We start from the raw sequence: 57,671 nt of genomic DNA on the forward strand, positions 1-57,671 counted from the left end.
CCGCCGGGCCGATCAGACCCGTTTCACCGATCGGGCCCTGGGGACCGATCGGACCCTGCGGTCCGTTCGGGCCCTGGGGGCCCACCGGGCCCTGGGCTCCGTTCGAACCCGAAGGACCCTGAGGTCCCATGGGTCCTGCCGGGCCCTGGGGACCCTGCGGACCCTGGGGGCCCATGGGGCCACCGGACGGACCCTGGGGGCCCTGCGGACCCATGGGGCCCATTGGGCCGCGCGGGCCACGGATGATGACCGGGTGGTGGTGCTTCTTCCAGCGAGGATCGTCGTGCCACCCCGCCACGCTCTGTGCCCGCAGCGGGGCCGTGGAGCTGACGGGCACGTTAGGGTTTTGGGCCCCCTGCTGCGTGCCGGGAACCACTGCGCCCTGCTGACCCTGCGGGCCCTGCGGGGCCGCCGGCTGGAACTGCGGCTGCGGCTGCTCAGGCATCTGAGGCTGCTGGCCGTTGTCGTCCCAACCGCCGTCCCAGCCGCCGCCGCCCTGCTCGTTGTCCCAGCCGCGGTCGTTGTTGTCGTCCCAGCCGCGGTCGTGGTGGCCGTGGTGGCCGTGGTGCTCGCGCTCTTCCTCTTCGTGGTGGCGGTGCTTCTTCTTGTGGTGCTTGTGGTGCTCCTCGAAGCGGTGGTGGTCGCGGCGGTGGTGGTGCCGCTCGTGCACGTGGTGGTGGTGGTTGCAGCGGTCGCCGTAGTGGTGGCCGCCGTGGCCCCAGTCGCCGTCGCCGCCCCAGCTGCGGGTAGCGCCGTAGCCGCCCTCGTCGTCGCTCCAGCCGCTCTCGTAGCCGTCGCCGTCCCAGCCGTGGTGACCGCCGTGGTGGTGGCCGTGGTCACAGTGGTGGTGGCTGCGGTGGACGAAGTGCTGGCGGTGGTGACGGTGGAAGAAGCGGTGGTGCCTGTGGTGGTGGTGGCGGAAGCGCTTGATCACCTTGATCTTGACGCGCTTCAGCGGCCGCTTCTCGTGGAACTTCCAGCCGATGGCGCCGATGTTGTCGCTCAGCACGCTCGCGCCGGTGACGGAGGAGGTGCTGGCGCTGACGCCGGTGGCCCCGGTGAGAACCAGGCCGCTCGCCGCTACTGCGACGGCGAGCGCCTTGGCGCCGCGAACGGCGCGACGACCGAACTCGCGCCCTTTATCCTGAAAAGTCATGTCAGTCCATGCTCTTTGGTACGTGCATCCGAATTACGGGATCTGAATTGATTCCGTAATGCTGAGTAGGGTGCCCGGCGTACCAAAAAGCGAAAAGCTGGACATAGCTAACTAACGTAAACGAGTTTGTATTGCGCAGGAAAAGCGCCGACGTTCTGACATGAGAGGACGTTCGCCATCGTCTCCCGGACTTCGCTGGTCGGGTCGCTCAGATCTTCGGCCGTGACCCCCCGCAGCGCCGAGCGCAGGCGCGTCAGATCGGCGGTGAGCACGGGGTTCGCGCGATCGGACACGTTGTCGAGGCGGCCTCCCACCAGGCCGTCGATCACGGTGAGCGTGTTCGCGAGATTCGGACTTTTAGGATCAATCTGCTGAACTTGGGCGACGATTTCGACGGCGGCTTCGCATGGTGTCCGGTTATCTGCCCAAAACAGGACGTATAACCCCAGGCCCGACATGACTAATATGACGGAAACTGCGACGGCGACGCGGGACATTGGCACTCCGAATGACGAGGGAACACGCCACAGGATGCCGTGAATAGGGGAAAGGTTGTCTTCCCATGACGAATACGTTGGAGTTCCGGGAAATACCCCTCCCGACATTTCCGGACTTGTCGTGACGTAACAGCTTGACCTGGAGCGCGGTCCAGCACCCAGACTCGGTCGCGACGACGGGAGGACCACATGAGATACCGCACGATCGGCGCCACCCCCGCCACCCGGCGGGAGGTCAGCGTGCTGTCGCTGGGGGCGATGCTGTTCGGCTCGGTGACCGACGAGGCGACCAGTTTCGCGATCCTCGACCGGTTCGTGGAGGCCGGGGGGACCTTCATCGACACCTCGGGCAACTACGCCTTCTGGACCGACGGCGGCCAGGGCGGGCACAGCGAGGAACTGCTCGGCCGCTGGCGGCGCTCGCGCGGCGTCGGCGCCGAGATCGTGATCGCCACCAAGGTCGGCGGCCGGCCGCTGGCCCCCGGCACGAGCTACACCGACAACCCCGAGGGGCTGTCGGCGAAGATCATCCGTGAGTCGGCCGAACGCAGCATGGAGCGGATGGGCCTCGACCGGATCGACGTCCTCTACGCGCACATCGAGGACCCCCGCACCCCGGTCGAGGAGACCGTCGAGGGCTTCGCCGCGCTGGTCGCCGAGGGCCTGGTCGGCATGCTCGGGGTCAGCAACCACGCCGCCTGGCGGGTCGAGCGGGCCCGCGCCCTGGCGGCGGCGCGGGGGCTGCCGGGCTACGAGATCCTCCAGTACGCCCACAGCTACCTGCGCCCCCGCGTGGACATCCCCGACGCGCTGTTCCGCGACGGCAACCTCGGGGCGGCGGGGCCCGACCTGATGTCGTACCTGAGGGAGGAGAAGGAGCTCGTGCTGGTGGCCTATTCGCCGCTGCTGTCGGGCCGCTACACGCGGGCCGACAAGGAGTTCCCGCCCGACTTCCGGCACCCGGGCGTGGACGCCCGGCTCGCCAGGGTGCGGGAGATCGCCGCCGAGACGGGGGCCTCCGTCAACCAGGTCGTGCTGGCCTGGCAGATGGGGCACGAGGTGCCGATCATCCCGCTGGCGGGCGCCTCGTCCCTGGCCCAGCTGGAGGAGAACCTGGCGGCCGTCGACCTGGAGCTGACGGCCGAGCAGCGGGCGGCGCTCGACGCGACCCACTAGCTAGCCTGGGGGGATGCGGAAGATCGTCATCATGTCGGCGGTGTCGCTCGACGGCTACATGGAGGGTCCCGGCCGGGACATCTCCTGGCACCGCGTCGACGCCGAGCTGCACCGCCACTTCAACGCCCTGCTCGCGCCGCTGAGCGCCTTCATCGACGGCCGGGTCACCCACGAGCTGATGGCCGATTACTGGCCGACCGCCGCCGACGACCCGGCGGCCTCCCGCGAGACCGCCGACTTCGCCCGGATCTGGGTCGCCAAGAAGAAGTACGTCTTCTCCCGCACCCTCCGCGAGGACCGCTGGAACACCGAGGTGGTGCGGGAGCTCGACCCCGAGTGGGTCAGGGAGCTCAAGGCGACGCCGGGGGCCGACATGGCGCTCGGCGGGGCGAACCTGATGGCCCAGTTCATGCGCCACGGCCTGGTCGACGAGTACCGGCTCTTCCTGAACCCGGTCGTGGTCGGCGGCGGCACCCCGCTGTTCCCGCCCGGCCTCGTCATGGACCTGCGGCTGATCGAGACCCGGCCGTTCGGCGACGGCGTGGTCGAGCTGACCTACCGGCCGGGCCCGAACAGGTCGTAGAGGGCGACCAGCAGCGCGGCCACCACGAAGGCCGACGAGGTGAGCATGGCGATCTGGAAGCTCTCCGCCCAGTTCCCGCGTGAGGTCGCCAGGTGGGCGAAGTAGACCGCGCCGACGGCCGCGATCCCGGCGGCCGAGCCGATCCGCTGCCAGGTCTGCAGCACCCCGCCCGCGCTGCCGGCCCGCCCGACCGGCACGTGGCTGAGCGTGAGGGTCTGGTTGGGCGAGATGACGAGCCCGCTGCCGACGCCCGACAGCAGCAGCGGCCCGGCCGCCGCCCACCCGGCGTGCTGGCCGGGCACCTCGTGCACGGCCAGCATCGTGGCCACGAACCCGACCGCCACGATGAACAACCCCCACGCGACCAGCGCCCGGCCGTAGCGGTGCACCAGCCGCCCGCTGATCCCGGCGGAGATGCCCGAGCCCACCGCGAACGGCACCGAGGCGAGCCCGGCCATCAGCGCCGAATACTGCAGGCCGTTCTGCAGGAACAGGGTGAACACGAAGAAGATCGCGGTGAACCCGGCGAAGTAGAGCACGCCGATCAGCCCGCCGAGCGTGAACGCCCGCGACCGGAACAGGTCCATGTGCACCAGCGGCTCGATGCGCCGGGCCGCCCGCAGCTCCCAGACGGCGAACCCGGCCAGCACGACCACTCCGGCGGGGACGAGCAGCCACTTCGGCGCGCCCGGCCACTGCTGGTTCTGCAGGAACGGCAGCAGCACCAGCAGCAGCCCGCCCGCCAGCAGCACCACGCCGACCGGGTCGAACCCCGCCTTCAACGTCCGGCGCGTGTTCTCGGCGGGCAGCAGCCGCAGCGCGAACGGCAACGACAGCAGGCCGATCGGCAGGTTGACGTAGAAGACCCAGCGCCAGCCGTTCTCCTCGCCGAAGAGCTGGATCAGCACGCCGCCCAGCAGCGGGCCCACGGCGGTGGACAGGCCGATCACCGCGCCCAGGTAGCCGAAGGCCCGGCCGCGCTCCGCACCCTGGAACATCTCCTGGATGTAGCCGCTGACCTGCGGCATCATCAGCGCGCCCGCCGCCCCCTGCACCAGCCGGGCGACGATCAGCCACCACTCGTTCTGGGCCGCGCCGCAGGCCGCGCTCGCGACGGTGAACAACACGATGCCCCACATGAACACCGCCCGCCGGCTGCGCGCGTCGCCCAGCCGCCCGCCCGGGATCAGAGCGAGGCCGAAGGCGAGGGCGTAGCCGGACACCACCCACTGGAGGCCGCTGTCGCTGGCGCCGATCCCCGCCTGGATGTCGGGCAGCGCCACGTTGACGATCGAGACGTCCAGCAGCGTCATGAACGCCGGGACCAGGCAGACGGCCAGGGCACGCCAGCGACGGGGATTCATACCCCGTCCACTGCCCCCACCTGGGGATTCACCAACCCTCCGACAGGGTGCGGGCCAGCGCGGCGGCGAAGAAGGCGGCGCTGTCCTCCGTCAGCACCATCGGCGGCTTGATCTTCAGGATGTTCAGGTGGTCGCCGGTCGGCTGCACGACCACGCCGAGCTCCAGCATCCGGTCGCAGATCGCCGAGGTCTCCTCGGTGGCCGGGGAGCCGTCGGGCCGGGTCAGCTCGACGCCCATGTAGAGGCCCAGGCCGTGCACCGCGCCGATGATCGGGTGCTCGGCGGCCAGACTCTCAATCAGGTCGCGCAGGCGGTCGCCGACCCGGGCCGCGTTGGCCTGGAGGCCCTCCTCCTCGATGACGTCGAGCACGGTCAGGCCGGTGACGCAGCTGACCGGGCTGCCGCCCGCGCTGGAGAAGAAGTAGCCCACCCTGCGGTAGGTCTCGGCGATCTCCCGGGTCGTGATGACCGCGCCCAGCGGATGGCCGTTGCCCATGGCCTTGGCGATCGTGATCACGTCGGGGACGACGCCCTGCTGCTCGAAGCCCCAGAAGTGGCGGCCGAGGCGGCCGTAGCCGACCTGGACCTCGTCGGCGACGCACAGACCTCCGTGGGCGCGGACCTTCTCGTAGACGGCCGACAGGTAGCCGTCGGGGAGCGGGATGCCGCCCGCGTTGCCGTAGAAGGCCTCGGCGATGAAGCCCGCCGGTTCGCCGATCATGGCGAGGGCCTTGGCGAGGGCGTCGGGGTCGCGGTGCGGGGCCGGGACCGGGCGCACCCAGGCCGGGCGGGTGGCCATCGCGTTCGGGTTGTCGGCCGTGGACGTGCTGACGGCGTCGGAGGCCGTCGTCCAGCCGTGGTAGGCCTCGGCGACGCAGAGCATCTCCTCGCGGCCGGTGGCGACCTGGACCAGCCGCAGCGCCAGGTCGACCGCCTCGGAGCCGCTGTTGACCAGGAAGACCGTGTCGAGCGGATCGGGGGCCAGGTCGGCCAGCCGCCGGGAGAAGTCGGCGATGGCGCGGTAGTTGAACCGCGAGTTGGTGTTCAGCAGGGCGAGCTGCCGCGACACCGCCTCGGTGAGGCGCGGGTGGGCGTGCCCGATCGCCGCGACGTTGTTCACCATGTCGAGGTAGGTGCGGCCGTGCACGTCGGTGAGGTGCTGCCGCCAGCCGCGCTCGATCCGGGGCGGGTCGGCGTAGTAGTGCTCCTGGACGGCGGCCAGCGCGTCGCGGGTGAAGGGGGCCGGTTCGGGGGCCGGGCGGATGCCGAACAGGGGGCCCGGGTCGGGGCAGACGGCCTGCCAGGCGGCCGCCTCCTCGGGGGTGACGAAGGCCGGGGGTTCGAGGTCGCGTACCGAGCAGAGGGTCGCGTAGACCGGACCGGAGACGGCGCCGATCTGGTCGCCGGCGCGGACCGGACCCTCCCACATCTCGACCCCGCTCAGCCGCAGGTCGAGGGTGGCGCCGTGCAGCACCCCCAGATGCACCTCGCCGTCGAAGGGCGCGTGCACCGCGGTGCCCGCCGGGAGGCGCGACTCGACGCCGAGCGGGACCGTCGCGGGCGCGTCGAAGGAGTGGATCCGGGTCTCGGTCAGCCGGGGCTCGCCGGCCCGGTGGGCGACGCCCTCTTCCGGCGTGTACGTCTCCAGCACCCCGCCCGGCAGCTCGCCCGTCACCGACAGGTCCCGCACCGGCAGCACCGGCACGATCGGCGCGCCCGAGAACCGGGCCGGCGGACTCTCCCGGAACGCCGCCTCGGCCACCTCGAACGGCAGGCTCAGCGCGGTCTCGAAGGCGCGGAACTCGGCGTCCTGCCGCTCGGTCGCGTAGTCGTTGTCGGGCTCCAGCAGCGCCTGGTGGACCCCGCTGACCACCAGCACCGCCGTGCGGGCCACGATCGCCGGCCAGAGCGCGGCCAGTTCGTCGCCGCTCAGCGGCACCACCCGCTGGAAGGCGCGCACCGCCGGGAGGATCGCCAGCGGCCGTTCGGGCGCGTGGTGCAGCAGCGACGCGCAGGTCACCGCGAGCTCGCCGACGATCCAGCCGTGCCCGAGGTCGCCGAAGTCGATCACGCCGTCGGGCACCGGACGCCCGTCGCGGCCGATCGAGCAGACCACGTTGTCGTCGGTCAGGTCGCCGTGGACGGCCTGCGTCCGCAGGTCGCCCGCCAGGGCGTCGAGCCGGTCGCAGGCCAGGTCGGCGGCCCGGCGCACCAGGTCGCGGCCGGTCGACAACGAGCCGATCATCTGGTCGATCTCGGTCCGGGCCCGGCGCAGGTCCCATTGGGAGACGCGGTCGAGGCCGGGGTGGTCGAGGTCGGCGAGGTTGGCCGCGAGCCGCCCGGCCAGGTCGCCGAGCCGTCCGACGACCACGGGCGCGAGGTAGGCGTGCTCGATCAGGGGCCGGCCGGGCACGAAGGTCAGCAACCGGGCCCGCAGGCCGTCGCCGAACCGGGCGACGTAGCCGCCCTCGGCCGCGGGTTGCGGTTGGGGCACCCTCATCCGGTCGCGGAGGTGCAGCAACGCGGCGTCCTGGGCGTCGAGTTCGGCGTCGGTGTAGCCGGTGTTGGCGACCTTGAGCAGGTACCGGCCGTCGACGACGTAGTTGCGGTCCTGATTGCTGCCGACCTCCCTGACCTCGCCGCGGACGCCGAAGCAGGTGTCGGCGATCTCTCGGGCCTGGTCGAGGGTCACATCAGGACGGACGACGTTCATGTGCCGACATTTCCGGTCATGTCGCTCAGTCTTGCATCGCCGGACAAACCGAAGTGATCGGAGTTGTCACCGTTTCGGTAGATAGCTCTTCTTTGCCGGATCGGCGAGCATGAGGCGGCCGATTCGGGGGCCGTCGATGGAGGGGATATTCCGCGTGCGCAGCGATGCTTCGATCCCGAGCTATGAACGACTCTTCGGAGAACTCGATCTACGGACGGGAGATGAGGCGCGCTCGGTCTACTCGCCCGCGGCCTATCTGACCGACCTGCTCACGTTCCTGCAGGAGACCTTCCACGACGTCTCCCTGCTGGGCCGCCGTCCCGGCATCGGGAAGATCCGGCTCGACGAGGAGAACACCTCCACGACGGTGCCCTACCTCGACATCGTCAACGAGGTGCTGGAGGCGCTCGTCGGCGACGACCCCTACGTGCGGCTGACCGAGCTGAAGCACCCGCTCGCGCTGCCGTTCTCGCTCGACGCCGCCAGGTTCACCACCTACCTCCGCCACCTGGGCGTCGACCCCGTCGAGTTCTACCGGCTGTTCGCCGCCAAGGTCGACCGCGACCGGGTCGCCCGCGACTACCTGGGCCTGACCGGAGACGACGTCAAGGTCATCGCCACCCCGCGCGAGGACGCCGCCGGGCTGGCCGAGGCCTACGGGCTCGGCGACCAGCCGATCTCGGTCCTCTACGACGTCGAGCGGTTCCTGGAGGCCGCCTCGCTCACCGGCGCGGAGCTGACCGAGCTCCTCTACGGCGACCCCGATCTGGACCGTTCCCTCACCGGCACGTTCGTGCACCAGGGCGCCGTGGTCGAGGTCGCCGCCGACGGCCGGACGCTGGAGCTGCGCGGCGGCGGCGACCCGCCCGACGTCTGGTTCGACCGGGCCCACCGGTTCATCCGGTTGGCGAAGAAGACCGGCCTGTCGTTCACCGACCTCGACCGGGTCGTCGGCGCGTTCACCTCGACCCTCGAACGCGAGACGTTACGCGCGGTGGCCGCCGCCACCCACCTCCACCGCACCCACGACGTCCCGTTCGACCTGGTCGAGACGCTGACCACCCGCACCCTCCCGGCCGAGGTCGGCGAGCGCCCCCGCCCGGCGGGCGACATCCTCGCCCCGCAGAACCGGACGTTCCGCCGCGAATTGGCACGTTCCATCGACATGGCCGAGTCGGAGCTGGTCGACACCGTCCGCCGGTTCCGCGACCGCTACGCCGGGCCGCTGGAGGAGAGCCCGTTCGACCGGGAGATCAGCCGCGCCTCGATCGTCGTCCTCCACCGGGTCGCCCGGCTGACCGGCCACCTCGGGCTCTCGGTCGCCGAACTGTTCGCGGTGCTGACCGCGCTGGAGAACGACCCCGCCATCGAGCGCCACTCGACCTTCCCGGTGCTGCCGGTGCTCGCGCCCACCTCGGCCGACGTCTACCGCATGCTCGAACGCGACGACGACCCGGTCTCCTCGCTCTGGCTGGCCCAGACCCTCGTCGAGGTGGTCGGGTGGATGCGGACGTGGGGCTTCGCGGGGGAGGACCTCACCGGCATCCTCGGCGAACCGGCCACGCCGGAGTCGGCGGCCGAGCAGGCCGAGGTCGTCGCCTCGATCGCCGACCAGTTCGCGGCCGTCGCGCTGACCCCCGAGGTGTTCGTCTCCGACCGGTTCGACGAACGGGCCGCCCGGGTGATCCACGAGGCGCTGGCCGCCCGCCGCGACGGCGTGGTCTCCCCGCACGACCCGCGCCTGCTGCGGCTCGACCCGGCGGTCGTCGCCACCGCCGCCTACCGGGCGGTCGACGACCTCGGCGTGCTGGCGGCGGGCGACTTCGAAGGGCTGGGGCTGGCCGACCGGCTGACGTCCAAGATCTTCGCCAACCTGGTGATCCGGGGCGTGCTGCGGCCCGACGGGCTGCTCGCCACCGAAGACCTGCCCGAGCAGCTGACGCTCGCCGGCGACTTCGCCGTCCACCGCGACGAGCTGTTCGCCGTCATCGCCGGGCTCCAGGGGGCCTTCTACCCCTCCGACCTGGCGAGCGCGCTGCCGCAGCTGACCGAGGCCGAGCGGGCCGAGCTCTACGACAACCTGGTCCACAACGGCCACCTCGCCGACGAGGGCGACGTCACCGACCCCGACTTCTTCGCCGAGCCGGTCAACGTGACCGAGTTCCGGGTGAACGCGCCGCTCGACGACGTGGCCCCGGCCGTGCTCGCGCTGCTGCGCGACCGGGTGGCGGCCTTCCGCGCGGCCCGGATCGAGCTCGACCGCGCCGCGTTCGCCGAGCTCAGGCTGACCGCCGAGCAGCTCGACTCGCTCACCCAGAGCCTGCGGTTCAACGGCTTCCTCGACGCCGACCTGTGCTTCACCGACAAGGCGGCGCTGGCCGTGCTCGACGTCGCCGACTTCGGGATCGCGCTGGAGTTCTATCCGGTCCGCCGGGTCGTCCTCGACGCGATCAAGGCGCAGCTGGCCGCCGTCAAGGCCGAGATGCACCTGGTCGCCCCCGACGACTTCGCCGCACTCGCCGACGCCGCTATGGCGGCCCGCGTGGTGGCGCGGCTGGAGGGGCCGATCACCCGGGGCGGGCGCATCCACGAGGAGCTGCGCGCCGAGCTCGACGACGCCGACGGCACCGTCGACCTGGGTGAGGGCTTCACCGCCGGAGACGGGGAGCTGGTCTTCGAGCGCATCGCGGCGCTGACCCGCGCCCAGGCCCCCTACCGGATCGACCTCGCCGCCCTGGCCGAGCTCGGCTTCGACGACGACGAGCGGCCCCGGCTGGTCGAGATGCTGGTCGAGGCCGGGCACCTGACGCCGTCGCTGGCCGTTCCCGAAGGCCGGATCGGCTACTTCCGGCAGATCACCAGCGCGCTCGACTTCACCCTGCCGGGCGTCGACGACTACGCCAAGGACGTCTTCTTCGTGTTGCACGCCACCGCGAAGGAGCAGCTGGCCGCCATCACCGAGATCGCGGCCACCCTCGGCGACCTCGCCGGCCGCCAGCACCGCACGCTGCTCAACGTGCTCCAGGACGTCTTCGGGGTGTCGTCGCAGGTCGTCGAGGCCATCGGCGCGGCGGTCGCGCCCGGCGCCCTCGACGTGCTGGTCGCCCCCGCGGCCGACGGGACGGCCGGGCCCGACTTCCGCCGGGTCTACCGGCGGCTGCGCCGTTTCGCCCGGCTGGCGGCCAAGCTCGGCCTCGACGTCGACGAGGTCGCCGTCGCCTTCCGCGACCAGGACCTGGCCGGGAAGTTCCCCGAGCCGCTCGCGCTGCCGCGTGGCGTCGACCGCTTCGACGCCCTGCTGAGCGGCCACGACGGGCTGATCCACCTGTTCCGGGGCGCGTCCTACTGGACCTACTCCGCCGCCGGCCACGAGCTCGCCGACCAGCGGCCGAAGGCGCTCACCGAGTTGTCGCCCCGCTTCTCCGGGCTGACCGCGATCGACGCCGCGTTCACCCGCGACGGCGTCGACTGGCTGGTCGGCCGGGGCGACGACGGCAGGTCGCACGCCTTCACCCGCGCGAAGGGCGAGAAACGCTGGGCCCCGAAGGCCCAGACCTGGGGCTCGGTGCGCAACGGCTTCACCGCCCCCAAGAAGATCGACGGCGCCTACGTCGACGCCGAGGGCCACACCCACCTGTTCACCGGCGACCAGTACCTGCGCTACTCGGCCGACGGCCCGTTCACCGTGGCCGACGAGGGCTTCCCGAGGTCGATCGCCGAGTGGTGGCAGGGCGAGACCCCGCTGCCCGAACGGTTCCGCGACGCCGTCGACGCCGTCTTCCACGGCCACGACGGCCGCACCCACGTCTTCTCCGGCGACCGCACCTTCGACGGCCGCCAGGAGCAGCCGATCACCGACCGCTGGGGCCGCGTCCGCAACACCTTCGACGGCGCGACCAGCGTCGACGCCGCCTACGCCGACGGCGAGGGCTACCTGCTGTTCGCCGGGAACCAGGTGGTCCGCTACACCGACAACCCCGAGAACGACGGGGTCCGGGTCGCCGACGGCTACCCGCAGCGGATCGAGACCTGGTGGCCGGGCCTGCCGGTCAAGTTCGAGAGCGCCGTCGAGGCGGCGTTCGCGGCCGGCGACACCGTCCACCTGTTCAAGGACGGCCGGACCGTCGCGCTGCCCGGCGGCCAGATCCGGCCGACCGCCGAGGTCTGGGGCGTGCCGAACGAGGCGCTGCCCGGCGGCCGGGTCGACGCCGCGTTCGTCGGCCTCGACGGGAAGACCTACCTGTTCAGCGGCGACCGGTACATCCGCTACTCCTCGGCCGACTACTCGGTCGTCGACCCCGGCTACCCGAGGGCGATCGAGGGCGACTGGGGCGGGCTCGACCGGGTCGACGCCGCGTTCGTCATGGACGGCTCCGCCCACCTGTTCGGCCCGGTCGGCCTGATCCTCGACCTGCCGGCCGACTACGAGGCCGAACTCGCCGACGGGAACTGCTCGCCCGCGCTGCGCCGCCGCCTCCAGGCCCACGGCGTCACCGTCGCCGCCACCGCCCCGGTCACCGGGGCCGCGCCGCAGTGGGAGGTGGGCGCCGAGGGCGGGATCCGGCTGACCATCCGCCGCGTCGGCGACCGCATCAAGGTGTACGGCGACGACACCCCCTTCTACGTCCGCTACTCCACCCGCGACTACACCCGGCCCGACGAGGGCTACCCGAAGCCGCTGGCCGAGAACTGGCTGAACCTGCCCGACGCGTTCGGCTCGATCGACGCCGTCTTCACCGGCCGCGACAACGAGACCTGCCTGTTCAGCGGCGGAGACTTTGCCGTCTTCGACAACCGCCACCGCTGGTGGTCGGAGCCGAGGCCGCTGACCAGCAGGTGGGACAGCATCCCGTTCGAGACGGTCGACGCCGCGTTCGTCGGCAAGGACGGCAAGACCTACGTCTTCTCCGGCCCCGACTACGTGCGCTACTCCACCGCCGACTACACCGAGATCGACGACCGCTACCCGGCCACGACGGCCGGCTTCTGGGGCAACGTCGTCAACACCATCCAGCGCACCGGCCGGGTCGACGCGACGCTGGTCGTCGACGTGACCGAGAAGGCCGACGGGATCGAGTCGACGCACACCTACACCTATCTCTTCTCCGGCGCGCAGTACGTCCGCTACCGCGACCACGACTACGACCACGTCGAGTTCGGCTACCCGAAGGCGCTGTCGTCGCTGAAGTCGGAGCCCCGGCTGAAGGCGCTGACGGTCGAGCTCGACGGGGTCGACGCGGCGTTCGCCGACGGCCGGACCGTCTACCTGTTCCGGGGCGACCGGTGGCACGCGGTCTCCGACTCCCTCACCCGGTCGTACGAGCTCCCCGGCGTCACCGCCGCCTACGTCGACCACGGCTCGGTCATGGTGCAGACCTCGGCCGGGTGGCGGCGGCAGCACGCCCTCGAAGGGCCCGCGTCCGGCGCGGAGACCCGGCCGCTCGCGCTGCGGACCGTGCCGGCCGACTACCGCAGCGGCCTCGACGCCGTGCTGACCGGGGCCGACGGGAACGTCTACCTGTTCAAGGGCCCGATGTGCTTCAACACCGCCATCGGCAAGGACTACCCGCTCGACGAGGAGTGGGGCCGTCCGCGCAACACGATCTACCAGGACAACGCCGTCGACGCCGCGTTCGTCGGCCGCGACGGGCGCACCTATCTCTTCTCCGGCGACCAGTTCGTCGTCTACGGCGACTCGCCCGACGTGATCGACGGCGAGCCGAAGCCGATCGCCGACCACTGGGGCGGGCTGACCGGGGTGCGGCTGGCCTACTACCGCGACGGCAAGACGTACGTGTTCGAGCACCCCGACGCCTCCGGCATGATGCGGCACCTCGTCTACTCCGGCGACGAGGGGGCGTACACCACCCCCGACCCGGGTTACCCGACGCTGACCGACGAGACGTTCTGGAAGGCGCCCGACGGGTTCCCGATGCCCGACGCGGTGCTGTTCGAGGGCGACACGATGGTGCTGCTCGCCGGGGAACGCTGCGTGCAGTTCAGCGAGGCGACCGGGTTGTGGTCCTACCCCCGGCCGATCGAGCGGGTGTGGCGCGGCTTCTCGGTCGCGACCGGCGACCGGCTGCGGTCGGCGTTCACCGGGGCCGACGGGGCGACGTACTTCTTCTTCACCGAGACCTGGACCCGGTACGCCGACCGCGCCTTCTCCGCGCCGGAGGAGATCCGGGCCCGGTGGGGCCGGTCGGTCAACCCGTTCGGCTCCCGCGTCGACGCCGCCGTGGTCTTCGGCGGGCACACCTACCTGTTCGGCGGGTCGCAGTACGTGCGCTACACCGGCACGGAGTATCGCCACACCGACCCGGGCTACCCCAAGCCGATCTCGGTCGAGCTGCGCCGGGAGGCGGCGTTCGCCGGGCTGCCGGAGGCGTTCGAGGACGCCGTGCTGAACACCCCCGTGGCGGCGGCGGTCGCCAACGGCCGCACCGCCCACCTCGTCGTCGGGAGCACCGTGTTCGCGGTGTCGACGGCCCTGACCGCGAGCTATCCGCTCGGGCTGCTCGGCCGGGTCCGCAACACCGTGGCCGACCGGCGGAAGGTCGACGCCGCGCTGGTGCGCGACCGGCACACCTACCTCTTCTCCGGCGACCAGTACGTGCGCTACACCGGCGGCGACTACCTCTACGTCGACGAGGGCTTCCCGCGCACGATCGAGGCCGACTGGACCGGCCTGCCGCCCGAGTTCGGCGACGGGGTCGACGCCGCGTTCCTCCGGGAGGGCGTCGTGCACTTCTTCAAGGGCACGAGGTTCACCGCCGACGGCGTGCTCGGCGAGGTCGCCACCACGTTCGGGAGGATCCGCAACGACTTCGCCGACGGCTCGACCGTCGACGCGGCGTTCGTCACCCCGCGCGGCGAGCTCTACGTCTTCCGGGGCGGCCAGTACGTGCGCTACTCCTCGGCCGACCTGAAGCACGCCGACGAGGGCTTCCCGCGGACGATCCGCGACGACTTCGGCGACCTGCCCCGCACCTTCGAAGACGGCGTCACCGGCGCGTTCACCCTGGGTGAGGCCACCTACCTCGTCCACGACCTGGAATACGTGCGCTACTCGGGCCGCCTCGACGTGGTCGACCGCACCTTCCCGCAGCTGTTCCGGCACCGGTGGTCCGACGCCGCCGACTACCGGCTGTCCGACGTCCACACGATCACCGAGTTCGCCGACCTGAGCCGCCGCCACGGCGGGCTCGCGGAACTGCTGGCCAAGGGCGCGGCGGAGCCGTACGAGAAGCTGGCCGAGATCTTCCCCTGGGACGTCGAGGAACTGCGCTGGGCCAAGCGCAACGCGGGCCTGATCACCGAGTTCCCCGTCGAGGACGAGCGTTTCGAGATCGAGTTCCTGCTCAAGCTGGTGCGCCTGTTCGCGGTCGCCGCCAAGACCGGGGCGGGGCCGTCCAAGCTCCACGGCGCGACCGCCGACACGCTGGAGGCGCTGCTGCCCGAGGCCGTCGCGCCCCTGGCGCACGGCGACCTCAACGTGCTCAGGCGCGACGCGCTGGTCCCGGCCGTGCTGCACCTGCACCCCGACCTCGCCACCGCCGCCCAGATCTACGAGCACGCCCTCATCGACGTCGAGATGGGCCGGGAGGGCGTCACCTCGCGGGTGCGGGAGGCCATCGCGGCCACCCAGCTCTACCTGCACCGCTACCTGCTCGACCTGGAGGAGCTCACCGCGGAGGAGGACGTCAAGCCGAAGCTGCGCAGCTGGTGGACGTGGCTGAAGAACTACCGGATCTGGGAGGCCAACCGGAAGGTCTTCCTCTACCCGGAGAACTACATCCGCCCCGAGCTGCGCGACACCAAGACCCCGGCGTTCAAGGAACTGGAGGACGACCTCCTCCAGGGCGAGATCACCGCCGACTCGGTGCAGCGGGCCTACAAGCGCTACCTCGACGAGTACACCGAGGTCAGCCGCCTGGCCATCGCCGGCGCCTACGTCTACAAGGCCGACGACGACGCCGAGGGCACCCGCCAGCTGGTGCTGTTCGGCCGCACCCGCACCGAACCGCGCCGGTGGTACTTCCGCGAGGCCGAGTTCCGCGACGGCGAACGCCTGTCGGCCAGCTGGGAGCCGTGGTCGCGCGTCGACGTGCAGATCGAGGCCGAGCAGGTGCACCCCGTGCACGCCTTCGGCCGGGTCTTCGTCTTCTGGACGGTCGTCGAGTCGGTCGCCCCCGAAGACACCGGCAAGACCGTCCTCACCACCACGACCAAGGGTGACGAGCAGAACGTGTCGGCCCCGCCGCCCAAGAAGCGGGTGCGGGTCTGCTACTCCTTCCAGAACCTCAACCGCGAGTGGGTCGCCACCCAGACCCTCCCGCCCGGCGCCCTGCACGATGGCGTGATCGTCATCGAGGAGTTGTCGGTGCAGGCGTCGTCGACCGTGCCGGGCGCCGGCGTCCACGACTCGATCGTGGTCGCGGCCACCTACCGGGCCGGCGGGACGCAGTACACCCGCTCCCACGCCCTCACCCCCGAGCTGTACGCCATCCCGATCTCCGCGCCGACCCCGATGCCGCGCCTGATCGACCCCCGCAAGGTGTTCGCCGAGACGGTCGGCGGCGTGGTCCGGTTCAACATGCCGGCCGAGTCGACCGACGGGCCGTGGTTCAGCGTCGACCACAAGGGCGGCAGCTTCCTGGTCCGCCCGATGATCGCCGACCCCGGCGAGGACGCGCCGGTCCTGGCGCTGAAGGAGAACAACCACCGGCTGCCCGGCCAGGGCGGCGACCGGACCGGCGCCGCGCAGTGGGCGAAGATCGACGCCGGGTTCCAGCTCGGCGACTCGCGCTACTACTTCAACGGCGGCGACTTCGTCGTGATCAAGCCCACCGGCCCGGTCCGCACCACCACGGAGAAGATCGCCGACCGGTGGGGGAACGTCACGGACTCCGAACTGGCCCAGACCGGCCGGGTCGACGCGGTCCTGGTGCGCGGCGACCACCACTTCATCTTCACCGGTGCGGAGTACTACCGCTTCACCGGCCTGAACCGGATGGACCTCGGCTATCCGAAGGCCATCAGGACCAACCCCGACCAGCTGCCCACGTGGACCTCGGTCGACGCGGCGTTCACGATGGGCCGGACCGAGTACTTCATCAACGGCTCCGACCTGGTCACCCGTGACCTCGACACCGGCGCGTTCTCCTCGGCCAAGGTGGCGGCGCGCTGGGGCGTCAAGCCGAGGGTGCTGGCCACCCTCACGCGGGGCACGACGCTCTTCCTGTTCTTCGGCACGACGTACGCGCGCTTCTCCGACGTCGCCAACACGGCCCCCGACAAGGACTATCCGCGCGACCTGGCGGGCAACCCCGACCAGCTGCCCACCGACCGCAAGATCCGGTCGGCGATCGACATGAACGGCACGCCCTACTACTTCGGCGACGACACCTACACCGTCGGCGCCGACGCCACCGCCCGGCCGACCCGCCCGCTCGGCCGGATCTCCACCGGGCTCAACACCGGCGCCTCGGTCGACGCCGCCTACGTCGACGTCCGCACCGACGGCACCTACCTCTACCTGGTCAGCGGCCTCGACCTGTTCCGCTACAAGGTGAGCGGGTCGGAGATCCCGGCCGTCGCCGACGCCGGCTACCCCAAGACGCTGCCGCAGCGGATCGACGGCACCTTCCGGCGCGACGACCAGCGCTACGTCTTCGCCGGCGACTCCTACACGGTCATCCCCGCCGACCGGGAACTCACCGCGATCAAGGACTTCATCCCGATCGAGGGCAACTGGCGCTCGCTGCCGCCCGCCTTCGCCACCACCTACAACGGCATGATGGACGCCGACGCCGAACTGCTGCTCTTCCTCGGCCCGAACTACCAGAGCAACCCGAAGGGCGGCGTGCTCCAGCGGCCCATCGAGTGGGCCTCGCTGAAGCACGAGATCGTCCGGCTCACCTCCAGCACCGCGTTCGAGCTCAACCGGCGGCTGCTGGTCGGCGGGGTGCCGGCGCTGCTCGCGCCGGAGACGCAGGAGATCGACGAACTGCCCGCCTTCAGTACGAAGACCTCCGGCTCCACCACCATCCAGGTGCAGCCCAACATCGACGGCGTGCCGGTGAGCAGCCACCTCGACTTCCAGAGCGCCAACGGCCGCTACTACTGGGAGATCTTCTTCCACGCGCCGATGCTCATCGCCCAGGCGCTCAACGCGGCCCAGCGCTTCGAGGACGCCAAACGCTGGTACGAGTACGTCTTCGACCCCACCGAGCCCGACCGCTACTGGCGCTTCCTGCCGTTCCTCGCGATCGACCTGCGGGCGCTCGTCGAAGGCTGCCGGATCGACCTGCGCAACCTGCCCGCCCAAGTCGGGGTCGACATGGCCCCGCTGCTGGCCGACCTCGAGACGCTGGCCCCGCTGTTCGACCACGCCCGCGCCTGCACCGACGCCGACGAGACCCTCCTCGACGGCCTGGCCGCCCGCGCGGAGCCGTTCGCGGCCTACGACCGGCTCCGCGAGAAGGCCGGCATGATCGCCCGCCTGCGCCGCCAGTACGACCTCATGGGCGACCGGGGCGCGCTGCTGAAGAGCTACCTCGACGACCCGTTCGACCCCCACGCCATCGCCGCGCTGCGGCCCACCGCCTACCGGCGGGCGGTCGTGATGGCGTACGTCGACAACCTGCTCGACTGGGGCGACCTGCTGTTCCGGCAGTACACGATGGAGTCGGTCGACGAGGCGCGGATGCTCTACATCCTCGCCCACGACCTGCTCGGCGACCGGCCGCAGGGCGTCGGGCGGCGGCACCTGCCCATCGCCCGCACCTACGAGGAGCTCGACCCGGCCGACGAGAGCGACCCCTACGCCGAGCGCGTCACGGCGGGCGGCAGCCTGCTCGACGGCATGGGCGCCATCCACCGGGGCGTGGCCGACGGCTACTTCTTCATCCCCGGCAACGCCGTGCTCGGCGAGTACTGGGACCGGGTCGAAGACCGGCTGCGCAAGATCAGGGCCTCGCTCGACATCCTCGGCGTCAGCCGCCCGCTGCCGCTGTTCGAGCCGCCCGCCGACGTGATGGCGCTGGTCAGAGGGGCCGCCGCCGGGCTCACCCCCGACCAGGTCGGCGCGGGCCTGGCGGGTCCGGTGCCGCACTACCGGTTCGGCTTCCTGCACCGCAAGGCGCAGGACCTCGTCGACCGGCTGCGCGCCTTCGGCGGCGAACTGCTCGGCGTGCTCGAACGCCGCGACGGCGAGGAGCTGTCGATCCTGCAGAACAAGCAGGAGGCGAACATCCGGCAGATGAGCCGGGCCGTCCGCGAGGCGCAGGTCGAGATGGCCACCGAGTACCTGTCGCAGATGGAGGCCGCCCGCGAGGCCGCCCTGGCGCGGCAGAAGTACTACGAGAAGCAGATCGCCGACGGGCTGACCTCGCTCCAGCGCTCGCAGCTCGACATCATGACGGCCGCCGCCGCCTCCCACCTGACGGGCGCGGGCCTGAAGGTCGGCGCGGTCATCGCGTACGCCGCGCCGCAGGTGCTGGCCGGTCCGTTCATCTTCGGCACGATGATCGGCGGCGAGCAGGTCGGCAAGGCCATGGAGACCGGCGCCGAGATCGCCGAGGCGCTCGGCGAGGGCCTCAGCGTGCTGGGCGAGCTCTACGGCGTGCGGGTCGAGCAGGAACGCCAGGAGGCCGACTGGAACTACCAGGTCATGCTGGCCAAGGCCGACCACCGCGAACTGGGCCACCAGGTCGCCTCGGCGCGGGCGCAGCTCGTCCAGGCCCAGCGCGACCTGGAGATCATCGACCAGGAGATCGCCGATCTCGACGCGGTCGCCACCTTCCTCACCGGCAAGTTCACCAACGCCGAGCTCTACCAGTGGCAGGCCGGCCGGCTCGCCCAGATGTACTTCGCCAGCTACGGCCTCGCCCACGAGACCGCCAAGGCGGCCGAACGCGCCTACCAGTACGAACAGGGCGTGAGCGACTCCCACATCCAGCCGGTCTACTGGGAGAGCCGTCGCGCCGGCCTGCTCGCGGGCGAGGCCCTCGGCGTCGACCTCGAACGCCTCGGCAGCGCCTACGTCGCGGCCGACGGCCGGGGCTTCGAGATCACCAAGCGGATCTCGCTGCTCCAGCTCGACCCGCTGGCCGTGCTGAACCTGAAGAACGACGGCCGCTGCGAGTTCGCCCTCACCGAGGCGCTGTTCGACCGCGACTTCCCCGGCCACTACGCCCGCCGCATCAAGACGGTCTCGGTCGTCTTCGACGGACCCGAAGGCCCGCTGGAGGTGAACGCCGTGCTCACCCAGACCGGGCACAAGACGGTGCTCACCCCCGACCCGAAGGCGGTGCGCTACCTGCTCGACGCCAAGGGCGACCTACCGGAGTCCATCAGGTCGGACTGGCGGCCGAGCCAGCAGATCGCCCTGTCGGACACCGAGCAGCACCGCGACAACAACGGCCTGTTCGAGCTCCGCTTCGACGACGAGCGCTACCTCCCCTTCGAGGGCACCGGCGCGGTCTCGACGTGGAAGATGGAGGTCACCGGCCGCCGCCCGTGGGACCTCTACGACGTGACGCTGCTGGTCAAGTACACCGCCGAGCAGGGCGGCGACGTCTTCGCCAACGCGGTCAGGGGCATGCGCAAGCCGTACGCCGCCGCCCGGTACGTCGACGTCGCCGGGGAGTTCCCGGCCGAGTGGGAGGTCTTCGCCGGCGGCGGCGACCTGGTGCTGCCGCTCACGCCCGACCTGTTCCCCGACATCGTCGGCGTCCAGCTCACCGGCCTGTACGCCCGCTACGACCTGGCCGACTGGGGATCGGCCCGGCTGCTGCTGAACGGCCAGGCCGTCAACGACGGCACGATGCTCCGGGTGCCGGGGCTGCGGGCCGAGACCCTGACCTTCACCGGCGACGGCGACCGCGAGGCGCTGGCCGACGTCGGGCTGATCCTGACCTACCGGGCGGCGTGATGCTGAAGAAGAAGAAAAAGAACAAGAACAAGCAGTCCACCACCACGACGACGACACCCGCGTCCCAGACCGGGAACCGGGTGCCGTCGCCGGGCTTCAGCCTGGCCAGCGTCTTCGGCCTGGGCCGCACCCAGCCCCGCCAGCAGACCCCGCAGCAGACCACGCACCTGACCACCCACCAGACCCCGCAGCAGACCACGCACCAGACACCGCAGCAGATCCCGTCGAACACCACCACGACCACCACGACCACGACGACGATCTCGCCCCCGACACGGTGGAACCACTCCACCCCCACGCCGCGGACGAACCGGAGCGACATCACGATCCACATCCGGCGGCCCGGCGAGGGGAACTCCTCCTCCTCGGAGCGGGAGAAGGTCGTGGTGGTGCCCGACGCCCCGCAGGAGTCGGGGGAGTCGAGCGCCGACCAGGGCATCTCGCCCGAAGTGCTCCAGATGCTCGATGAGATAGAGGAGGTCCTCCAGCTCCCCGGGGCCGACGACGCCGTCTACCTGCCGGTCAGCCAGCTCGGCCTCACCCTGAAGATCGACTACACCCCGCTCCAGCGCATGGAGGACGGCGAGGAGGCCGACTTCATCGACACGCGGCTGGAACGCATCCTGGGCCGGCCTCATCCGCTCGGCGCGGCGTTCATGCACAAGTACGGCGCCCGCGACCCGCGCATGACCGTCTGGGTGATGCGGGCGTTGTGCCTGCTCTCCGACAACGCCGAGGCGCTGTCGGCCATGGGGGTCAACCCGGGGGCGGCGGTCCAGCGGCTCATCGCGATGGCCAAGAAGCAGAGCCGGCTGTCGCTCTCGGCCCCGTCGCACGGGTTCGAGATGCAGGTCCTCCAGGTCGGCGGCTTCGTCGAGGGCAAGCTGCTGTCGAGCCTGTTCCCGCCCGACCGGCCCACCTGCCTCAAGCTGCTGTCGCTCTACCACCCGGCCCGGACCGAGCGCGGCGAGGTCGTCCTCCTCCCGCCGCTCGACTTCCAGCAGCTCGGCGTCCAGATGAAGAACCTGATGCATCAGGTCGTGATGAGCGAGTGGAAGGCGTGGCGGGAGACCGGCAAGCCGATGGCGCGCCACGCCATCGAGGACATCGCCAAGGTGGCCGGCTTCCTCCAGGGCTGGCTGAAGGAACGTTTCGGCACCTTCCCGCTGGCCGCCGTCGACAGCCTCTACCACAACGGGTGGACGTACGAGAAACAGCTCGTCAGCACCCTGAGCAAACCGGGCGACGACAACGAGCTGCTCGGCTGGCTGATGAACCGGGGCCAGCTCGTCGGCTGGGGGCAGAACTACGGCGCCCCCTTCAAGACGACCAGCTACGACCCGTCCCGCAAGGAGGACCGGGAGGCGTTGCAGACGATCTACGCCGACCTGCTGGCGAACCCGCAGTTCAAGCAGGCGCTCAAGGCGGTCAGCAAGCTGACGGCCTGCTGCTCCAAGGGGCAGGGCAAGATCATGGTGCAGCCCCTGTTCCCGAGCACCAAGGTGATGAGCCGGACCCAGTTCCGCTGGCGGCAGGCCCGCACCCTGATCCACGAGTTCCTGCACGCCCTCACCCACGAGAAGCTGACCGAGGCCAGCTGGAACATCGGCGAGGGACAGGTGCTGACCGAAGGGCTGACCGACCTGCTCACCGCCCAGTTCTTCGCCCAGCTCGTGCAGGAGGTGCGGAGCAACGAGGAGATCCGGCGGCTGATCCTCGGCGACGAACCCTTCGAGGAACCCGCCGCCAAGCACCTGGAGGTCGGCTACGGCGCGGCCGGCGAGAAGGCGAAGATCATCAAGGCCCTGGTGGGCATCGACAACCTGATGGCCGCCTACTTCCTGGGCGCCGTCAAATTCATCGGCCTGTAGGTGACCTGATGCCCTTAGCCAAGACCAAACGCGACCTGCCCACCGCCCCGATCGACGTCGAGAACGACTTCCGCTCCTTCGAGTCCCGGCTGCGCGGTCCGCTGGCCTACGACGACTTCGCGTCCCGGTGGGACGACGTGGCCGGGCAGGACGCCGCCGCCCAGCGCTGGTTGCTGCACGGCCTCGACCTGCTGGTCCACAACACCGACGGGGCCGGGCCCGGCTTCGACGGCGGGCGCGCCTGCTCGCTCCTGGTCGACCAGGCCGCGAGCCGCCGCCACCAACCCGGCGACCCCGGGTTCGAGTTCGAGATCCTCACCGCCTCCGGCTGGCTGGAGACCGCCCTCCCGGCGTCGCTGGCCCGGCCGAGGCCGGCCGCGTTCTTCCCAGCCGTCGGACGGTTCGACCCCGACCGGCTCACCGACGAACTGCTCCCGCTGCTGGCCGGTCGGCTCGTCGAGGTCAGGGACGCGACCGCGGCCGAGCCCGACGAGCTCGCCGACCCCGGCCTTCTCGGGCGCGCCGCCGCGGAGATCGAGTCGCTGGTCCGCGCCGACCCGTCGATGTGGGCGATGGCGCGGGCCGACGGGCCGCTGCACGAGGGCTACGTGTTCGCCGACAACGTGCTCCCGTCGGCCGCCCGTCCGACAGGAGAGGGCGACCGGCTCGCCCACCTGCGGCAGCAGGTCCACCTGCTCGGCCGCGACCTGGCCGCCGGGGCGCTGCTCGACGGCTACGACCACGCCGTCCACCGCGAGCGGCTCGACACGCTGCTGACGGAGTGGCTGGCCGGTTCGCCCGAGCTCGACGCCCTGGTCGCCGAGCTGATCGAGGTCAGCCCGTCTCACCAGACCGGGCTGCGGAGCCCGGTCTACGTGCCGGCCACGATTCCGGACGGGCCGCACCTGCGGCGGACCCTGGCGCACGAGTTCCTGCACCGCCTCGCCCACCCCCACTACCTGGCGCGGGCCGCCGAGACGGCCGACCCGCAGATCCTGGTCGAGGGGGTCGCCGACGTGCTCACCGCCGACCTGCTGCCCGAGGTCGGCGACGTCGGCTACGGCTCCTCCGGCGCGGCCGCCGTCGAGCTCTACGAGTCGGCCGGGCCCGACCGGCTGAAGGCGGCCTACTTCCTGGGCCGCACCGAGTTCATCGGCCTGTCCTGACGAGGAGCCCCATGGCGTTCAAGAAGAGACGCAGCCTGTCCACCCCGGTCCGGCCGTCGGCCGGGCCGAGGGCCCGCTCCGCCAGCGCGCCCGTGCCGCGTGCCCCGGAGACGGAGACCGACCCGGCCGACGCGCCGGAGCAGTTCGACGTACCTGAGAACTTCGACGTACCCGAGGAGTTCGACGTACCCGAGGAGTTCGACGTACCGGAGGAGGTCGGGGACCTCCCGCCGGTGCGGTTGTGGGACGTGCCGGAACCGGCCGCGCTGCCCGGCCCGGCCTCCCCCCGTCAGCGGGACGAGACCCAGGACGCCGCCGACCGGAGATCGGTGAACTACCAGCGCGACATGGAGTTCTTCCAATCCCTGTGGGAGACCTACTACGACAGGAGCACCGGAGCCCGCGTCCACACCGTGAGCGAGCGGCTGCTCTACGGCCTGATGAGCACCGACGACCCCTTGGAGTACGCCGACTACCTGCGCGAACCGCTCGAGAAGGGTTCGGTCCTCGCCCTCGCCTCACTCGGCGTGCGGACCCAGCGGTTCGTCACCGTCCCGCAGGAGTACGCCGATCTGGCGCAGGCCGCCGAGGAGGGCGACTACTTCCACCTCGCCAACCACAAGCACCCCGCCGATCCGGGCCGGAACGCCGGGCGGGCCCGGCGCCTGGCGGTCAACGTGAAGACCCAGGAGACGGCGCTGCTGCTGGCCGGCGGGCTGACCTCACTGTTCGACGACCGCCAGGTGGGCCCCTACTTCGGGAAGGTCAAGGTCTTCCTGTCGGAGGTCGCGGTGGACAGCCCGGTGAAGACCGACAAGCTGGTGCTCTACTACCAGACCGCCGACGACGCCGTCGACGGCGGGCCCGACGTGGTCGGCGACCGCCTGCTCGAGGCGGTCAACACGATGTTGCCGCCCGACCAGGCCGTCATGATCACCAGCCCCTTCCTGTCCCGGGTCGCCACCGCGGTCACCTGGGGGGAGGAGACCCAGCACTTCGCCCCGTGGGCCGAGGGGAAGAGCTTCACCGACAGCCGCGCCGCCCTCATCAGGGAGGTCCTCGGCAACGGCAAGCCGATGGCGGACGCCAACGACCTGGCCCAGGCGGTGTTCGACGTCTTCGACGTCCAGGGCATCCCGTGGAACCAGCGCCACCGCCACAGTCAGCCGAGCTGAGGAGACCATGTCGTTCAAGAAGAAGAAGGGCGTGCCCAAGCCGTCGTCGATCAAGATCCCCTACCGGCGTCCGGTCGTGTCGGACATGGTGGCCTCGCCCACGGGGGTCCAGGAGACCCCCGCCGCGCGGGTCGGCCGCTACCGCATGAACGGCGCCCGCGACGGCCGGTTCATCAGCGACCTCTACCGCCGCTACTACGACCCGACGAAGGGCGGCGCCCGCGTCGACCTCGACGACGACACGCTGTCGGACGTCTACCGGCTGATGGGGGTCGGCGGCCCCGGCTACCTCGCCCGGCCGGTCACCCGGCGTCAGGTCGAAGACCTCATCGTGGCCGGTGAGGGGCGATGGGAGGTGGAGAACCAGTCGGGCGGGCCGTTCTCCGCCGCCCTGGCCGCCGGCGACTACTTCCGGGTGCGCAACCGCAGCCACCCCGAACCGAAGGACATGCGTTACCGCGCCCGGCGGCTGGTGGTGAACGTACAGAACCAGCAGACCGCGCTGGCGATCGGCAACGCGCTCGCCCCGCTGTTCGCCGACCCGGACATCGGGCCGAGGTTCTACCAGTTCAAGATGTACCTCTCCAACTGGGCCGACCCCCAGCGGAACGTCAAGCACGACAAGATGGTCGTCTACTACGCCATCGACCCCACGTCCGGCGGCGACGACGACGTCATCGGCGACGAGCTCGTGCGCACCATCTCCGCGGCCATCCCGCCGGGCGAGGCGGGGCAGTCCGTCAGCCCGTTCTACTCGATCATCACCCCGGGGGTCGCGTGGGCCGAGGAGGCCGAGGACTACCTGCCCGACTCCGGGGGCCGCAGCTTCACCGAGACCCGCGCCGCCGTCATCGCGCGGGTGCTGGCCGACAACCCGAAGGTGACCGGCCAGAAACAGCTCGCCGACCTGATCACGGCGGCGCTGACGAAGGAGGGCGTCGTCGAGGGGGCCCGGCACCGCCACGAGATCCCCGACAAGATCTAGACGCCGTTCAGACGCCCAGGTACTCGGTACGGCCGAAGAAGAACGCCACTTTCAGCCGGTCGGACCCGAGTTCCGCCGGCAGCGTCACCGCCGGCCCTTCGGCGGGCGCGACGCCGCCGCCGTATTCGGCGGTGAACAGGGCGACCAGGTCCTCCTCCAGCCACCCGGCCCGCGCGCGGAACCGGGGATGGGCGAGCAGATGCAGGAAGGCGTGGGTCAGCAGCGCCCGGTCCGCCGCCGGTACGCAGACCTCCCGGCCCGGCCCGTGGGAGGCGTCCCGCCTGATGAGCCGCCGCACCCGGTCGGCCAGCCGGGTGTCGGCGTCGAGTACGGCCGGGTCGCCGCCGAGCGTCGTCACGTAGGCCGCCCGCGCCGCCGCGTCGTCGGGCAGCTCGACGGAGTCGCGGACGCGGGCGCCCAGGTCGAAGCCGTCGTAGAGCGGGCCGTCGTAGCGGTTGCCGGGGAACTCGGCGCGCAGCCCGGCCTGGACGGCGGCCCCCAGGTCGGCCGCGGCGAACAGGTCGAGCCCGCCCTCGGGGGCGGCGGCGAGCCGGCGGTCGACCTCCTCGGAGACCCAGTCGCGGTCGGCCGGTTCGACGGAGAGCTCGACGGGTTCGGGCAGGGTGAGCGTGGCGGGGAAGACCGCCTCGGTCCAGCCGCTCACCGCCAGCACCTCGTGCTCGAAGGCGTCGTCGCCCGGTTCGGCGGCGTAGCGGCGGGCGTGCCCGACCAGCCGCGCCACGGCGGGCGCCCGCTGGTAGTCGGCCGGCCGGCGCGTCAGCAGGTGGAGGGCGTGCATCAGCCACGCCTGCTGCGGCAGCGACAACGCGGCGACGTTGATCCAGTGGGAGCCGCGCGGGCCGGCGCCCAGCAACTCGGCCTCCATCGACCGGAACGCCGCCTCGGCCCCGTCGCGCAACCGCTCGGCCAGGCCGGCGTCGCCGTCGCCGCGTTTGGTCTTGCTGAGCGTCATCTGCCGTCCTCAGAGGTTGGGATGATCACTGCGGCTCCGTGATCGCCAGGCGCTTCACGTCGCCGAGGAAGTAACCGATCGCCACCTGGCCGAGGCCGATCTCGTTGGTGATCGTCTGCGCGTCGACGCCGTCTTGGCCGTAGCCGGCCTTGAGGTAGGCGGCCGGAGGGGGCGTGAACGGAGTTCCCGGGCCGAGGATGAGCGTGCACAGCTCCGGGTCGTTGGCGGCGCGGTCGGACAACCGCCGCAGCACCAGCGCCGTGAACACCTCGACGAAGCCCTCCTTGAGGATCTGCGGCTGGTCGACCTTCCCCGCCGCGCCGACCACGTCGGGGTGGGTGATGCGGTGCATGAACTCGTGGATCAGGGTGCGCGTCATGCGCCACCGCCAGATCTCGCGCGGCCGCTCGGCCGGGTTCGGATAGCAGGGCAGCAGGTAGGTCATGCCGTCGGCCGACGCGTGCTGCGGCGTGTGGTTGATCAGCCGGGCCACCTTCCCGGCGAACTCGGGCTCGCCCAGCAGGTCGGCGTAGATCTGGTCGAGCACCTCCTGGTCGGCCGGGCGGCCCGGATGGAAGTTCGCCGCCTTCATGGGCGACCCGTAGACGTCGTCGCGCCCGACGCGGGTGCCCCGGTTCGACATCCAGCCGAGCAGCGTGTCGTGGTCGACGGTCACCTCCTCCGAACTGGCCAGGCAGCCGGAGTAGGGGGCCTGGTAGAGGGGGCCGTCGGCGTAGGCCAGCGGAAACGGTGTGAGCACCGTGCAGACGAACCCCTGCAGGAAGTCGGCGATCTTGGCCATCTCGGTGAAGTCGACCCGTTCGAGCTTCTCGCCGGGCGGCGGCGTCCACGGTTTGAGCTGCTCGTCGAGCACCCGGGTGAGGGCTGTCTGCATCCCCGAACGCAGCAGTCCGGGGTCGAGCGTTCCGATGAGCTGCCGCTTGCCGGGAAGCCCGCCCGGGAAGTAGAGCCCGTTGAGCCGCTTGAGGACCGCCGGCTCCACGTTCAGCGGCGTGGCGCACAACGAGGCCTGCATCCAGCCGCCGCACAGGATGATCTCGTTCTCGAACCCGTTCTCGGCCGCGCCCGGCTGCGTGAGCACCCCGCGCTCCACCATCTTGAGCAGCCGCCGCAGGACCGCCGCATGATCGACGCCGAGCTCCGCCAGCTTCTCGGCGTTGTGGACGTAGATCGTCAACGCCCGCACCAGCCACGCGAGCCCGTCCTTCGGGAACCGGTCTACCAGCTGCTGACCGAGCTTCGGGTTCTGGAAGCCGAGGTCTGTGCAGAGCCGGTGCAGGCACCCCGCCATCCCGTGCCGGTTCAGCAGCACCGTCGTGGCCTGGTAGTCGATCCGCATGACGATCGAGGTGTTCTTGTACGCGTAGTCGCGCACCACCTGTTCGAGCTGCGGCAGCGGATCGATCTCCTGGATCACGATCGTCTCGGCCGGAGCCTCGAAGTAGGACGGCTCCCGTTTGCTCTTGCTCACCCGGGACTTCCTCATGGCAGGACCGTTCCAACGGCCGGGCGAGACGGCTGTGATCTTGGCTGGGGCACGGCTTCATGCTCCACCACTGATCACCGCCGTCAAACTAACCCACAGGCGACAAGTCCCTCTCCTACGACTTCCCGCAGAGCGCCGTGACGGTGACCGTGACGGTCGAGTTGGTGTTGTTGACCGGGAACAGGACGTTCACGGCGTCGTCGAGCGCCCCACCGGTCTGCGAGTAGAGCCGCGCCCAGGCGACGGAATGCGGATTGAGCAACGGTACGTAGGGCGAGGTGACCTGGAAGTCGGAGTCGAGCAGCACCTTGCCGGCCGGACACTTGGCCTGGGTCGTGCCCGCGGTGTTGGCCGGGTACTTGTTCGTCGCCACGACCTTCTGCAACCCGGCGATCCCATCGGCTCCCGCGACCCCCCGCTCACCCTGCGGCCCCTGCGGACCGGAAGCGCCTTGATCGCCCTTCACCCCCTGCGCGCCCGAAGGCCCGGTCAGCCCCTGCTCGCCCTGAACCCCTCGCTCTCCCTGCGGCCCGGCGGGCCCTTGAGGTCCGGTGGCCCCCTGCGGTCCGCTGGGCCCTTCGGGGCCGGTGGCCCCTTGCGCGCCGGTGCGGCCCGTCGGCCCGGTGGGGCCGGTCTGGTTCCAGGTGATCTGCCGGTATCCGAGCGGGCACGTGTCGCCGGGCGACTCGGTCGGCACCGGCCGCAACATCGTCTGCTCGACCGGCCCCGGCACCCGGAGCACCCCGTCGGCCCCGACACAGGCCGTGATCCGCAGATCGTCGGCCACCGCGACCGCCACCCCGGCCCCACCGGCGACCAGCCCGGCCGCGATCCCCACGGCCAGCCACATCGCCCGTTCCCTACCGCGACGCATGTCATCTCCCCACTGAAGGCGACGACCCACGCTAGGGAGGGAGGCCCGGGGAGTCGTCCCCCTGACGGTGCGGCGGAGTCATCCGGCAGGGGGATCTTCGAGCCCGGCGTCTGGGACATCGCCCCAGGACACGAAAACCAACGGGGTGGCGCAGATGACGGGCACGTCTTGTAAGCGGACCTCGCCACTGGTGACGGGACGTTTGGTGAGCGGGCATCGCCAGAGATGATGGCGCGTCTGGTGAGCGGACCTCACCAGAGATGATGGCGCGTCTGGTGAGCGGACATCGCCACAGGTGATGGCGCGTCTGGTGAGCGGACCTCACCAGAGACGACGGCACGTCTGGTGAGCGGACCTCGCCCTAGGTGACGGCACGTTTGGTGAGTAAACCCCGCCACAGGTGATGGCGCGTTGGTGAGTGGGCCTCGCCACAGGTAACGGCACGTCTGGTGAGCAGACCTCGCCGCAGATGACGGGCACGTCTAGTGAGTAGACCGCGCCGCAGGTGCCTGGTGGCGGGCGGCGCGCTCTTCTGTGACGTCGACCTGGCTGCGGACGTCTCGCGACAGGTCCGCGGGTGATCTGTGCGGTTTCCGATTCGGCCGCGAATGCCGCACGGTGAGGCGAGGTGTCTGTGGTTGAGAGGTGAGGTGTCTGCGGAGGATTTGGGTGGCTCAGTTCGGGGTCAGTTGGTCTCGTAGGCGGCGGCATTCTCTCGTGAAGCGGCTCGTGCTCGGCTTTGCCGCGTGGATCGTGACTTCCGGGATCTCGCCGGTCGCGCCGATCCAGGACGCCACCTCTGTCGTGAAGGCGACCGCTTCCGTCTGCGGGGTGGTGGGGCGGCTGCCCGCGCGGGGGAGGCGATGCGGGAGGAGTCTGCGCAGGAGGGCCCACACCTGGTGGGGCGCGCCCTCCTGGGCCAGTTCGGTCAGGGCGGCGATCAGGGAGCGGATGGTCAGTCGTTCGCGTTCGATCAGTGCGTTGAGCTGGCGGGCGAGGGCCTCGGTCGGGAGGGCGTCGCGGGCGGCCAGTGCGAGCAGCAGGCCGATCAGGGGGTCGCCCGGTGTGCGGTCGGCCAGGAGGACGCAGAGAATGAGGGCGGTCGCGTCGCCCAGAGGGCCGTCGGTGGTGGCGTGGTGGGCGAAGTCGGTCACGTTGAGGCGGTAGTGGGCCCAGGGTGCTCTGGTCTGGGCGAGGCTGCTGACCGACGCGACCTCGCGGTGCGACGGGACCATCGCGGCGTACCAGTCCATCTCCAGGGAGTGGTGGCCGGCCACGTAGCGGCCGGGCCGGACCAGCATGACCTCGTCGAGCAGGGTGTTGCCGGTGGGGGTGGCGAGCCGCAGGTAGGGGACAGGACGGTCGACGGTTTCGCCGTGCTCGGTCCAGTCGACCCCGGTCACCGGGTCGGGCAGGCCCTCGCCGGCCAGCCACTCGGCCACGGTCTGGGCCGCCGCCGAGTCGACTTTCGCGGCCCGCTCGGCCGCCGCCGGGCAGGCGCCTCTCGGCAGGCGCATCAGCGCTTGGGCGAGGTCGGCAGGGAGCGGCTCACGGCCGGATTCCGCGCAGGTCTCCAGGCGGTCGACCAGGACCTCCGGGTCGAGGTGGCCGGTGTCGAGCGTGGGGGTCGCCAGGAGGACGGGCGGGAGCGTGCCGCCGCGCAGGGCGTCGTACAGCTCGCTGAAGCGGTGCAGCAGGAACAGGTGCAGCGGGGTCGCGTGCCGGGGCGCCGGCAACCGCTTGACGTCGCGGTTCTCCGCGGAACGCGGGCCGTCGTCCCAAGGGCCGGGTGAGCGCCCCATGAATTCGTAGCCGCTCAGTCCGTGATGCCGCTCTTCGTGGATGTCGTCGCCGGAGAAGATCTGGAGCGGGCCCCGGATCACCGAGTCGTCGGTGGTGTCCTCTTCGGTGGAGACGATCAGATGCACGTGTTCGTGTTCCCACCCCGGGGGCTCGTCGGGCACCCAGCCGGGGGTGATCACTTCGGCCGTCAGGGCCGCCATCCAGTCGCGGGGGTCGGCCCACACAGGCGATGAGTGCCACCAGTCGTGGCGGCGCTTCAGCGATCGGCGCAGGGCCGTGCGGTCGCGGGCGGCCTCGCGGGTGAAGGCGGCGAGCCAGCCTTCCATGCCGGTCCACGTCGTGCCCGAGGCCGACAACGTCGGTTCGGGGAACGGCTTCGGCTCGGAGGGCGCGGGCAGGGGCGGGAAGGTCATGGCGGGCTGGGGTTCGGCGTCCGCGAACTCGGCCGCGAAGTGGGCCGACAGGCGGGTGGCCAGGTCGGCGGGCAGGGTGGCGATCCCGTCGGCGATCAGGGAAACGTCGGTCACGTGCTTGAGGGTGAGGTCGACCGCTCTCGACTGGACGTCGAACGACGTGTGCCCGTACGCCGTCACCAGCGCCGGGCCGAACTCCGCCACCGCCGACGGGGTGCGCTTGAGCTCCGCGTCGAGCCAGCGCAGGCCGATCGTGGCGAGTTTCGCCTCCGCGCGGAACGTCAGCGACTCGACCGCCTCGACCAGGTCGGCGCGGTCGATCGGGAACAGGGTCTTGACCTGCTTGGCGGCGAGTTCGGCCACGGGGCCGGGGGCCGTGGGGAGCAGGCGCAGGTAGTCGCGCAGGCGGCCGGCGGTCTCCTCGGGGGTCGGAGCGAGCAGGTCGTGGAGGCGGACGAAGAAACGCAGGTCCTGGGCGTCGCCGCCGCGCAGGAAGCGGCTGACGCAACCGTCGAGGGCCTGGTCGCGGGGGACGTCTCTGCGGACCCGGGCCAGCCAGCGGGTGGGGGCGGGGGTGAGGCGTTCGTCGCGCAGTTCGCGGCCGGCGCCCTCGGCGTCGAAGATCCGCAGCAGGAGGGTCGAGGTCAGCGGGTCGTTGGGATGGGTCATCATCTGCAACCACGCGGCCACCAGCGGGTCGTGGTCGGGGGGCTGCGCGCCCGAGGCGCGCAGCAGGGCCACGGCCAGCGGCGCGATGCGGTCGTTGGGGCGGCGGATGCGGCGGGCGAGCCGTACGGCGACGTCGCGCTGCCATTCGATCGGCCGCGAGGCGGCGACCTTGACGGCGTCGGCGACGTTGAGGCCGGCGGCCCATCGGCGGTTGACGTCGCGGCCGGTGACGAACGAGACGGCGGCGGCCGGGCCGGTGATGGTGCCGAGGCCGGCCAGCAGCAGGGCGGTGGCGAGCTTGTCGAGCATCTCGTCGACCTCGAAGCCCTCGTTCCAGGCGAGTTCCCACTCGGCGGCGTAGTCGCGGCGGGACAGTTCGGCCAGTTTCTCGGCGCGCAGGTCCTTCACCAGGCCGGGTAACGCGCGGCCGATCTCGCCGCGCTCGGCCTCGGTCAGGGTGAGCAGCCGCCGCGTCAGCTCGTGGATCTGGTTGCGCCGGATCAGGTCGAAGATCTGCCTCACAGCGCGACCTCCACGTCGGCGCGGGCCACGATCCGGGCGGCCAGCACGTGTTTGCACGGCCCGCGCGACCCGCGATGGTCCCACCACCACGGGCAGGTGCACGACCCGTCGGACATGGTGACCTCGCGCAGGCCGCTGGAGGTGCGGACGGTGGCCCGGCCGCCGTCGAGCCGCACGGCGCCGGCCTCGACGAGGGCGCGGGCCGCCGCCAGGCGCGGGTTGAGGCGGGTGACGTGGGCGCCGTCGTAGGGGAGTTCGCGGTGGAAGTGGGCCGCCTCGGCCAGGTCGTAGCCGACGCGGCCGGCCACGCCGAGCTGGGTGAGGGCGGCCTTGACGCGGTCGACCGGAAGGCCCGAACGGTCGGCCAGCAGGCCGATCTCGACCTCGGGCTCGAAGTTGAGCAGCATGCCGACCACGTCGGCGTCGCCTTCGGCCTGGTCGGTCGACAGGTCGTCGAGCACGGCGCCCTCGCCGGAGAAGCCGCGCCAGCGTTCGGGCGACAGGGTCAGCGTGTAGCGCATGCCGGGCAGTTCGAGCTCCCACGCGCTGGAGGCGGCGTCGGCAGGGCCGTACACGCGCAGGCTCTTGGCGAAGCGGAGCAGCGGCAGCAGGGTGGCGAGCCGGTGGGTGCCGCCGACGTACACCGAGCCGCGCACCGAGTGGTCGCAGAACCGCAGGTCGCGGCCCTGCTGCACGACCCAGCCGTCGGCCTTCTTGGGCAGCCCGCGCAGGAACCGCACGGCCGCCATGCCGGCCGACTCGCCGCGCTGGTCCATGCCCGCCGCGATGACCTGCACCTCGGCGAAGCCGCGCAACCACCGCTCGGGCAGCGGCACCTTCTTCTCGACGACCGCGCCGTCGGACGTCGTCACCACCAGCTCGTCGACGCCCACGCCGAGGTGCAGCGGGTCACGCCCGCCGACGCGGGCGAGCGCCTCGCGAAGGGGCGGGTTGACGTCGACGTTGGTGGTGCCCCGGTCGTACACCTCGCCGTCGAGCGCGCCCGACAGCAGGTCGAGCCGGGCGTAGACGCCGCCGCAGGCGGAGAACGACTCGAACCGCAACCGGTCGCCGTTGCAGGTGACGACGGGGTCGCGCACCCACGCGGGCCGCGCCTGCGGCTGGTGGTAGCGGGCCATCGCGACGTCGGCCACCCCGAGCAGGGCGGCCGCGGCGGGCGCCGCCTGGGTGACCAGGCCGCTGAAGAACTTCGGGGCCGCGGCCGGGCCGGAGAGGGCCCGCCCGCCGGACGTCGAAAGCCCGAGACGCCCGTCGACGAGAGAGGAGGGCGCGGCGTAGCTGTACGCCTGCGTCGCTGAGGTCATGCCCCCGGACATTAGAGACACCCACCGACAAAGCCGCGAATGTCGAGAAATTGTGAATTTGCGGAGCACGTGTCCCGTGAACCCCAAGGCCAATTCACCAGACCGGGTTCTCTCGGAAAATCCCCCGAATCACCCCTTGGCGGTTGGGCTAGTTTGGAAGGCACACAGGGGAGGTCGGAATTGCAGCACATGCGTGTATCCGACGCGGAGCGCGACCGCGCCTGCGCCGTTCTGCGTGAGCACTACGCCCTCGGGCGGCTCGACGACCAGGAGCTCTCGGTCCGGATCGCGGCCGCCCAGACCGCTGTGACCTGGAGAGATCTCCACGAACTGATGCAGGACCTGCCGCCGATCCCGGGCATGCCCCTCATGCCGTCGGCCGCGCCCTTCGCACCGCCGCCGCATCCACCGGTCACCTACGCGCCGCCCGTCTACCCGCCGCAGCCCAATCGCGACGTGGGCAAGGCCTATTCCGTCGCCGCGTGGGTCAGCTTCGTCCTCGGATTCGCGAGTTTCGGGCTCATGTGGATCCCGGCGTTGGTCTTCGCCGTGCTCGGCCGCCGGGCCAGGGAACGGGGCCGCGACGACCGCAACACCGGCAAGGTCATCGCGGTCGTGGCCGCTTCGACCCTGCTGCTGGCGCTGGTGGCGGTGCCCGCCGCGTTCGACGGCGACGATGACGACGACGGATCGTCGTGGGAAGCCGGAGAGGCGCCCCCGCGCATCGACTTCGACGACGACTCCGACATCCACGAGGTCGTGATGAAGGTGGTCGCCGACCGGCCCGACGCGACCGCCGGAGACTTGCTGATGAACGCCGAAGGCAACGAGGTCGCCTCCGGCAAGGGCCTGGTGCTGCCCTTCGAGAAGGAACTCGACCTCGCCGGCCTCGACGACCTGGTCGTGGAGGCCGAGGCGGCCGGCGGCGCGAAGCTGACGTGTCAGATCACCGTCGACGGCCAGGTCGTGGCCGAGGGCAAGCCCGAGTCGGGCGACGGCGGCTGCACCGCCGCCTACAGCGGCTGACCCTTCCCATATCGGGTCAGCCAGCGGTCGATCTCGGCGAGCGGCGCGGGGTCGACCGCGTAGAGCCGTCGTGGTCCGTCGACCCGCACGGTCGTGAACCCGTTCTCGCGCAGCACCCGGAGGTGCTGCGACACGGCCGGTTGGCTGATGCCGAACTCCGGCTGCACGACGGCGCCCACCTCCCCGGCCGACAGTTCCCCGTCGGCGAGCAGTTCGAGGATCCGCCGCCTGACGGGATCTCCCAGGACGTCGAAGGCGTGCATCCGACTACCTTAGGCAGGTGATTCCCGGTATGGACCGCCTGCCCTTCCCCGCCGACCCGACCGAGGCCCAGCGGGCCGCGATCGAGCGCATCTCGGCGGGTCCGCGCGGCGGGATCTCCGGCCCGTTCGTGCCGCTGCTGCGCAGCCCCGAGCTGATGACGCGGCTGCAGCTCGTCGGGGAGGCGATCAGGTTCGGCGGCGTGCTCGACGAGGACCTCGTCGAGCTGGTCGTGCTCACCGTGGCCCGGCACTGGGACCAGCCCTACGAGTGGGCCTTCCACCACCCGATCGCGCTGGCCAAGGGTGTGCCGCCGGCCGACGTCGAGGCCGTCGGCCGGGGCGAGCGCCCGCCGGATCCGCGCCTGGCCGTGTTGTGGGATTTGGTCGACGAGCTCCAGCGTACGAAGGACGTCTCCGACGCCGTCTACGCCGAAGCCGTGGCGGTCTTCGGCGAGGAGCGCGTGGTGGCGGCGGTCGCCACGGCCGGCTACTACACCACCCTCGCCATGGTGATGAACACCGCCCGCACCCCGCCGCCCGACGGGGTCAGCGCAGCGCTCCCGGAGGCCACACCCCGACGTTGAGGAACCGGTGGGCGTAGGAGTAGGCGACGAGCTGACTCCGGTTGGAGCAGGCGAACTGGTCGAGGAGCTTGCTGATGCGTTCGGCCACGGTGTGCCGGCTGAGGTGCATCTCGCGGGCGATCCGGGTGGTCGTGTAGCCCCGGGCCAGCATGACGATCAGCCATCGGTCGCGATCATTTATCAGGTCGTCGTACGCAAGATCCATGAATGAACTCCTCGCGTGATCGCTTGCGTTTCGAGCGTAGGTCCGGCCGCTTAACCGCCGGTATCGCGGGGCCTTGCGGCCGGTTTGCCGGTGAGGATCGAGGTGTAGAGCCGTTTGAGCACCGGGCTGGGGTCGATGCCCAGCTCAGCGGCCAGCCGCCGGCGGACCGCCTCGAACTGGGCGAGCGCCTCGGGGGCCCGGCCGCAGCCGGCCAGGGCGGTCATCCGGGCGGCGATCAGCCGTTCGCGGGCGGGGAAGAAGGCGGCCAGGTCGTCGAGCCTGGTCAGCACCTCGACGAACGCGCCGCGCTCGATCTGGAGCTCGGCCCAGTCTTCGTTCACCGCCAGGTGGAGGTCGGTGCAGCGGGCCACCGTCTCGTCGATGAGGGGGACCCCGGCGAACTCGGCCAGTGGCCGTCCCCGCCACAGGTCGAGGGCCCGGTCGAGCAGGTGCAGGGCGGCGTCGCCCGCGCCCCGGCGGCGCATCTCGCGCCCGGCCGCCGCCAGGTCGCGGAAGCGGAGCAGGTCGAGTTCGTCGCGGCGGGCGTCCAGGCGGTAGCCCCAGCCTTCGAAGGCGATCCGGTCGCCGAGGCGTTTGCGCAGCTCGGAGACGTACACCTGGAGGTTCTTGCGGGCCGTCGCCGGGGGGCGGCCCTCCCACAGGGAGTCGATGAGGTGGTCGGTCGGCACGACCTCGTTCGGGTTCGACAACAGGATCGCGGCCAGCAGGCGCGACTTCCTGGCGCTGATGGCGAGGGGCACGCCGCCGACGCGCACGTCGAGCGGCCCGAGCACCCGGCTGTCGAGAGCCGTGGCGCGGCCGCCGAGCAGCAGGAAGCCCGACAGGTCGATGCGGGTGTGCTCGCGGTGCAGCCGCCGGACCATCGCCAGCGTGGCCATCGAGACGTCGTCGACGCCCGCCTTGGCCTCGAACCAGCGCCAGTCGCCGTCGGGGTTGACCTCCAGGAACACCGGCCCGTCGGCGGTCAGCAGGAAGTCGAAGGCGCCGTAGCGCAGGCCCCACAGGTCGGCCAGCCGGGCCACCGCCTCGGCCACTTCAGGCGGCGCCGGGACCGGCTCGACGGTCACCGAGCCCTCGTCGCGCCAGATCGCCGCGGGTGACGGCTTCTCCACCCGGAGGGCCCTGATCTCGCCGTCGACGTGGTAGACCCGCAGCTCGGCGGTGTGCTCGACGTACTCCTGGACGATCATCGGCACGTCGCGCGGGTGGAAGGCGGCCCGGTCGGCGATCTCCGGGAAGACACCTTCGAGCAGGTTCGGCTCGGCCTCCACGAAGTGCCTGCTCAGCGCCTTGACGACCACCTTGCGGCAGGGGAAGGCGGCGCCGGCCGGGTCGGTGGTGACGATCGTGCGCGGCACCCGCACGCCGGCCTTGGCCGCGCCGTCGAGCTGGGCCAGCCTGCCGGGGTCGAGGCCGTCGGGGATGCGTACCGAGGAGAGGGCGGTGACCTGGTCGACCAGGGCCACCCATGACTCGGCGCGGAACAGGGCGCGGGCGTCGCCGCCCGGGAACGCGCCGAAGTGCCGCACCCACGTGACCGTCGGCAGGATGCGGCGGCCGTCGATGGTGAGGGAGCCGTCCTCGTGGCGGGTCACCTCGGCGACGGAACCGGCGTCGATGCGCACGCTCGGCACGCCCAGGGCGCGCAGCCCGCGTTGCAGCCCGGCGAACTCGCCCATTCCGGCGCGGTCGGCCAGCACCACGCACGGCAGCACGGTCCGGGGATCGTCGTCGTCGGGCAGCCGCCAGCTGACGCCGCGCGCCGCCGCCGGCATCCGCAGGGTGTACGAGCCCGTGTCCATGCGCCGATGGTGTTCCGGCGTGGACGGGAGACACAATCAGCCCTCTGCCGTTCGGCATAAGCCCACTTTCGTGGGGTTGTCCGGCCCACTGATCACCAGCCCATACTCAAGCCATGAGTGACGTGGTGACGGCCACGGGGCTTACCAAGCAGTACAAGGGAATGAGCCGGCCCGCGGTGGACGACGTGTCGTTCGACATCGCGCGTGGCGAGACCTGCGGACTGCTCGGCCCCAACGGCGCCGGTAAGACGAGTCTCATCAAACTGATCTGCGGGGTCACCGCCCCCACCTCCGGCGACATCCGCGTGTTCGGCGTCGACCCGGTCCGCCAGCCGGTCGAGGCCAAGAGCGGCATCGGCGCGATGCACCAGACAGCGCCGTTCGACATGATGCTGCCCGCGCTCGACAACCTGCACATCGCGGCCAGGTTCCGCGGCCTGAAGTGGCGCACGGTCGAACCGTGGGCCATGGAGGTGGCCGAGTTCCTGGGCCTGACCGAAGCCCTCGACCGCATGTGCTTCCAGCTCTCCGGCGGCCAGCGCCAGCGCCTCCAGCTGGTCAGGGCGCTGCTCAGCATCCCCCAGCTGCTGATCCTCGACGAGCCGTCGGCCGGTCTCGACGTCGCCGGACGCCGCCAGGTCGAGAAGTTCGTCACCTGGCTCCGGGAGGAGCACGGCGTCACCATCCTGTGGACCACCCACCACATCGAGGAGCTGGAGCGCAACTGCCAGCGGGTCCTGGTCATCAACAAGGGCCAGGTGGTCAGGTTCGCCAAGCCCCGCGAGATCGTCGAGGAGTTCGGCAGCACCCACGTGCAGGTCAGCGTCGAGGACGCGCTGGCCCGGCAGCTCGTCGCCGACTGGGCGCGCGGGGCCGGCCACGAGATCTCCGAGGGCGAGAACGAGGTGCGCATCCACGGCGCGAAGGCGCAGGAGGTGCTGCCCGCGCTGGCGGGCCTCGCCGTCACGGGCGTCTCGACCGTCTCCGACTCACTCGAAGAGGCGTTCCTGCGGATGACCGAGAAGGTGACCGCGTGAGCGCCCCCACCGAGCTGCTGAACTTCGAGCACAAGCCGCCGCCTCCCGGGACCGCCCGGCAGGCCGACCTGGGGGCCGTGGTCTACCGCGAGTGGGCGCTGCTGGCCCGCAACCGGGTCTACCTGATCCTGGGCCTGGCCCCGATGCTCATCTACTTGCTGCTGGTCAACACCTCGCTGAGCAACCTGGTGCAGACCGTGGAGTACAAGGGGCTGGCCGTCGGGTTCGCGGTGTTCCTGCTGCCGATGACGCTGGGCATGTCGGTGGTCAGCGCGGCCGGCACCTCCGCCATGGCGATCTTCCAGGAGGAGATGAGCGGGGTGGCGACGCAGTTGTGGTCCTACCCGCTGCGCCGGTCGCGGTTCCTGATGGGCAAGATGATCGCCGGTGTGTCGCTCGTGCTCGGGCAGAGCCTGCTCGGTCTCGTCGCGGCCGTGCTGATCTTCGAGTTCCCGTTCGACCTGGAGGGCTGGCTGGCCCTGCTGGTGACGCTGGCGCTGGCGTCGCTGGCCATCAACGGGCTCTACCTGGCGGCGGCGATCACGGTCACCGACTACCAGGCGTTCATGGTCGGCTCGAACCTGTCGCTGCCGGTCCTCGTGTTCAGCGCGCCGTCGATGTACACCTACGACAGCATGCCGACCGTTCTGCAGTGGTTCTCCCACGTCAACCCGCTCACCTACGCCATCAACGGCATGCGCGACGCCAGCCTGTTCGGCTTCGCCGAGGCCGGGCGGGACATGGCGATCCTGGCCGTGATGGCGATCGTCGGCTACTCGATCGGCGGCCGCGCGCTGCTGAACCGGGCCCGCAACATCTGATCCCAGGGGGCGAGACGATGCACGACACCACATGGCTGCGCTCGGCCGCCGACGCCTCGAAGGTGCTGCTGCCCGGCACCGACCGGGCCGTCGGACCGGCCCGGACGCTGGAGATGGCCGGGCGGGCCGCCCCGCTGGTCGGGATCACCCGGGTGGCCGACATCACCCGGCTCGACCACATCGGCATCCCGACCTTCCAGGCGATCCGGCCGGCGTCCCGCACGCTGGCGGTCTCCCAGGGCAAGGGGGTCACCCCCGACCTGGCGAGACTGTCGGCGATGATGGAGTCGATCGAGCTCTGGCACGCCGAGCAGCCGATGGACGCGCGCACCGTCTCGCCGCCGAGAGAGCTCGACCTCGGCTACGACGTGGCGGCCCTGCCGCTGTCGTCCCCGACCGTCCTGCACGAGGGCCTGCCCGTCGCCTGGGTGCCCGGCCGGTCGCTCGCCGACGGGAGCGAGACCCTCGTGCCGCGTGACGCGGTCGCGTTCCGGCTGACCCGCAAGACGGGCTGGAACGCCCCGGTGTTCTTCGAGTCGACCAACGGCCTGGCCAGCGGGAACACGCTCGTCGAAGCCACCCTGCACGCCCTCTACGAGGTGATCGAACGCGACGCCGTCACCGGGTGGCTGACCGGCAAGGACAAGGGCGAGATCGTCGACGCCTCCTCGCTCGGGTCGCCGGTGGTCGACGTGCTGTGCGAGCTGATGGCCCGCGCCCGCGTCACGATGGAGTGCCGGTCGGTGCCCTCGCCCACCGGGCTCTCCGTCTTCGTCGTCAGGATCACCTGCGACGACTACCCGCCGCCCTTCATGGGGTACGGATGCCACCTCAGCGCCGAGATCGCCCTGTCGCGGGCCGTCACCGAGGCGGCGCAGTCGCGGCTGGCCTACATCTCGGGCGCCCGCGACGACCTCAAGGCGGGCGCGCAGAAACAGCTCGCCGCCGACTACCCGGCGCTCGTCGAGGGCGGGGCCGGCCTCCACGAGGTGCCCGCGCGCGGGAGCCTCGTCGACGACCTCGACGACGTCGTGAAACGCGCCGCCGTCGCCTTCGGGCACGCGCCCATGGTGGCCGACCTGACCCGCGCGGACATCGGCGTGCCGGTGGCCCGCGTGCTGGCCCCCGGCAGCCGCGTCATCCCGGAGGTGTTCTGATGAAGGTCGTCGTCTACACCGGCCCGACCCTGTCGGCCGACGAGGTGCGGGCCGTCCGGCCCGGCGCCCGCGTCGCCGCGCCCGCCGCGCGGGGCGACCTGCTCAAGGAGGACTGGAGCCCCGGCGACACCGCCGTCATCATCGACGGCTACTACCGCGAACGGCTCTCCGTCGGGCACAAGGAGATCCTCTGGCTGCTCGACGAGGGGGTGCACGTCATCGGGGCGGCCTCGATGGGGGCGCTCCGGGCCGCCGAGCTCGCGCCGTTCGGCATGACCGGCGTGGGCGAGGTCTACGAGATGTTCTCCTCCGGCGCGGTCGACGGCGACGACGAGGTCGCCGTGCTGCACGGTCCGGCCGAGCGCGGCTACCCGGTCGCGACGGTCGCGCTGGTCAACCTCCGCCACGGGGTCGCCCAGGGCACCGTCGACGCGGCGGCGGGCGCGCGCATCGTCGCCGCGGCCAAGGCCCGGCCGTTCACCCACCGGTCGTGGGACGAGCTCGCCGAGGTGGTCGGTCCGGCCGATCGGGCGGCGCTGGGCGTACTGAGAGAAGAGAAGTGGGACGTCAAACGGCTCGACGCCCTGGCCGCGCTCGACGCGGTCGACGACGCCCGACCTGACGTGGCCGGGGCCTGGTCGGCCGACGTCGCGCTGACCGGCATCACCCACTTCGAGGCGCTGAAGTGGCGCTCGGCCCGCGACCTCGACGTCATGAACGCCGCCAGGTTGTTCGCGCCGGAGTATCCGGAGATCCACGCCTCGGTGCTCACCGAACTGCTGGCCGGGTTCGGCGGCGAGGCCCACGCCCGGGAGAAGCTCGGCGTCTACGGCGACGAACTGCCGCCCGAGCTGGGGAGATGGCTGACGCCCGAGGAGAACGGGCTCTCCACGCCGGAGCGGCTGCGGCTCGTCCTGCTGCGGGTCTGGCCGGTCTGGCAGTCGGAGGACTGGCGGCGCGCGGTGCTCGACCGGCTGCGCCGGCACCCGAAGTGGCCCGAGTGGAGCGACCTCGTCGACGCCGCCGAGACCGCGCGCGAGACGGCCAAGGCGGCCACGCCGCCGCCGGAGTTCTGCGCCCGGTTGTTCCTGCGGCACTGGAAGACCGCCGCACCCCAGGTCGAGATGGCCCGGCGCGGCTTCTACGGCATGGACGACCTCGGCCGCACGGTCACCCCGTTCTTCCCCTTGGACGCCCAGCGGAGACGCTGATGCGGATCCCGCGCGCGGACCCCCATCCGGCGCTCCGCCGGATGCGCGAGCGGACGCCGGTCATGAAGATCGACGGCGCCTGGTATCTCACCCGGTACGCCGACGTGCAGCGGGCCCTGCTCGACCCGGCGATCGGGCGGGGGACCGTGGTCCACGAGGGCGTGGACGACCCGCTCGCCATGGTGCGCCGCACCATGTTCAACCTCGACCCGCCCGACCACACGCGGCTGCGGCGGCTGATGGCGCCCGCGTTCGGGCCGCGTACCGTCGCGCGGCTCGAACGGCGCATCGGCGAGCTCACCGCCGAGCTGGTCGCGGGGCTCGACGGCGAGGTCGACGTGATCGAGCGGCTGGCGCTGCCGCTGCCGATCCTGGTGATGGCCGACCTGATCGGCCTCCCGGCGGCCGACGCCTCCCGGCTCCGGATCTGGAGCGACGCGATGCTGCGCAGCCACCACGCGCCGCGCATCAGGGCGGCCGGGCTGGCCTTCGTCCGCTACCTGGAGAAGCGCATCGCCGAACGGCGCGAGCAGCCGCGCGACGACCTGCTCACGCGGCTCGCGTTCAGCCCCGAGCTCGACCAGGAGGAGCTGGTGGCGGGCGTGTTCCAGCTGGTCATGGCGGGTGACGAGACGACGGTCAACCTGATCGGCAACGGGGTGCTGGAGCTGCTGCGGCACCCCGCCGAGCTGGCGCGGCTGCGCGAAGACCCGGGGCTGATCGACTCGGCCGTCGAGGAGGTCATGCGGTTCAACGGGCCGGTCGGCCACTCCCGGCCGCTCTACGCGCTCGCCGACGTGGCCTTCGGCGACGTGCTCATTCCCAGGGGCGACCGGATCGTCCCGGTGCTGCTGGCCGCCAACCGCGACCCGGAGGTCTTCCCCGACCCCGACGTGTTCGACGTCGCCCGCACCCCCAACCGGCATCTCGGCCTCGGCCACGGCATCCACTTCTGCCTGGGCGCGGCCCTGGGCCGCCTCCAGGCGCGGGCCGCGATCGGGGCGCTGGTCGCGCGCCCGCTGGCGTTCGCCGCCGACCCCGCCGGCCTGGAGTGGACCCCCGACCTGTTCATCCACGGCGTGCGCCGCCTTCCCCTGCGAGTGGGCCCATGAAGAATCTCTCGGCCATGGCCTTCGGCTTCGCCGGTTCCCAGATCCTGTACGCCGCCACCAAGCTCGGCCTGCCCGACCTGCTGGCCCGGGGCCCCGCCGACGCAGAGACGCTGGCCGGGCAGGTCGGCGCCGACCCCGGCGCGCTGCGCCGCCTGCTGCGCGCGCTGGTCGTGCTCGACGTCGCGATCGAGATCCCGCCCGCCCGCTACGCGTTGTCGGCCTTCGGCCAGCCGCTGCGCACCGGCCATCCGAGGTCGATCAGGTCGAGCGTGCTGCTCCTCGGCGACCCCGACACCTGGCGGGCGTGGGGCGCGCTGACCGAGTCGGTGCGCACCGGGGAGACCGCGTGGGACCACGTCCACGGAAGACCACTCTTCGAGCACCTCGCCGCCGCGCCCGGCCTGTCGGCGGTGTTCAACACCGCCATGCGCGAGGGCACCGGCCAGGTGGCCGACCTGGTCGACTTCGACTTCGCGGGCAAGACGGTCGTGGACGTGGGCGGCGGGAACGGCACCCTGCTGGCCTCGATCCTGGCCCGCCACCCCGACGCCCGCGGCCTGTTGTTCGACTCGGCCGAGGGCACTGCCGACGCCGCCCACGTGCTGGCGGGGGTGGCCGATCGGTGCCGGATCGAGAACGGCGACTTCTTCGACGCGGTGCCCGACGGCGACGTCATCGTCCTCAAGGGCATCCTGCACGACTGGGACGACGGCACCTGCGTCCGGCTGCTCCGGGGGTGCCGCAAGGCGCTGCGGCCGGGCGGGCGGCTGCTCGTCGTCGAGCCGGTCATGCCCGAGAGCCTCGGGGCGGCGGAGGCTGCGGGCGTGGTGATGAGCGACGTCGCGATGCTCGTCTACACCGGCGGACGGGAGCGTACCCGGCCGGAGTTCACGGCGCTGCTGGCCGCCGCCGGGTTCGTGGTGACGCGGGTCGGCGAGTGCCTCGGCGGCTCGGCGATCAGGGTCGTGGAGGCCGCCGGAGACTGAGCGGCATGAGTATGCCGCGCCCGGGAGCGGCTCTCATGAGTAAGTCCGCTGCTCTGGTGAGCATTTTCAGATGCGCGCATCCTGTGCCTGTGTTGCGGAAACGGGCAATTCAGGTGGTCAGGTGACACATCAGGCCGAATTGGCCCTCTCGGTCGAGGCGATGCCCGTCAGGGTGGTCGTCGGCGATCCGGACCGGGGGGTTCGGGCCAGGCTCAGAGGATCGCTGCACCTGGGCAACGGCGTCTACGTCGTCGGCGAGGCCGGCGCCGGGACCCGGCTGGGCGACCTGGTCGCCCGGCAGCGCCCCCGCGTCGTCGTGGTCAGCGCCGCGCTGCTCGACTCCGGCGTCGAGTTCGCCCTCGCGGTCGAGGCGCTGACGCGAGGGCGTACCCACGTCGTGCTGGTCGCCGACGAGCTCGACGAGGAGCTGCTCGGGCGGGCGCTGCGCGAGGGGGTCGGCGGGTTCGTGCACCGGCCGTCGTTGTTCGCCGAGATCGTGCCGGCGATCCGGCTGGTCGCGGCCGGGCACACGTTCATCTCCACCGCGATGATCACCCGGCTCAGAGACCGCATCGCGGGCGCGATGACCGGGGTCGACCACCACCTGGCCGCGCTCACCCGCCGGGAGGCCGAGGTGCTCGCCCTGGTCGCCACCGGCCTGTCGAACGCCCAGATCGCCGGCCGGCTCGGCATCGGCGCCGGGACCGTGCGGTCGCACCTGGCCAGGATCCTCGACAAGCTCCAGGCGGCCAACCGCGCGCACGCGGTCGGCATCGCCTACGAGCTCGGCTTCATCGCGCCCAGGCGAACTGGCTGATCGCCTGCTCGGCGGTCAGCGGCTCCACGAGGTCGTCGACCATGGCCCGGAAGACCGCCTGGTGGTCGCGCACGGCCGGGATGAGCGCCTGGCCGTGGAACAGCTCGGCGGCCAGGCCCGCACTGCTCAGCACCGCCCGCCCCACCTTGGCGTTGCCGCCCTTGCGGGGTTCGGCCACCGCCATCCGCCACGACCGGTCGGCCACCTCGGCGGCCGCCCGCTGGCTCGGGCCCTCCTCGGCGATCCGCACCGCGCTCATCGCGGCCACGGACATGCCGTGCGAGAAGACCGGGTTGACCGTGACGAGACTGTCCCCGACGGCGAGGAAACCCTCCGGGAGCTGTGCGTTCTCGAAATAGCGGCGCCGGTTCGCGGTGTCATGACAGGGCCGGATCGGCCCGGCGGGTTCCGCCTTCTCGATCAGGTCGGCGATGACGGGATCCCTGAGCTCTCGCGCGTACGCGAGGAAGCCCGCCTCGTCGAGCGGCGGGTCGCCGGTCATCGTGACGATCCACCGGCCACCCTCGATGGGGAACAACGTGCCACCCCTGGCGGGGCTGTACTTCGGATGCACCATCACGGCCGGCACGTCGCCGGAACCCTCGTAGAGACGGGTGGCATAGGCGACCCCGGAAGGCACCGTGACCTCCTCGACCGGAGGGACACCGAGAGCGGCCAGCCAGCCCGGAGCCTGGGAACGGCGGCCGGTGGCGTCGACCACAAGATCGGCGCCGAGGAGCGCGCCGGTTCCGGTGCGCACGCCCGTCACCTTTTCCGCGTCGCCGGTCAGGCCGACCGCCCGCACCCCCTCGTTGACCTCGATGCCCGCGTGTCTTCTGATCACCTCGTCCAGGAGGGGTCTGCTGCAGGCGATCAGGTCGGCCTCGGTGCGGACGCGGTGGAACCAGCCCTCGCCGGAGAAGATCAGGCAGTCGCCGGGCAGGTTGCGGCGGTGGGCCCCCGCGGTGAGCAGGTCGTCGACGACGCCCGGGAGGAGTTCGTCCAGGGCCCGGATGCCGCCCGTCATCAGGACGTGGTTGTGATGGGACTGCGGCAGGCCCCGCCTCGGGCGGGGGCCGGCCGGGTAACGGTCGCTCTCCAGGACGACGACCTCGTCGGCGTGCCGGGTCAGCGCGACGGCGGCCAGCACCCCGGCCAGTCCGCCGCCCAGGACCACAGCGCGGGTCATCACGCCTCTTCGAGGATCATGCCGTTCTCGACCATCGAGCCGATGAACTGGTTGACCTCGGTCACGATGCGCCGGCTCACGGCGTCGTTGCCGCGCGCGTAGGCCCGCGACATCGACAACGCGATCGGCTCGCGCTCGCCGGACTGCTCGACCATCATCCAGATCTTGGAGCCGGTCTCGTTCAGGGTCGAGAACGCGCCGGTCTCGGTGTGGTAGAGCGACACGCCGTCGGCGGTCTCCTGCCAGATCACGGCGTCGCTGATCGTCAGTGCCATGGTCATACCTCGCTTAGACGGGCGTGATGGGGAGCAGCTTGCCGACCTTGATCGGCTCGCGCATCGGCGGGACGTAGCGGGTCCAGTCGTCGAACACCGGGTGGATCGTGTCGTCGGCCACCAGGCGCGGGGTCGTCATGACGTCGTTGCCGGCGGCTAGGTCGGCGCCGGTCGCGCCCGACTCCAGCCAGAGCTGGGTGGCGATGCCGTGGCGCAGGATCCGGCACTGGTGGCGGCTGTTGCGCTTGATGTCGAGCGACTCGGCCATGTGGGAGGCGCGGCAGCCGCCGCCGCACGACGCCTTGATGTAGCAGCGGGCGCAGTCGGCGTGGTACTCGCCGCCGAGCACCGAACTGGTGCGCATCTCCTTCAGCACCGGCGCGCCGAAGATCTCGGCCAGTGACTGCTCGCGCACGTTGCCCGCGTAGTGCTCGTGGCCGGTGACCAGCTTGCACGGGTAGACGTCGCCGAGCGAGTTGATGTAGATCTCGTTGCCGCCCATGCCGCAGTTGGCCTTCACGGCGCACGGGCCGAGCGGCTTGGGGCCGTCGGGGCTGAGCTTGCCGGCCGCCGGGGAGGTCCACGCGATCTCCTGGATCCGCATGTGGTCCTGCCACCCGAAGTCGGCCTTGTCGGTCACGCCCCGGCCGAGCTTGTTGTGGTACATCAGCCGGATGCTGTGGACCTCCAGCCCCTCGACGAACTGGGCGAAGTCCTCCAGCTCGGAGATGTTCTCCGACGTCACGATGTGGTTGATCTTCGGGACGACGCCGACCTCGTTGAGCAGCTTCAGCGCCTTGTGGGTCTTGGCGAACGAGCCCGCGCCCCGGGTGCGGTCGTGGGTCTCGGCGGTGCCGCCGTCGACGCTCACGGTGACTGAGTTGAACAACTCGGCGAAGCGCCGCGCGGTCTCGGGCTTCCTGATCATCGTCGCGTTGGTGACGATGTTGCACTTCAGGCCCAGCGACCTGGCGTGCTCGACGATCTGGAAGAGGTCCTTGCGGAGCATCGGCTCGCCGCCGGTGAAGATGACGTACTCGGCGCCGAACTCGGCGATCTCCTCGATCAGGCGCAGCGACTCCGCGGTGGTCAGCTCGTTCGGCAGGCACTTCTCCGACGAGGCGTAGCAGTAGGGGCAGCGCAGGTTGCAGCCGTCGGTGATCGCGTAGTACGCCTGCTTGAGCTTCGGCTCCTGGAAGGCCACGTTGGGGCGGTGGCCGTCGTAGTAGACGACGTAGTTGAGGATCAGCTTCGCCAGGGCCTTCTCGGTCTCCATCGTCTCGTCGAGGGGGAGGGCGCGGGCGAGCGCCGTCAGCACGCCGAACTCCCGCGACGTCAGCACCACCCGGCCGCCCGAGTGCGGGTTGACCACCAGGCGCCTGTCGTCGTGTACGAAATAGGTGAGGCCCTCGGGGACCTCGAACTTGGCGCGGTTCCTGACCAGCTTCCCAGGCATGTCGCTCTCCCTCCCTCGTCACCGCGTGGACGCGGCCCCGCCTTCGGCGCCCGGGGCCGCGTCCACGGACAGGCGATTACCTAGTTGGCCGCACCGGAACCGGAGCCCGACCAGGCGCCGCAGAGGCAGTCGGCCGCGGCGGCCATCGTGTGGGCGACGACCTCGGGCTCCGACCACTCGCCGTCGGCGCTCGCGCCGGCGGAGACGCCGGCCAGCACGCCCGGGAGGGCGTTGGGCAGCTTGTCCTTGAGGGAGATGAGCAGGTCGACCTCCTCGCGGGTCAGGGTGGCGAACGCCTCCTCGACCTCGGCGGCGAGCTGCGAGTTGAGAATGCCGGCCTGACGCAGTTCCTCAGTGGGATCGAAGGACATGCCTTCACCTCTCTAGCGATGGGGTTGCGTTGCGAGTCGAGTATGTGCCGGTGACGCGCGGCCCGGACAACCCCACAAACGTGGGCTGACCTGCTGAGAAGACCCCACGAATGTGGGGTTGGCCGATCGCCTGGTTCGCTTCCACACTTACGCAAAAGCGGACTTTTCAGACGCGACGCGGTGAGGACGAGTGATGAACAGAACCGGTTCGGGGGCGTACGACGCACTGGCCGACCTACGTGCCGCAGGGCACCCCATCGACCTGCTCGACGAGCGGCAGCGCGACGTGTTCGCCTCGCTCAACCAGACCGAGGTCACCCTGCTCAACTCGATCAAACGGCGTCTCGACGACGTCGCGCCCGAAGTTGAGGGCCAGGAATTGAAGCTGGTCTGAGCATGCAGGGGTCGAGGCCGGCTCGTCGTCACATCGTGGTCCTGTTCATCGACCTGTCCGGGTCGACCGAACTCGCGGAGCGTCTCGACCCCGAGCTGCTCATGCAGATCCTGGAGCGCTACTACGCGGGATGCAGGGAGGCGATCTTCGCCAACGGCGGCGTGATCGAGAAGTACATCGGCGACGCCATCATGGCCGTCTTCGGCATCCCGCTCAGCCGCGAGGACGACGCCCTGCGCGCGGTGCTCGCCGCCTACGGCGCGATGAGATCGGTGTACGACCTGGCCGACCAGCTCGAACGCACCGTCGGCGTCCGGATCGGGGCGCACGTCGGGGTGGCGTTCGGCGAGGTCATGGTGGTCGGCAACACCGGGACCGACGTCCGCGTCATCGGCGACACCGTCAACACCGCCGCCCGCATCCAGTCGGCCGCCAAGGAGGGCGAGATCCTGCTCGGCGACGACGTCGCCCGGCTGGTGCGCCAGCACGCGGTCATGGAGGAGGTCCCGCCGCTCACGCTGAAGGGCAAGAAGGACCCCGTCCGCGCCTGGCGGCTGGTCGACGTCGAACCCGACCGCGCGGGGGAGGCGGGCGCCGACACCGTCCCGCTGATCGGCCGCGACGAGGAGCTGGGCCAGCTCACCCGCCTGCACGAACGTGTGGTCAGGGAACGGTTGTGCGGGATGGCGACCCTGCTGGGCGTGCCGGGCATCGGCAAGTCGCGGCTGGTGCGCGAGTTCCTGCACCGGCTCCCGGCGGACGTGCGGGTGCTGACCGGGCGCTGCCCGTCGTACGGCATCGGCGCCACCTACCGCCCGATCGCCGAGATGCTCGAAGACGTCAACGGCGACTGGCCCGCGGTCGCGGCGGCGGTCGGCCCCGACGGCGAACGCACCCTGCGCTCCCTGACGGGCAACGGCCAGACCCCCGGCGTCGCCGAGATCGCCCGCGCGGTCCGCGGCGCCCTGGAGGCGATGGCCGGCGACCGTCCCCTCGTGGTGGTGCTCGACAACCTCCAATGGGCCGAGCCGACCCTGCTCGAACTCGTCGACGACTGCGTGTCGTGGCTGACCGACGTGCCGGTGCTGTTCGTCTGCGTCGCGCGGCCGGAGATCTACGAGCTGCGTCCCGGCTGGGGCGGCGGCGTGGCCTGCGGCATGTCGCTGGAGCTCGGCCCGCTGAGCGGCGCGGACGTCGCCCGGCTGGTCCAGGAGTTGTGCGCGGAACGCGTCGAGGTCACGGCGCACGCCGACGAGGCCCTGCACTGGCGGGTCGCCGCCAGCAGCGACGGCAACCCGCTGTTCGCCGAGCTCATGCTGGAGACGCTGACCGAGGGCGACGGCTCGTTGCCGCCCACCATCACCGCGCTGCTGGGCGCCCGGCTCGACCGGCTCGGCGGCGACGAACGCGAGGTGCTGGAGCGGGCCGCGACCATCGGCCAGATGTTCACCCTCGGCCAGGTCGAGATGCTCGGCCCGGACCTCTCCGCGGGGACCCCGTCGGGGCCGGTGCGCAGCCTCCAGCGCGACCGCCTGGTCAGACGGGGCTCCCAGCCGGGCGCCTTCGAGTTCACCCAGACCCTCACCCGCGAGACCGTCTACTCGCTGACCAGCAAGGAACAGCGCGCCGACTGGCACCGCCGCCTCGCCGACTGGCTCGGCGAGCAGGAGGCCGCCGACGACACCCCGTTCCGCAGCTGGACGTCCGGCGACATCAGCCGCCACCTGCTCGCCGCCTGCCGCTTCACCCGCGAGGTCCGCCCGTTCGACCCGCTGCTCGACGAGCTCACCGATCGCGCCGCGACCGCGCTGATCCGCGACGGCGGCGAGGCCCTGCACCGCAAGGACCTCCCGGCCGCCATCGCCCTGCTCGAACGCGGCCGCGAGATCCTGCCGAAGGGCCGCGAGGAGCACCGCCGCCTCGCGGTCCTGATCAGCGACGCCGAACTGGCCCGGGGAGAGGCCGGGAAGGCCGCCGCCGCACTCGACGCCGCCGAGGAGATGCTCCCCGGCGACCCGCGCACCGTGCTGACCTGCACGATCCAGCGCGAGATGCTGGGCCTGCGCACCGGCCGCACCACGGATCCCGAAGCGCTGCGCGACCGCCTGGAAACCGGCGACGACCTCGGCTGGTGCCGTTTCCACCAGCTCGAAGCCTGGACCCACATCGACGCCGGCCGCTTCGGCGCCGCCGACCGGGCGCTGCGCGACGGCCTGGCCCGCGCCCGCGCGATGGGCGACCGCTACGAGGAGGACCGCCTGCTCGGCGGCCTGTGCGAGCTGGTCCAGTGGTCGCCGGCCCCGGTCGGCGAGGGCCTGGCGCTCTGCGCCGACCTCCTCGACAGGTTCGTCGGCGACCGCGCCCTGCTGGTGCCGGTCCTGCTCACCAGGGCCCGGCTGCTCGGGCTCTCCGGCGACCTCGACGCGGCCAGGGAGACGCTCGACACCGCCGCCGACTACGTCGACGAACTCGACCTCGGCCTGCCCGCCATCGCGGTCACCCAGGTCAGGGGCCTGGTCGAGTCGCTGGCCGGCGACCACGAGAGGGCCCGCGCGCTGTTCCGCGACGCCGCCGCCGCGCTGCACGCCTCCGGCCACGGCGGCGCCGCCGCCACGCTGGAGATCTACGCCGCCCGCGAGAGCCTGCGGCTGGGCGACGCCCGCACGGCCGCCCAGGAGCTCGGCGGCCGCGAGGGGCCCCGCCAGCTCAGAGGAGAGCTCATCGCGATGGTGCTGAGAGCCGCCATCGCGGTGCAGCCGGAGGCGCTGGAGCTCGCCGACCGGGCGGCCGAGCTCGTCGAGACCACCGACGATCCCTGTCTGCGCGGCGACGTCCTCGTCGAGGTCGCCCAGATGCGGCGGGCGGCCGGGCGCGACCCGTCCGGAGCCCTCCGCGAAGCGCTCGGCGCCTACGAGAGCAAAGGGGCGAGCCTGCTCGCCCAACGGACCCGCGACCTCCTGGGGGACCTGTGACCTTGACGCCGACCAACCCGCCGCTGCCGCCGTGGCGGCGGGCCCAGCGCGACCACTTCCCGGGAGTGCCGGCCTGGGGGCTGGCCACCCGCCGGGCCGCGCCGGAGCCCTTCGAGATCAGCCGGCTGGAGTCGGTCGACAAGGAGTGGGCCTACGGCGGGGCCGACGGCACCGGTGTCCGGGTCTGCGTGCTGGACACCGGTGTCCAGGCCGACCACCCGCACGTCGGCGGGCTGGAGGCGTCGTACCAGGTGGTCGCCGACGACGCCGGGAGGATGTCGGTCGCCGAATGCGAACCGCACGACCCGGCCGGGCACGGCACCGCCTGCGCCTCGGTGATCCGCCAGGTCGCGCCGGGCACCTCGATCAGCTCGTTGCGGGTGCTCACCGACGGCAAGAACGGCAGCGGCGACGCGCTGCTGACGGGCCTGCGATGGGCGATCGAGGCGGGCTTCGACGTCATCAACATGAGCCTGTCGACGACGAAGTCGGACTTCCGGCACACCCTTCAAGAACTGGCCGACCGCGCCTACTTCCGCCGTTGCCTGCTGGTCGCCGCCGCGCATAACATGCCGGTGCTCAGCTTCCCGTGGACGTTCTCCTCGGTCGTCAGCGTCGCCAGCCACGACCAGGCCGACCCGATGACCTACTACTACAACCCCTCGCCGCCCGCCGAGTTCCACGCCCGGGGCGTCAAGGTGCCGGTGGCCTGGGCGGGCGGGAAGGTGGTGCGCAGCACCGGCAACAGCTTCGCCGCCCCGCACATCGCCGGGATCTGCGCGCTGATCCTGAGCAAGCACCCCTGGCTGACGCCGTTCCAGCTCAAGACCGTGCTCTATCTCGCCGCGGACAACACCACTCAGAACGGAGAGCCTGATGTCCTCTGAGGACTTCGACAGCACCGAACGCAAGCTGCTGCAGTCGATCGTGGAGGTGGCCCGCCACATGTTCGGCGCGGCCGCCGCGTCGATCTTCCTGGTCGACCCGGAGACCGGCGAGCTGGTCTTCGAGGCCGTCTCGGGCGAGGGCGAGAAGGAACTGGTCGGCAGCCGCTTCCCGGCCGGGACCGGCATCGCGGGCTGGGTCGCCACCAGCGGCCAGCCGATGGTCGCCGACGACCTGAAGACGACCAGGTTCGACCAGGACGCCGCCGAGTCGACCGGCTACGTGCCCGCCACGATCATGGCGGCCCCGCTGATCCGCTTCGAGGAGTGCGTCGGCGTGCTGGAGGTGCTCGACCGGGCCGAGTCACGCAGCGACCTCGACGACATCGAACTCCTGGGCCTGTTTGCCACCCAGGCCGCCTGCGGCCTGGAGTTCCTGCTCCGGGTGAGGCAGAGCAGCGAGCCCCGCGCCCAGATCGACCCCCAGGTGGTGCTCCGCCGCCTGAGCGACCGCCCGCCGAACGGCGACGGCCCCCGCGACGTCGCCGCGCTCAAGCTCCTGGCGCTGGCCGACGAACTGCTGACCCTCTCGTAGCGCCCGTCGCTCACACGGCGCTCGCCAGGGCGAGGGCGGCCGCGACCGGGACCAGGTAGAGCAGGGGGTAGGGAAGGTGGCCGTAGGAACGGGCGCGGACGACGGTGACGACGGCGCCGGTGAAGTAGAGGATCAGCGCGACGGCTGAGATCGTGCCGAGCACGGGGACGAGGAGGCCGGTGAGCAGCCCGGCGGCCCCGGCCGCCTTGGCGGCGCCCAGCCAGGGCCACCATGAGCTGGGCACGCCGTACTCCTGGAGGGGTTCGACGACCCAGGCGGCGCGGCGCAGGATCGAGTAGGCGGAGAAGGCGACCCACAGGGCGGCCAGGACGGTCACGATGAGGTGAGCGGTGAACATGCGCGGTACTCCGTTGTCGTTGCCGGTTCGATTGGTCGTCACCGCCTTGACCCGCGCCGCGAACCGATGTGACCGCCCTGTTCGGTGATCTGGGTCACATGCCGGACGGGCTCAGGAATCGAGCACGGCCAGGTCGAGCGCGGCCAGGCGGCCGGGTTCCGCGACGACGTCGATCCCGGTGATGAGCCCGTCGGCGATGGTGAAGGCGAGCACCACGCGCAGCCGGCCACCGGGCGCCATGGCCAGACCGGGCCTGCCGTCGACGAGGCCGAGTCCGGTGAACCGGGCCCGCTGGACGGCGGCCATCGCGCCGCGGGCGACGGGTCCGGCGCCGGTCACGGTGACGGGCTCAGAGGTGGGGATGACGGCCGCGTCGGCCTTCAGGACGACCTCGGGGTGCAGCAGCCGGACCAGCGCGTGATAGTCACCGCTGCGGGTGGCCGACAGGAACGCCGCGACGATCTCCCGATGGCCGGCCGTCTCGCCGGGGGGAGCGCCGCCGCCGCGGACCCGGCGCCGGGCACGGCTGGCCAGCTGCCGGGTCGCCTCCTCCGTACGGTCGAGCATGGGGGCGATCTGCTCGAACGGCACGGCGAACAGATCACGCAGCACGAACGCGACCCGCTCGGCGGGAGAGAGCGTGCCGAGGACGACCAGCAGGGCCACGCCCACCTGGTCGGCCATGACGGCCTCCTGCTCGGGGTCGGCGCCGGTGCTGAGCAGCGGGTCGACGGCCTGGGCCTCCAGGGATTCCTCGCGGCGGTACGCGCGCGAGCGCAGCATGTTCAGGCACACGCGGGCCACCACGGTGGTCAGCCATCCGTCGAGGTTGCGCACCTCGCTCAGGTCGGCTCGGCCGGCGCGCAGCCAGGCGTCCTGCAGGGCGTCGTCGGCCTCGCTCAGCGACCCGAGCAACCGGTAGGCGACCGCCCGCAGACGCGGCCGCTGCTCGGTGAAGCGCCTGGTCAGCCACTCGCCATTCTCGACGTCGTCACTGCGCAAAGGGTCACATCCTCGATTCGGCGGTGAGCAAGGGTCGCGCACCGCGACCGGGGGCCGAATACCCTCGGTCCAGCCTTCCGGCAATGACTGAATCGCGCCAGATTTCTGACATTTCTTGACATGGCGTCAGTCAGTGGAGCTCTCGTCTACTCGAATGGTCACCGCGGCGTTCGAAGGGACGAAATGGGACCGGATTCGCGCCCCACACGTTCATGGCCGCTCGTCGGACGCGCCGCCGCGCTGCGGGTCATCACCGAATCGGCGGCGGAGCCCGACGTCGACGGCGTCGTGGTGGTCGGCCCGCCGGGGGTGGGCCGCACCCGCCTGGTGAAGGAGGCGGCGTCCCGCCTGTCGGCGGCGGGCCACCCCGTCTCGTCGGCGACCGGCACCCGGGCGTCCGGCACGATCCCGCTCGGCGCGCTGCTCCACCTGGCCCCGCCGGGAGACGCGCTCGGCACCTTCTCCCGGATCGTGGCGCGCTTCGGCGCCCCGGGCGGGCGGCGGCCGGTGCTGGTGGTCGACGACGCCCATCTGCTCGACTCGGCCTCGGCCGCGCTGGTGTTCCAGCTCGCCGGGCACACCCGCACGTTCGTGGTGCTGACCGTCCGGCAGGGCCAGACCGCGCCCGACGTGGTCACCGCGCTCTGGAAGGAAGGGGCCGCCCGCCGGGTCGAACTCGGGCCGCTCGCCGACGACGAGGTCGACGCCGTGCTCGAACGCGGCCTCGGCGGCCCCCTCGACGCCGTCACCCGCCGCAGCCTGCGCCGCCTGTCGGCGGGCAACCCCCTGGTGCTGTACGAACTGGTGCAGTCGGCCCTGGAGGGAGGCTCCCTGCGTACCGTCGACGGTTTGTGGCACCTGGAGGGGAACCTGCGGGTCACCGGCCGATTGGGCGATCTCGTCGAGGCCCAGATGGACGTCGACGACGCCGCCGTGCTGAGCGTGCTGGAGGTGCTGGCCTGCAAGGAGCCGCTCAGCCAGCCCGTGGTGGAGTCGATCACCGGCCACGCGGCGGTCGTCGAGGCCGAACGCCGGGGGCTGGTCCTGCTCGAACGGTCCGGCCAGCGTATCCAGACCCGGCTCACCATCCCGGCGTACGCCGGGGTGATCAGGGCGCGCATGCCCCGGGCCCGGCACCGGGCGATCTGGGAGAGCCTGGCCGAGTCGCTCGCCAAGACCCCGCGCCGCCGCGCCGACGACGCGCTCGAACTGGCCGTCTCCCGGCAGCGGGCCGGGCTCGGCTCCTCGGTGGGGGAACTGCTCGCGGGGGCCCGCCAGGCGGCCGAGCACCTGGAGTTCGACATGGCCGAACGGCTCGCCATGGCGACCCGGGAGGCCGGCGGCGGCGTCGACGCCGACCTGACGCTGGCCGAGGTGCTGGCCTGGCAGGGCCGCTACGAGGCGGCGGCCGGAATCCTGCCCGAGCCGGAGGACTGCGCCGACGAGGAGAGCTCCGACCGCCGCGCGATGTTGCAGGAGCGCATCGACTACTGGCACCGCGAGGCCGCCCCGGCCGGCGGCCACCCGCCCGGGGAACGCGCCGCCGAGGCGGTGTCGACGTGGATCGTCCTGCTGGAGGGCGACGTCGCCCGCTCGATCGCGGTGGGCGGCGCGCTGCTGGCCCTGCCCGACCCGCAACTGCCGCCCCGCGCCGTGACCTGGGCCGCGACGGCGGTCATGGTGGCCGCGGGTCTCACCGGCGACCGGCGGCTGATCGACCAGGCCGCCGCGACCGGCCTGCACGTCGCGGTCGAGCACCGCAACACCCTGCCGAGGGCCCAGGCGCAGGTGCGCACCGTGCGGTGCGTGGCGCTGGTGCTGGCCGGGGCGCTGGTCGACGCGGCCGCCGCCGTCGAGGCGGGCTACCAGGAGTCGGTCCGCACCCAGCTCCCGCAGACGGTCGGGGTCTGGACCGGCCTGCGCGGCATCGTCGCCAAGGCCCAGGGCCGGGTGACCCTGGCGCAGCAGGCGTTGCGCGAGTCGATCGTGCTGCTCGAAGGCCACGACCCGCTCCGCCTCCAGCGCCTCTACCTGTCGGAGCTCGTCGGCGCCCACGCGATGGCGGGCGACACCGCCGGGGCCGACCACTGGCTGGCCCGCATGGCGGAGACCCCGGCCCCGCCGGGCGCGCTGGTCGACCCGTGGATCAACCGCAACCGCGCCTGGGCCGCCGTCGCCGCCTCCGACCTGCCGCTCGCCGCCGAACGTGCGCTCACCGCCGCCAAGGAGGCCCGCCGGGCCGGCGCGCCCCTGCTGGAGGCGCACGCCCTGGCCGACGCCTGCCGGATGGGCGCGGCCGGCGCGGCCCGCGACCGCCTGGCCGAGCTGTTGGTCACCACCCCGACCCCGGTGACCAGGGCGTTCGCCGCCATGGCCGCCGCCCACGCGGCCGACGACCCCGACCTGCTGCTCGAATCGGCCGGCACGCTGGCCCGCCTCGGGCACACCCTGGCGGGGGCCGAATGCGCCGCGACCTCCTATCGGTTACTCGTGGCGGCCGGACGACGGACGGCCGCCACCAGCGCGCAGACGCTGGCCAGAGAACTGCTGACCGACTGCGGCGGGGCGAGGACGCCGCAGGCGGACCTGTCGGGCGGCGACGCCACGCTGACCCCCCGGGAGCTCCAGATCGCCAAGCTGGTGGCGTCGGGCCTGTCGGGCCGCGCGGTCGCCGACCGGCTCGACCTGTCGCTGCGCACGGTCAACAACCACCTGGGCCGGGTCTACACGAAGCTCGGGGTGTCGGGGCGGCAGGCCCTGGCGCAGGTGCTCGGCTCGACCGACACATGAGCGGCGAGGTCGGGTAGACGTCCACAATCAGGGACATGCGAGCATGTCTCGGGTGAAAGCCCCACCCCAGGTCATGACCCCGGGCCTGACGTTCCTCTTCGCCGTCGCCGGAGGCGCGGCGGTCGGCAACCTCTACTGGGCCCAGCCCCTGCTCGACTTCATCGCCGCCGACCTGGGCGCGTCCACGGCGAGCGCCGGGTTGCTGGTCACCGCCACCCAGGTCGGCTACGCCGTGGGCATCCTGCTCTTCGTCCCGCTGGGCGACGTGCTCGACCGGCGGAAGCTGATCCCGGTGATGCTGGTGGTGTCGGCGGTGATGCTGGTGTTGTGCGCGCTGGCGCCGACGTTCGGGCTGCTGCTGGGCGCGATCACGCTGATGGGGATCACGACCGTGGCCGGGCAGCTGCTCACCCCGCTGGCCGGCGACCTGGCCGATCCGGCGCGGCGCGGCCACGTGGTGGGGGCCGTGACGTCGGGCATCCTGACCGGCATCCTGCTCAGCCGCACGATCAGCGGCCTGGTCGCCGAGTTCGCCGGGTGGCGCACCATCTTCCTGGCGGCCTCGGTGCTGGCGCTGGTCCTGGCCCTGCTGCTCTACCGGGCGCTGCCCGCGCTGGAGCCCAAGACCCGGCTG

Annotated in this window: 39 protein-coding genes and 1 pseudogene (1 of these 40 running past the window's edge); 22 read left to right on the top strand and 18 right to left on the bottom strand. The window is 71.7% G+C overall.

The features are described from left to right. Nucleotides 1-1,156, bottom strand: a pseudogene (locus tag AW274_RS42790) (hypothetical protein); the annotation flags it as partial. A gap of 107 nt (nt 1,157-1,263) precedes the next feature. After that, nucleotides 1,264-1,653, bottom strand: a complete 390-nt coding sequence (locus tag AW274_RS40775; RefSeq protein WP_157520853.1) for a hypothetical protein — start codon at nt 1,651-1,653, stop codon at nt 1,264-1,266. 189 nt (nt 1,654-1,842) lie between these two features. On the opposite strand from AW274_RS40775, the gene AW274_RS32680 reads away from it, so the two are divergent. Together AW274_RS32680 and AW274_RS32685 are read left to right on the top strand one after the other, a co-directional pair. Next, nucleotides 1,843-2,829 (top strand): aldo/keto reductase, encoded by a 987-nt coding sequence (locus AW274_RS32680; RefSeq protein WP_062440720.1) that lies wholly within the window; start codon nt 1,843-1,845, stop codon nt 2,827-2,829. A gap of 13 nt (nt 2,830-2,842) precedes the next feature. Beyond that, complete coding sequence (locus tag AW274_RS32685) at nt 2,843-3,412, top strand: dihydrofolate reductase family protein (protein ID WP_062440723.1); 570 nt, start codon at nt 2,843-2,845, stop codon at nt 3,410-3,412. Here the strand turns inward: AW274_RS32685 and AW274_RS32690 are convergent. After that, nucleotides 3,385-4,776 carry an MFS transporter gene (locus AW274_RS32690; RefSeq protein ID WP_062440727.1) on the bottom strand — a complete coding sequence of 464 codons (1,392 nt, stop codon included), beginning with the start codon at nt 4,774-4,776 and terminating at the stop codon, nt 3,385-3,387. The two genes, AW274_RS32685 and AW274_RS32690, sit on opposite strands and share 28 nt — an antisense overlap. A 28-nt stretch (nt 4,777-4,804) precedes the next feature. After that, complete coding sequence (locus tag AW274_RS32695; RefSeq protein WP_062440730.1) at nt 4,805-7,489, bottom strand: aminotransferase class III-fold pyridoxal phosphate-dependent enzyme; 2,685 nt, start codon at nt 7,487-7,489, stop codon at nt 4,805-4,807. 154 nt (nt 7,490-7,643) lie between these two features. On the opposite strand from AW274_RS32695, the gene AW274_RS32700 reads away from it, so the two are divergent. The 5 genes from AW274_RS32700 to AW274_RS32720 are packed head-to-tail and all read left to right on the top strand — an operon-like array spanning nt 7,644 to nt 25,623. Beyond that, nucleotides 7,644-20,426, top strand: coding sequence for a Tc toxin subunit A-related protein (locus AW274_RS32700; RefSeq protein WP_062440745.1), 12,783 nt, complete (start codon nt 7,644-7,646; stop codon nt 20,424-20,426). Beyond that, nucleotides 20,426-22,297 (top strand): hypothetical protein, encoded by a 1,872-nt coding sequence (locus AW274_RS32705; protein WP_062440749.1) that lies wholly within the window; start codon nt 20,426-20,428, stop codon nt 22,295-22,297. The genes AW274_RS32700 and AW274_RS32705 overlap by 1 nt, the downstream gene beginning before the upstream one ends. An 8-nt stretch (nt 22,298-22,305) precedes the next feature. Continuing rightward, a complete protein-coding gene (locus tag AW274_RS32710) occupies nt 22,306-23,463 on the top strand; it encodes a hypothetical protein (protein WP_062440753.1) in 1,158 nt (385 codons plus the stop codon). Between the two features lie 11 nt (nt 23,464-23,474). After that, nucleotides 23,475-24,638, top strand: coding sequence for a hypothetical protein (locus AW274_RS32715; RefSeq protein WP_062440756.1), 1,164 nt, complete (start codon nt 23,475-23,477; stop codon nt 24,636-24,638). Between the two features lie 7 nt (nt 24,639-24,645). Further along, nucleotides 24,646-25,623 (top strand): T3SS effector HopA1 family protein, encoded by a 978-nt coding sequence (locus AW274_RS32720; RefSeq protein ID WP_062440759.1) that lies wholly within the window; start codon nt 24,646-24,648, stop codon nt 25,621-25,623. 7 nt (nt 25,624-25,630) lie between these two features. Here the strand turns inward: AW274_RS32720 and AW274_RS32725 are convergent, their stop codons facing one another. From AW274_RS32725 to AW274_RS32745, 5 genes are all read right to left on the bottom strand, one after another. Continuing rightward, nucleotides 25,631-26,596: a hypothetical protein gene (locus AW274_RS32725; protein ID WP_062440762.1), complete on the bottom strand. Its 966-nt coding sequence runs from the start codon at nt 26,594-26,596 to the stop codon at nt 25,631-25,633. Between the two features lie 25 nt (nt 26,597-26,621). Next, a complete protein-coding gene (locus tag AW274_RS32730; protein WP_157520855.1) occupies nt 26,622-28,103 on the bottom strand; it encodes a hypothetical protein in 1,482 nt (493 codons plus the stop codon). A gap of 115 nt (nt 28,104-28,218) precedes the next feature. Then, nucleotides 28,219-28,977, bottom strand: coding sequence for a collagen-like domain-containing protein (locus AW274_RS42795; RefSeq protein ID WP_083975217.1), 759 nt, complete (start codon nt 28,975-28,977; stop codon nt 28,219-28,221). A gap of 674 nt (nt 28,978-29,651) precedes the next feature. Then, nucleotides 29,652-32,384, bottom strand: a complete 2,733-nt coding sequence (locus AW274_RS32740; RefSeq protein ID WP_062440772.1) for a hypothetical protein — start codon at nt 32,382-32,384, stop codon at nt 29,652-29,654. Beyond that, a complete protein-coding gene (locus tag AW274_RS32745) occupies nt 32,381-33,709 on the bottom strand; it encodes an SWIM zinc finger family protein (protein WP_062440776.1) in 1,329 nt (442 codons plus the stop codon). The genes AW274_RS32740 and AW274_RS32745 overlap by 4 nt, the downstream gene beginning before the upstream one ends. Before the next feature lie 189 nt (nt 33,710-33,898). On the opposite strand from AW274_RS32745, the gene AW274_RS32750 reads away from it, so the two are divergent. Then, nucleotides 33,899-34,735: a DUF1707 SHOCT-like domain-containing protein gene (locus tag AW274_RS32750; protein WP_062440780.1), complete on the top strand. Its 837-nt coding sequence runs from the start codon at nt 33,899-33,901 to the stop codon at nt 34,733-34,735. On the opposite strand, the gene AW274_RS32755 is transcribed toward AW274_RS32750, so the two are convergent. Next, nucleotides 34,723-34,998, bottom strand: coding sequence for an ArsR/SmtB family transcription factor (locus AW274_RS32755; RefSeq protein WP_083975221.1), 276 nt, complete (start codon nt 34,996-34,998; stop codon nt 34,723-34,725). The two genes, AW274_RS32750 and AW274_RS32755, sit on opposite strands and share 13 nt — an antisense overlap. 29 nt (nt 34,999-35,027) lie before the next feature. On the opposite strand from AW274_RS32755, the gene AW274_RS32760 reads away from it, so the two are divergent. Next, nucleotides 35,028-35,582 (top strand): carboxymuconolactone decarboxylase family protein, encoded by a 555-nt coding sequence (locus AW274_RS32760; RefSeq protein ID WP_062440784.1) that lies wholly within the window; start codon nt 35,028-35,030, stop codon nt 35,580-35,582. On the opposite strand, the gene AW274_RS32765 is transcribed toward AW274_RS32760, so the two are convergent. Both AW274_RS32765 and AW274_RS32770 read right to left on the bottom strand, forming a co-directional pair. Continuing rightward, nucleotides 35,545-35,787: a LuxR C-terminal-related transcriptional regulator gene (locus tag AW274_RS32765; protein WP_062440787.1), complete on the bottom strand. Its 243-nt coding sequence runs from the start codon at nt 35,785-35,787 to the stop codon at nt 35,545-35,547. The two genes, AW274_RS32760 and AW274_RS32765, sit on opposite strands and share 38 nt — an antisense overlap. A gap of 50 nt (nt 35,788-35,837) precedes the next feature. Continuing rightward, complete coding sequence (locus AW274_RS32770; RefSeq protein ID WP_062440792.1) at nt 35,838-37,610, bottom strand: BTAD domain-containing putative transcriptional regulator; 1,773 nt, start codon at nt 37,608-37,610, stop codon at nt 35,838-35,840. Between the two features lie 113 nt (nt 37,611-37,723). On the opposite strand from AW274_RS32770, the gene AW274_RS32775 reads away from it, so the two are divergent. From AW274_RS32775 to AW274_RS32805, 7 genes are all read left to right on the top strand, one after another. Then, nucleotides 37,724-38,647 (top strand): ABC transporter ATP-binding protein, encoded by a 924-nt coding sequence (locus tag AW274_RS32775; RefSeq protein ID WP_063813805.1) that lies wholly within the window; start codon nt 37,724-37,726, stop codon nt 38,645-38,647. Beyond that, nucleotides 38,644-39,468: an ABC transporter permease gene (locus AW274_RS32780; protein WP_062440799.1), complete on the top strand. Its 825-nt coding sequence runs from the start codon at nt 38,644-38,646 to the stop codon at nt 39,466-39,468. The genes AW274_RS32775 and AW274_RS32780 overlap by 4 nt, the downstream gene beginning before the upstream one ends. A gap of 17 nt (nt 39,469-39,485) precedes the next feature. Beyond that, complete coding sequence (locus tag AW274_RS32785) at nt 39,486-40,625, top strand: YcaO-like family protein (RefSeq protein WP_062440803.1); 1,140 nt, start codon at nt 39,486-39,488, stop codon at nt 40,623-40,625. Beyond that, the gene (locus AW274_RS32790; protein WP_062440807.1) at nt 40,625-41,836 is read left to right on the top strand and encodes a TfuA-like protein; all 1,212 of its coding nucleotides are present in this window, start codon (nt 40,625-40,627) and stop codon (nt 41,834-41,836) included. Before AW274_RS32785 ends, AW274_RS32790 begins: the two co-directional genes overlap by 1 nt. Continuing rightward, complete coding sequence (locus AW274_RS32795) at nt 41,836-42,948, top strand: cytochrome P450 (RefSeq protein ID WP_062440810.1); 1,113 nt, start codon at nt 41,836-41,838, stop codon at nt 42,946-42,948. Before AW274_RS32790 ends, AW274_RS32795 begins: the two co-directional genes overlap by 1 nt. Then, nucleotides 42,945-43,934, top strand: coding sequence for a methyltransferase (locus AW274_RS32800; RefSeq protein ID WP_063813807.1), 990 nt, complete (start codon nt 42,945-42,947; stop codon nt 43,932-43,934). The genes AW274_RS32795 and AW274_RS32800 overlap by 4 nt, the downstream gene beginning before the upstream one ends. 121 nt (nt 43,935-44,055) lie before the next feature. Further along, nucleotides 44,056-44,751 (top strand): response regulator transcription factor, encoded by a 696-nt coding sequence (locus AW274_RS32805; protein WP_157520856.1) that lies wholly within the window; start codon nt 44,056-44,058, stop codon nt 44,749-44,751. Here the strand turns inward: AW274_RS32805 and AW274_RS32810 are convergent. The 4 genes from AW274_RS32810 to AW274_RS32825 all read right to left on the bottom strand — a co-directional run bounded on the left by AW274_RS32810 (nt 44,726) and on the right by AW274_RS32825 (nt 48,042). Next, the gene (locus AW274_RS32810; RefSeq protein ID WP_062440820.1) at nt 44,726-45,940 is read right to left on the bottom strand and encodes an NAD(P)/FAD-dependent oxidoreductase; all 1,215 of its coding nucleotides are present in this window, start codon (nt 45,938-45,940) and stop codon (nt 44,726-44,728) included. The genes AW274_RS32805 and AW274_RS32810 overlap by 26 nt on opposite strands. After that, entirely contained in the window at nt 45,940-46,215 is a 276-nt protein-coding gene (locus AW274_RS32815) for a PqqD family protein (RefSeq protein ID WP_198169523.1), read from the bottom strand. The genes AW274_RS32810 and AW274_RS32815 overlap by 1 nt, the downstream gene beginning before the upstream one ends. Before the next feature lie 13 nt (nt 46,216-46,228). Then, on the bottom strand, nt 46,229-47,671 hold the full coding sequence (gene stsB / locus AW274_RS32820; protein WP_062440828.1) for a StsB family radical SAM/SPASM domain sactipeptide maturase: 1,443 nt from the start codon (nt 47,669-47,671) through the stop codon (nt 46,229-46,231). An 80-nt stretch (nt 47,672-47,751) separates the two neighbouring features. Further along, entirely contained in the window at nt 47,752-48,042 is a 291-nt protein-coding gene (locus AW274_RS32825) for a StsA-related sactipeptide RiPP (protein ID WP_030454943.1), read from the bottom strand. Between the two features lie 193 nt (nt 48,043-48,235). On the opposite strand from AW274_RS32825, the gene AW274_RS32830 reads away from it, so the two are divergent. From AW274_RS32830 to AW274_RS32845, 4 genes are read left to right on the top strand one after another with little or no spacing between them, the layout of a single operon-like run. Next, nucleotides 48,236-48,436 (top strand): aroma-sacti cluster domain-containing protein, encoded by a 201-nt coding sequence (locus tag AW274_RS32830; RefSeq protein WP_034385328.1) that lies wholly within the window; start codon nt 48,236-48,238, stop codon nt 48,434-48,436. Nucleotides 48,437-48,471: 35 nt separating this feature from the next. Then, a complete protein-coding gene (locus tag AW274_RS32835; protein ID WP_062440831.1) occupies nt 48,472-51,408 on the top strand; it encodes an AAA family ATPase in 2,937 nt (978 codons plus the stop codon). After that, entirely contained in the window at nt 51,405-52,295 is an 891-nt protein-coding gene (locus tag AW274_RS40780) for a S8 family serine peptidase (protein ID WP_198169524.1), read from the top strand. The genes AW274_RS32835 and AW274_RS40780 overlap by 4 nt, the downstream gene beginning before the upstream one ends. After that, complete coding sequence (locus tag AW274_RS32845) at nt 52,285-52,887, top strand: GAF domain-containing protein (RefSeq protein ID WP_062440836.1); 603 nt, start codon at nt 52,285-52,287, stop codon at nt 52,885-52,887. Before AW274_RS40780 ends, AW274_RS32845 begins: the two co-directional genes overlap by 11 nt. 10 nt (nt 52,888-52,897) lie before the next feature. On the opposite strand, the gene AW274_RS32850 is transcribed toward AW274_RS32845, so the two are convergent. Together AW274_RS32850 and AW274_RS32855 are read right to left on the bottom strand one after the other, a co-directional pair. Further along, nucleotides 52,898-53,245 (bottom strand): DoxX family protein, encoded by a 348-nt coding sequence (locus AW274_RS32850; protein ID WP_062440839.1) that lies wholly within the window; start codon nt 53,243-53,245, stop codon nt 52,898-52,900. Nucleotides 53,246-53,356: 111 nt separating this feature from the next. Beyond that, nucleotides 53,357-54,247 (bottom strand): sigma-70 family RNA polymerase sigma factor, encoded by an 891-nt coding sequence (locus AW274_RS32855; protein ID WP_062440843.1) that lies wholly within the window; start codon nt 54,245-54,247, stop codon nt 53,357-53,359. A 183-nt stretch (nt 54,248-54,430) separates the two neighbouring features. Between AW274_RS32855 and AW274_RS32860 the strand changes: the two genes are divergently transcribed. Further along, nucleotides 54,431-57,037 carry a helix-turn-helix transcriptional regulator gene (locus AW274_RS32860; protein ID WP_062440846.1) on the top strand — a complete coding sequence of 869 codons (2,607 nt, stop codon included), beginning with the start codon at nt 54,431-54,433 and terminating at the stop codon, nt 57,035-57,037. Between the two features lie 52 nt (nt 57,038-57,089). Next, nucleotides 57,090-57,671, top strand: partial view of an MFS transporter gene (locus AW274_RS32865; RefSeq protein WP_198169525.1) — the 5' portion only. Its footprint extends 609 nt past the window's final position; the window shows 582 of its 1,191 coding nt (coding positions 1-582); its start codon is at nt 57,090-57,092; its stop codon lies off the right edge, out of view.

The organism is Herbidospora daliensis, from assembly GCF_001570585.1.
Classification (GTDB): Bacteria; Actinomycetota; Actinomycetes; order Streptosporangiales; family Streptosporangiaceae; genus Herbidospora; species Herbidospora daliensis.

Excerpts from the sequence above, each read along its gene's own strand:
- AW274_RS40775 (WP_157520853.1), bottom strand. The coding sequence starts at position 1,653 with ATGTCCCGCGTCGCCGTCGCAGTTTCCGTCATATTAGTCATGTCGGGC.
- AW274_RS32680 (WP_062440720.1), top strand. The coding sequence starts at position 1,843 with ATGAGATACCGCACGATCGGCGCCACCCCCGCCACCCGGCGGGAGGTC.
- AW274_RS32685 (WP_062440723.1), top strand. The coding sequence starts at position 2,843 with ATGCGGAAGATCGTCATCATGTCGGCGGTGTCGCTCGACGGCTACATG.
- AW274_RS32690 (WP_062440727.1), bottom strand. The coding sequence starts at position 4,776 with ATGAATCCCCGTCGCTGGCGTGCCCTGGCCGTCTGCCTGGTCCCGGCG.
- AW274_RS32695 (WP_062440730.1), bottom strand. The coding sequence starts at position 7,489 with ATGAACGTCGTCCGTCCTGATGTGACCCTCGACCAGGCCCGAGAGATC.
- AW274_RS32705 (WP_062440749.1), top strand. The coding sequence starts at position 20,426 with ATGCTGAAGAAGAAGAAAAAGAACAAGAACAAGCAGTCCACCACCACG.
- AW274_RS32710 (WP_062440753.1), top strand. The coding sequence starts at position 22,306 with ATGCCCTTAGCCAAGACCAAACGCGACCTGCCCACCGCCCCGATCGAC.
- AW274_RS32715 (WP_062440756.1), top strand. The coding sequence starts at position 23,475 with ATGGCGTTCAAGAAGAGACGCAGCCTGTCCACCCCGGTCCGGCCGTCG.
- AW274_RS32720 (WP_062440759.1), top strand. The coding sequence starts at position 24,646 with ATGTCGTTCAAGAAGAAGAAGGGCGTGCCCAAGCCGTCGTCGATCAAG.
- AW274_RS32725 (WP_062440762.1), bottom strand. The coding sequence starts at position 26,596 with ATGACGCTCAGCAAGACCAAACGCGGCGACGGCGACGCCGGCCTGGCC.
- AW274_RS32730 (WP_157520855.1), bottom strand. The coding sequence starts at position 28,103 with ATGAGGAAGTCCCGGGTGAGCAAGAGCAAACGGGAGCCGTCCTACTTC.
- AW274_RS42795 (WP_083975217.1), bottom strand. The coding sequence starts at position 28,977 with ATGCGTCGCGGTAGGGAACGGGCGATGTGGCTGGCCGTGGGGATCGCG.
- AW274_RS32745 (WP_062440776.1), bottom strand. The coding sequence starts at position 33,709 with ATGACCTCAGCGACGCAGGCGTACAGCTACGCCGCGCCCTCCTCTCTC.
- AW274_RS32750 (WP_062440780.1), top strand. The coding sequence starts at position 33,899 with ATGCGTGTATCCGACGCGGAGCGCGACCGCGCCTGCGCCGTTCTGCGT.
- AW274_RS32755 (WP_083975221.1), bottom strand. The coding sequence starts at position 34,998 with ATGCACGCCTTCGACGTCCTGGGAGATCCCGTCAGGCGGCGGATCCTC.
- AW274_RS32760 (WP_062440784.1), top strand. The coding sequence starts at position 35,028 with ATGGACCGCCTGCCCTTCCCCGCCGACCCGACCGAGGCCCAGCGGGCC.
- AW274_RS32765 (WP_062440787.1), bottom strand. The coding sequence starts at position 35,787 with ATGGATCTTGCGTACGACGACCTGATAAATGATCGCGACCGATGGCTG.
- AW274_RS32770 (WP_062440792.1), bottom strand. The coding sequence starts at position 37,610 with ATGGACACGGGCTCGTACACCCTGCGGATGCCGGCGGCGGCGCGCGGC.
- AW274_RS32775 (WP_063813805.1), top strand. The coding sequence starts at position 37,724 with ATGAGTGACGTGGTGACGGCCACGGGGCTTACCAAGCAGTACAAGGGA.
- AW274_RS32785 (WP_062440803.1), top strand. The coding sequence starts at position 39,486 with ATGCACGACACCACATGGCTGCGCTCGGCCGCCGACGCCTCGAAGGTG.
- AW274_RS32790 (WP_062440807.1), top strand. The coding sequence starts at position 40,625 with ATGAAGGTCGTCGTCTACACCGGCCCGACCCTGTCGGCCGACGAGGTG.
- AW274_RS32795 (WP_062440810.1), top strand. The coding sequence starts at position 41,836 with ATGCGGATCCCGCGCGCGGACCCCCATCCGGCGCTCCGCCGGATGCGC.
- AW274_RS32800 (WP_063813807.1), top strand. The coding sequence starts at position 42,945 with ATGAAGAATCTCTCGGCCATGGCCTTCGGCTTCGCCGGTTCCCAGATC.
- AW274_RS32810 (WP_062440820.1), bottom strand. The coding sequence starts at position 45,940 with ATGACCCGCGCTGTGGTCCTGGGCGGCGGACTGGCCGGGGTGCTGGCC.
- AW274_RS32815 (WP_198169523.1), bottom strand. The coding sequence starts at position 46,215 with ATGGCACTGACGATCAGCGACGCCGTGATCTGGCAGGAGACCGCCGAC.
- stsB (WP_062440828.1), bottom strand. The coding sequence starts at position 47,671 with ATGCCTGGGAAGCTGGTCAGGAACCGCGCCAAGTTCGAGGTCCCCGAG.
- AW274_RS32825 (WP_030454943.1), bottom strand. The coding sequence starts at position 48,042 with ATGTCCTTCGATCCCACTGAGGAACTGCGTCAGGCCGGCATTCTCAAC.
- AW274_RS32830 (WP_034385328.1), top strand. The coding sequence starts at position 48,236 with ATGAACAGAACCGGTTCGGGGGCGTACGACGCACTGGCCGACCTACGT.
- AW274_RS32845 (WP_062440836.1), top strand. The coding sequence starts at position 52,285 with ATGTCCTCTGAGGACTTCGACAGCACCGAACGCAAGCTGCTGCAGTCG.
- AW274_RS32850 (WP_062440839.1), bottom strand. The coding sequence starts at position 53,245 with ATGTTCACCGCTCACCTCATCGTGACCGTCCTGGCCGCCCTGTGGGTC.
- AW274_RS32860 (WP_062440846.1), top strand. The coding sequence starts at position 54,431 with ATGGGACCGGATTCGCGCCCCACACGTTCATGGCCGCTCGTCGGACGC.